The sequence below is a fragment of the Streptomyces sp. NPDC093510 genome, from assembly GCF_040683555.1.
Classification (GTDB): domain Bacteria; phylum Actinomycetota; class Actinomycetes; order Streptomycetales; family Streptomycetaceae; genus Streptomyces.
In genome coordinates this window covers 1-56,918 of the sequence record NZ_JBFBEE010000024.1, presented here as the reverse complement: position 1 = coordinate 56,918, position 56,918 = coordinate 1, and the positions used below count along the sequence as shown (strand labels likewise).

General features: G+C 71.5%; 48 protein-coding genes (1 of these 48 running past the window's edge). 27 read left to right on the top strand and 21 right to left on the bottom strand.

Annotated elements, in window-relative coordinates; all coding sequences use genetic code 11:
• The 3 genes from AB0N81_RS31945 to AB0N81_RS31935 all read left to right on the top strand — a co-directional run.
• Positions 1-1,717: the 3' portion of an ABC transporter ATP-binding protein gene (locus tag AB0N81_RS31945; protein WP_365364470.1), read on the top strand. Its footprint begins 2,048 nt before the window's first position; only the last 1,717 of its 3,765 coding nucleotides appear in the window; its start codon lies beyond the left edge, outside the window; it ends in the stop codon at positions 1,715-1,717.
• 172 nt (positions 1,718-1,889) lie between these two features.
• The gene (locus AB0N81_RS31940) at positions 1,890-2,258 is read left to right on the top strand and encodes a hypothetical protein (RefSeq protein WP_365364580.1); all 369 of its coding nucleotides are present in this window, start codon (positions 1,890-1,892) and stop codon (positions 2,256-2,258) included.
• A 116-nt stretch (positions 2,259-2,374) separates the two neighbouring features.
• Positions 2,375-3,847 carry an aminopeptidase gene (locus AB0N81_RS31935; protein ID WP_365364468.1) on the top strand — a complete coding sequence of 491 codons (1,473 nt, stop codon included), beginning with the start codon at positions 2,375-2,377 and terminating at the stop codon, positions 3,845-3,847.
• A gap of 59 nt (positions 3,848-3,906) precedes the next feature.
• Here AB0N81_RS31935 and AB0N81_RS31930 read toward each other — a convergent pair whose 3' ends face one another.
• The 5 genes from AB0N81_RS31930 to AB0N81_RS31910 all read right to left on the bottom strand — a co-directional run bounded on the left by AB0N81_RS31930 (position 3,907) and on the right by AB0N81_RS31910 (position 9,785).
• A complete protein-coding gene (locus AB0N81_RS31930) occupies positions 3,907-4,575 on the bottom strand; it encodes a hypothetical protein (protein WP_365364578.1) in 669 nt (222 codons plus the stop codon).
• A 114-nt stretch (positions 4,576-4,689) separates the two neighbouring features.
• Positions 4,690-6,546 (bottom strand): glycoside hydrolase family 3 protein, encoded by a 1,857-nt coding sequence (locus AB0N81_RS31925; protein ID WP_365364466.1) that lies wholly within the window; start codon positions 6,544-6,546, stop codon positions 4,690-4,692.
• 713 nt (positions 6,547-7,259) lie between these two features.
• Positions 7,260-8,060 carry a sugar phosphate isomerase/epimerase family protein gene (locus tag AB0N81_RS31920; protein WP_365364464.1) on the bottom strand — a complete coding sequence of 267 codons (801 nt, stop codon included), beginning with the start codon at positions 8,058-8,060 and terminating at the stop codon, positions 7,260-7,262.
• 54 nt (positions 8,061-8,114) lie between these two features.
• Positions 8,115-9,089, bottom strand: a complete 975-nt coding sequence (locus tag AB0N81_RS31915; protein WP_365364462.1) for a bifunctional helix-turn-helix transcriptional regulator/GNAT family N-acetyltransferase — start codon at positions 9,087-9,089, stop codon at positions 8,115-8,117.
• A 96-nt stretch (positions 9,090-9,185) separates the two neighbouring features.
• Positions 9,186-9,785, bottom strand: a complete 600-nt coding sequence (locus AB0N81_RS31910; RefSeq protein ID WP_365364460.1) for a LysE family translocator — start codon at positions 9,783-9,785, stop codon at positions 9,186-9,188.
• A gap of 28 nt (positions 9,786-9,813) precedes the next feature.
• On the opposite strand from AB0N81_RS31910, the gene AB0N81_RS31905 reads away from it, so the two are divergent.
• Positions 9,814-11,562, top strand: coding sequence for a PLP-dependent aminotransferase family protein (locus AB0N81_RS31905; protein WP_365364458.1), 1,749 nt, complete (start codon positions 9,814-9,816; stop codon positions 11,560-11,562).
• On the opposite strand, the gene AB0N81_RS31900 is transcribed toward AB0N81_RS31905, so the two are convergent.
• Positions 11,543-12,586, bottom strand: coding sequence for a LacI family DNA-binding transcriptional regulator (locus AB0N81_RS31900; RefSeq protein ID WP_365364456.1), 1,044 nt, complete (start codon positions 12,584-12,586; stop codon positions 11,543-11,545). The two genes, AB0N81_RS31905 and AB0N81_RS31900, sit on opposite strands and share 20 nt — an antisense overlap.
• Before the next feature lie 297 nt (positions 12,587-12,883).
• On the opposite strand from AB0N81_RS31900, the gene AB0N81_RS31895 reads away from it, so the two are divergent.
• Genes AB0N81_RS31895 through AB0N81_RS31885 form a run of 3 tightly spaced genes read left to right on the top strand, consistent with a single transcriptional unit; the run spans position 12,884 to position 16,049 of the window.
• Positions 12,884-14,041, top strand: coding sequence for a Gfo/Idh/MocA family oxidoreductase (locus AB0N81_RS31895; RefSeq protein ID WP_365364454.1), 1,158 nt, complete (start codon positions 12,884-12,886; stop codon positions 14,039-14,041).
• On the top strand, positions 14,038-15,207 hold the full coding sequence (locus AB0N81_RS31890) for a dihydrodipicolinate synthase family protein (RefSeq protein ID WP_365364452.1): 1,170 nt from the start codon (positions 14,038-14,040) through the stop codon (positions 15,205-15,207). Before AB0N81_RS31895 ends, AB0N81_RS31890 begins: the two co-directional genes overlap by 4 nt.
• A complete protein-coding gene (locus AB0N81_RS31885; RefSeq protein ID WP_365364450.1) occupies positions 15,204-16,049 on the top strand; it encodes a sugar phosphate isomerase/epimerase family protein in 846 nt (281 codons plus the stop codon). The genes AB0N81_RS31890 and AB0N81_RS31885 overlap by 4 nt, the downstream gene beginning before the upstream one ends.
• A gap of 26 nt (positions 16,050-16,075) precedes the next feature.
• Here AB0N81_RS31885 and AB0N81_RS31880 read toward each other — a convergent pair whose 3' ends face one another.
• The gene (locus AB0N81_RS31880) at positions 16,076-16,600 is read right to left on the bottom strand and encodes a DUF937 domain-containing protein (protein ID WP_365364448.1); all 525 of its coding nucleotides are present in this window, start codon (positions 16,598-16,600) and stop codon (positions 16,076-16,078) included.
• Between the two features lie 274 nt (positions 16,601-16,874).
• On the opposite strand from AB0N81_RS31880, the gene AB0N81_RS31875 reads away from it, so the two are divergent.
• Both AB0N81_RS31875 and AB0N81_RS31870 read left to right on the top strand, forming a co-directional pair.
• A complete protein-coding gene (locus tag AB0N81_RS31875) occupies positions 16,875-19,127 on the top strand; it encodes an ATP-dependent RecD-like DNA helicase (RefSeq protein ID WP_365364446.1) in 2,253 nt (750 codons plus the stop codon).
• Positions 19,128-19,324: 197 nt separating this feature from the next.
• Entirely contained in the window at positions 19,325-20,623 is a 1,299-nt protein-coding gene (locus tag AB0N81_RS31870) for a citrate synthase (protein WP_190415400.1), read from the top strand.
• A 420-nt stretch (positions 20,624-21,043) separates the two neighbouring features.
• Here the strand turns inward: AB0N81_RS31870 and AB0N81_RS31865 are convergent, their stop codons facing one another.
• The 4 genes from AB0N81_RS31865 to AB0N81_RS31850 form a co-directional block, all read right to left on the bottom strand.
• Entirely contained in the window at positions 21,044-23,308 is a 2,265-nt protein-coding gene (locus AB0N81_RS31865; RefSeq protein ID WP_365364443.1) for a heavy metal translocating P-type ATPase, read from the bottom strand.
• A 115-nt stretch (positions 23,309-23,423) separates the two neighbouring features.
• A complete protein-coding gene (locus AB0N81_RS31860; RefSeq protein WP_365364441.1) occupies positions 23,424-23,744 on the bottom strand; it encodes a heavy-metal-associated domain-containing protein in 321 nt (106 codons plus the stop codon).
• A 157-nt stretch (positions 23,745-23,901) separates the two neighbouring features.
• Positions 23,902-24,099, bottom strand: coding sequence for a MerR family transcriptional regulator (locus AB0N81_RS31855; RefSeq protein ID WP_150168108.1), 198 nt, complete (start codon positions 24,097-24,099; stop codon positions 23,902-23,904).
• A 217-nt stretch (positions 24,100-24,316) separates the two neighbouring features.
• A complete protein-coding gene (locus tag AB0N81_RS31850; protein ID WP_365364439.1) occupies positions 24,317-25,216 on the bottom strand; it encodes a sugar phosphate isomerase/epimerase in 900 nt (299 codons plus the stop codon).
• Between the two features lie 178 nt (positions 25,217-25,394).
• On the opposite strand from AB0N81_RS31850, the gene iolC reads away from it, so the two are divergent.
• The 7 genes from iolC (at position 25,395) to AB0N81_RS31815 (ending at position 33,829) form a co-directional block, all read left to right on the top strand.
• Positions 25,395-26,387 carry a 5-dehydro-2-deoxygluconokinase gene (gene iolC / locus AB0N81_RS31845; protein ID WP_365364576.1) on the top strand — a complete coding sequence of 331 codons (993 nt, stop codon included), beginning with the start codon at positions 25,395-25,397 and terminating at the stop codon, positions 26,385-26,387.
• Positions 26,380-27,282 (top strand): deoxyribose-phosphate aldolase, encoded by a 903-nt coding sequence (locus AB0N81_RS31840; RefSeq protein WP_365364437.1) that lies wholly within the window; start codon positions 26,380-26,382, stop codon positions 27,280-27,282. The genes iolC and AB0N81_RS31840 overlap by 8 nt, the downstream gene beginning before the upstream one ends.
• Before the next feature lie 24 nt (positions 27,283-27,306).
• Positions 27,307-28,119 (top strand): 5-deoxy-glucuronate isomerase, encoded by an 813-nt coding sequence (gene iolB / locus AB0N81_RS31835; RefSeq protein ID WP_365364435.1) that lies wholly within the window; start codon positions 27,307-27,309, stop codon positions 28,117-28,119.
• Positions 28,116-29,984 carry a 3D-(3,5/4)-trihydroxycyclohexane-1,2-dione acylhydrolase (decyclizing) gene (gene iolD, locus AB0N81_RS31830; protein WP_365364433.1) on the top strand — a complete coding sequence of 623 codons (1,869 nt, stop codon included), beginning with the start codon at positions 28,116-28,118 and terminating at the stop codon, positions 29,982-29,984. Before iolB ends, iolD begins: the two co-directional genes overlap by 4 nt.
• A 17-nt stretch (positions 29,985-30,001) precedes the next feature.
• Entirely contained in the window at positions 30,002-31,513 is a 1,512-nt protein-coding gene (gene mmsA, locus AB0N81_RS31825; protein ID WP_365364431.1) for a CoA-acylating methylmalonate-semialdehyde dehydrogenase, read from the top strand.
• Positions 31,514-31,664: 151 nt separating this feature from the next.
• On the top strand, positions 31,665-32,009 hold the full coding sequence (locus AB0N81_RS31820; protein WP_365364429.1) for a 5-carboxymethyl-2-hydroxymuconate delta isomerase: 345 nt from the start codon (positions 31,665-31,667) through the stop codon (positions 32,007-32,009).
• Positions 32,010-32,395: 386 nt separating this feature from the next.
• Positions 32,396-33,829, top strand: coding sequence for an APC family permease (locus AB0N81_RS31815; protein ID WP_365364427.1), 1,434 nt, complete (start codon positions 32,396-32,398; stop codon positions 33,827-33,829).
• A 27-nt stretch (positions 33,830-33,856) separates the two neighbouring features.
• Here AB0N81_RS31815 and AB0N81_RS31810 read toward each other — a convergent pair whose 3' ends face one another.
• From AB0N81_RS31810 to AB0N81_RS31800, 3 genes are read right to left on the bottom strand one after another with little or no spacing between them, the layout of a single operon-like run.
• Positions 33,857-35,092 carry a pyridoxal-phosphate dependent enzyme gene (locus AB0N81_RS31810; protein ID WP_365364425.1) on the bottom strand — a complete coding sequence of 412 codons (1,236 nt, stop codon included), beginning with the start codon at positions 35,090-35,092 and terminating at the stop codon, positions 33,857-33,859.
• 36 nt (positions 35,093-35,128) lie between these two features.
• A complete protein-coding gene (locus AB0N81_RS31805) occupies positions 35,129-35,791 on the bottom strand; it encodes a response regulator transcription factor (RefSeq protein WP_365364423.1) in 663 nt (220 codons plus the stop codon).
• The gene (locus AB0N81_RS31800; protein ID WP_365364421.1) at positions 35,776-37,068 is read right to left on the bottom strand and encodes a histidine kinase; all 1,293 of its coding nucleotides are present in this window, start codon (positions 37,066-37,068) and stop codon (positions 35,776-35,778) included. Before AB0N81_RS31800 ends, AB0N81_RS31805 begins: the two co-directional genes overlap by 16 nt.
• A gap of 162 nt (positions 37,069-37,230) precedes the next feature.
• On the opposite strand from AB0N81_RS31800, the gene AB0N81_RS31795 reads away from it, so the two are divergent.
• From AB0N81_RS31795 to AB0N81_RS31785, 3 genes are all read left to right on the top strand, one after another.
• The gene (locus tag AB0N81_RS31795) at positions 37,231-37,620 is read left to right on the top strand and encodes a hypothetical protein (RefSeq protein ID WP_365364419.1); all 390 of its coding nucleotides are present in this window, start codon (positions 37,231-37,233) and stop codon (positions 37,618-37,620) included.
• Between the two features lie 140 nt (positions 37,621-37,760).
• On the top strand, positions 37,761-40,418 hold the full coding sequence (locus AB0N81_RS31790; RefSeq protein ID WP_365364417.1) for an alpha/beta fold hydrolase: 2,658 nt from the start codon (positions 37,761-37,763) through the stop codon (positions 40,416-40,418).
• Entirely contained in the window at positions 40,415-41,290 is an 876-nt protein-coding gene (locus tag AB0N81_RS31785; protein ID WP_365364415.1) for an ABC transporter permease, read from the top strand. Before AB0N81_RS31790 ends, AB0N81_RS31785 begins: the two co-directional genes overlap by 4 nt.
• 61 nt (positions 41,291-41,351) lie before the next feature.
• Here AB0N81_RS31785 and AB0N81_RS31780 read toward each other — a convergent pair whose 3' ends face one another.
• The 3 genes from AB0N81_RS31780 to AB0N81_RS31770 all read right to left on the bottom strand — a co-directional run bounded on the left by AB0N81_RS31780 (position 41,352) and on the right by AB0N81_RS31770 (position 42,715).
• Positions 41,352-41,558, bottom strand: a complete 207-nt coding sequence (locus AB0N81_RS31780) for a DUF397 domain-containing protein (protein ID WP_365364413.1) — start codon at positions 41,556-41,558, stop codon at positions 41,352-41,354.
• An 87-nt stretch (positions 41,559-41,645) separates the two neighbouring features.
• Positions 41,646-41,852, bottom strand: a complete 207-nt coding sequence (locus tag AB0N81_RS31775; protein WP_365364411.1) for a DUF397 domain-containing protein — start codon at positions 41,850-41,852, stop codon at positions 41,646-41,648.
• An 11-nt stretch (positions 41,853-41,863) separates the two neighbouring features.
• On the bottom strand, positions 41,864-42,715 hold the full coding sequence (locus tag AB0N81_RS31770; protein ID WP_365364409.1) for a helix-turn-helix transcriptional regulator: 852 nt from the start codon (positions 42,713-42,715) through the stop codon (positions 41,864-41,866).
• 218 nt (positions 42,716-42,933) lie between these two features.
• On the opposite strand from AB0N81_RS31770, the gene AB0N81_RS31765 reads away from it, so the two are divergent.
• Both AB0N81_RS31765 and AB0N81_RS31760 read left to right on the top strand, forming a co-directional pair.
• Complete coding sequence (locus AB0N81_RS31765) at positions 42,934-43,368, top strand: ATP-binding protein (RefSeq protein WP_365364407.1); 435 nt, start codon at positions 42,934-42,936, stop codon at positions 43,366-43,368.
• 133 nt (positions 43,369-43,501) lie between these two features.
• Positions 43,502-45,229, top strand: coding sequence for a von Willebrand factor type A domain-containing protein (locus tag AB0N81_RS31760; protein ID WP_365364405.1), 1,728 nt, complete (start codon positions 43,502-43,504; stop codon positions 45,227-45,229).
• On the opposite strand, the gene AB0N81_RS31755 is transcribed toward AB0N81_RS31760, so the two are convergent.
• Together AB0N81_RS31755 and AB0N81_RS31750 are read right to left on the bottom strand one after the other, a co-directional pair.
• A complete protein-coding gene (locus tag AB0N81_RS31755; RefSeq protein WP_365364403.1) occupies positions 45,223-47,145 on the bottom strand; it encodes a hypothetical protein in 1,923 nt (640 codons plus the stop codon). The two genes, AB0N81_RS31760 and AB0N81_RS31755, sit on opposite strands and share 7 nt — an antisense overlap.
• A 107-nt stretch (positions 47,146-47,252) precedes the next feature.
• On the bottom strand, positions 47,253-47,768 hold the full coding sequence (locus AB0N81_RS31750; protein ID WP_365364401.1) for an SCP2 sterol-binding domain-containing protein: 516 nt from the start codon (positions 47,766-47,768) through the stop codon (positions 47,253-47,255).
• Between the two features lie 204 nt (positions 47,769-47,972).
• Between AB0N81_RS31750 and AB0N81_RS31745 the strand changes: the two genes are divergently transcribed.
• Both AB0N81_RS31745 and AB0N81_RS31740 read left to right on the top strand, forming a co-directional pair.
• Complete coding sequence (locus tag AB0N81_RS31745) at positions 47,973-48,302, top strand: helix-turn-helix domain-containing protein (RefSeq protein WP_365364399.1); 330 nt, start codon at positions 47,973-47,975, stop codon at positions 48,300-48,302.
• A gap of 192 nt (positions 48,303-48,494) precedes the next feature.
• Positions 48,495-50,417, top strand: coding sequence for an AMP-dependent synthetase/ligase (locus tag AB0N81_RS31740; RefSeq protein ID WP_365364397.1), 1,923 nt, complete (start codon positions 48,495-48,497; stop codon positions 50,415-50,417).
• A 180-nt stretch (positions 50,418-50,597) separates the two neighbouring features.
• Here AB0N81_RS31740 and AB0N81_RS31735 read toward each other — a convergent pair whose 3' ends face one another.
• Positions 50,598-51,047, bottom strand: a complete 450-nt coding sequence (locus AB0N81_RS31735; RefSeq protein ID WP_365364395.1) for a DUF5994 family protein — start codon at positions 51,045-51,047, stop codon at positions 50,598-50,600.
• A 221-nt stretch (positions 51,048-51,268) separates the two neighbouring features.
• The gene (locus AB0N81_RS31730; protein WP_365364574.1) at positions 51,269-51,841 is read right to left on the bottom strand and encodes a DUF5994 family protein; all 573 of its coding nucleotides are present in this window, start codon (positions 51,839-51,841) and stop codon (positions 51,269-51,271) included.
• A gap of 524 nt (positions 51,842-52,365) precedes the next feature.
• Here AB0N81_RS31730 and AB0N81_RS31725 point away from each other — a divergent pair.
• The 4 genes from AB0N81_RS31725 to AB0N81_RS31710 all read left to right on the top strand — a co-directional run bounded on the left by AB0N81_RS31725 (position 52,366) and on the right by AB0N81_RS31710 (position 56,627).
• Complete coding sequence (locus AB0N81_RS31725) at positions 52,366-53,481, top strand: ferredoxin reductase (RefSeq protein WP_365364393.1); 1,116 nt, start codon at positions 52,366-52,368, stop codon at positions 53,479-53,481.
• A 125-nt stretch (positions 53,482-53,606) separates the two neighbouring features.
• Positions 53,607-54,689, top strand: coding sequence for an acyl-CoA desaturase (locus AB0N81_RS31720; protein ID WP_365364391.1), 1,083 nt, complete (start codon positions 53,607-53,609; stop codon positions 54,687-54,689).
• Positions 54,690-54,955: 266 nt separating this feature from the next.
• Positions 54,956-55,393, top strand: coding sequence for a hypothetical protein (locus tag AB0N81_RS31715; RefSeq protein WP_365364389.1), 438 nt, complete (start codon positions 54,956-54,958; stop codon positions 55,391-55,393).
• 898 nt (positions 55,394-56,291) lie between these two features.
• Positions 56,292-56,627 carry a MerR family transcriptional regulator gene (locus tag AB0N81_RS31710; RefSeq protein WP_365364387.1) on the top strand — a complete coding sequence of 112 codons (336 nt, stop codon included), beginning with the start codon at positions 56,292-56,294 and terminating at the stop codon, positions 56,625-56,627.
• The last annotated feature ends 291 nt before the right edge of the window (positions 56,628-56,918 follow it).

The following is a 56,918-nucleotide window of genomic DNA, read 5'->3' as shown; positions in this document are numbered from 1 at the left end:
CGGATTCCGGGTGCCGCTGCTGTTCAGCCTGCTGCTCGTCGCCGTCGACGCGGGCATGGGACTGCTGCTGCCCATCCTGATCCGGCACGGCATCGACGAGGGCGTCAGCGACCTCGCGTACGGCGCCGTCTGGGCCGCGTCAGGGCTCGCGCTCGCCGCCGTCGCCGTGCAGTGGGCGGCGCAGACCGGCGAGATGCGGATGACGGGACGGACCGGCGAGCGGGTGCTCTACTCGCTCCGGCTGAAGATCTTCTCGCAGCTCCAGCGGCTCGGACTCGACTATTACGAACGGGAGCTGACCGGGCGCATCATGACCCGGATGACGACCGACGTGGACGCCCTGTCGACCTTCTTGCAGACCGGACTCGTCACCGCGTTCGTCTCCGTCGTCACCTTCTTCGGCATCATGGCAGCCCTCCTCGTCATCGACGTGGAGCTCGCCCTCGTCGTCTTCGCGACGCTGCCGCCGCTGATCATCGGCACGTACTTCTTCCGCAAGGCCAGCGTGAAGGCGTACGAACTGGCCCGTGAGCGCGTGTCCGTCGTCAACGGCGACCTCCAGGAGTCCGTCGCCGGGCTGCGCATCGTGCAGGCCTTCCGGCGCGAGCGCGCGGGCTCCGAGCGGTTCGCGGAGAACAGCGACAGCTACCGGCAGGCCCGCATCCGCGGCCAGTGGCTGATCTCCGTGTACTTCCCGTTCGTGCAGTTCCTGTCGTCCGTCGCCGTCGTCGCCGTACTGATCGTCGGCGCGGGCCGGGTCGAGGCGGGCACCCTGACGACCGGCGCGCTCGTCGCGTACCTCCTCTACATCGACCTGTTCTTCGCCCCCGTGCAGCAGCTGTCGCAGGTCTTCGACGGCTACCAGCAGGCGTCCGTCTCGCTGGGCCGCATCCAGGAACTCCTCCAGGAGCCGACGTCGACACAGGCCGCGAAGGAGCCGATGGAGGTGCTCTCGCTGCGCGGCGAGATCGCCTTTGAAGACGTCGACTTCGCGTACGCGGCGACCGGCGAGGGCGCCCCCGAGGAGGCGCTCAGCGGCGTACGCCTGCGGATACCCGCCGGACAGACCGTCGCCTTCGTCGGCGAGACCGGCGCGGGCAAGTCGACGCTCGTGAAGCTCGTCGCCCGCTTCTACGACCCCACGGGCGGCCGGGTGACGGTGGACGGCACGGACCTGCGCTCCCTCGATCTCACCTCGTACCGCCACCGCCTCGGTGTCGTGCCGCAGGAGGCGTACCTCTTCGCGGGCACGGTCCGCGACGCCATCGCCTACGGCCGCCCCGACGCCACCGACGCCCAGGTCGAGGCCGCCGCCCGCGCGGTCGGCGCGCACGAGATGATCGCCACCCTGGAGGGCGGCTACCTCCACGAGGTGAGCGAGCGCGGCCGCAACCTCTCCGCGGGGCAGCGCCAGCTGATCGCGCTGGCCCGCGCCGAACTGGTCGACCCCGACATCCTGCTCCTCGACGAGGCGACCGCCGCACTCGACCTCGCCACGGAAGCGCAGGTCAACCAGGCCACCGACCGCATCGCGGGCAAGCGCACGACGCTGGTCGTCGCCCACCGCCTCACCACGGCCGCCCGCGCCGACCGCGTCGTCGTGATGGACCACGGACGGGTCGCGGAGGACGGCACGCACGAGGAGCTCCTCGCGCTGGACGGGCGGTACGCGCGGCTGTGGCGGACGTTCGTGGGGGAGCCGGTCGAAGCGGTCTGAGACGGCCGGCGGGGAGCGCGGGGGAGCTCGGGGGAGCGCGGGAAAAGGCGGGCGGTCCCCGCAACCGTGGGGGGTGTGAGCTGCGTCCGTACATCAGTACGCTGAGACAGCAGTGGCGGGAGGGGCAACCGTGAGCAGTGAGCGGAGCAGCGGTCGGATACGACGGCGGCGGCTGACGCTCGGCACCGCCGTGCTCGCCGCCGCCGTCCTGCTAGCCCTCGCGGGCCCCGGCACCGCGTCCGCGGAGGCCGTCAACGGCCTCTGCGCAGGACGCAAGGTGCGCACGCTGCCCTTCAGCACCGGCCGTGTCGACGTCTTCAAGACCCGCGGCTACGTCTGCGCCGTGACCTTCGCCAAGAAGACCGGCGCCCGCAAGACGATGTCCGTCAGCGTCCAGGCCCGCGGCAGCCGGCCCGCGCGCGACAAGGGCCGGTACACCCACCACGCGGGCCCGGTGACGGTCCACGCGGGCCACCGCTGCGTGTGGGTGAAGGGGAGGATCGGCGGTCACGGGGTCAGTTCGGGCTGGATCCTCTGCTGAGCGAACTCCGCCGACCGAACTTCGCCGATCGAACTCTGCCGATCGAACCTCCCCTGGTGTGGACCCAGTTGCTCCGTTAGGTTCCGGGGCATTGCTGTGTCGACAGGGGAGGATGCATGCGCAAGACGCTCAGATGGGTGCTGTCACTCGTGGTGCTGATAGGCACGGCGGGTGCGGCCGGAGCGACGACGACCGGGGCGGCCACAGCCGCGGAACCGGCCACAGCTGCCGAAACGGCCACAGCCGCCGAAACGGCCACAGCCGCCGAAACGGCTACGAAAGACATCAAGGACAGGCTGCTCGCCGTACCCGGCATGAGCCTGATCGAGGAGAAGCCGTACCCGGGCTACCGCTTCTTCGTCCTCAACTACACCCAGCCTGTGGACCACCGGCACCCATCCAAGGGCACCTTCAAGCAGCGCCTGACCGTGCTGCACAAGGACACCAGCCGCCCCACGGTCTACTACACCAGCGGCTACAGCGTCTCCACGAACCCGAGCCGCCGCGAGCCGACACAGATCGTCGACGGCAACCAGATCTCCATGGAGTATCGCTTCTTCACGCCCTCGCGCCCCGAGCCGGCCGACTGGACCAAGCTCGACATCTGGCAGGCCGCCACGGACCAGCACCGCATCTACCAGGCGCTCAAGCCGATCTACGGCAAGAAGTGGCTGGCCACGGGCATCTCGAAGGGCGGCATGACCGCCACGTACTACGAGCGCTTCTATCCGCGCGACATGGCGGGAATCGTCTCCTACGTAGCGCCCAATGATGTCGTCGACAAGGAGGACTCGGCCTACGACGAGTTCCTCGCGGGCGTCGGCACCAAGGAGTGCCGCGACAGGATTCAGGCCGTGCAGCGCGAGGCGCTGGTGCGCAGGGAGCCGCTGTCGGCGAAGCTCGCCGCGTACGCCGGGGCGGAGGGCTACACCTTCAAGACCGTCGGCACGCTGGACAAGGCCTTCGAAGCCGTCGTCATGGACCTCGTGTGGGGCTTCTGGCAGTACCAGCCCGCCGCCACCGCCTGCGGGAAGATCCCGGACGCGGCCACCATGACCGACCAGGCCCTCTTCGACTACGTCGACTCCGTGGGCGGCTGGTCCTCCTACTCCGACCAGGGCCTCACCCCCTACACGCCGTACTACTACCAGGCGGGCACCGAACTCGGCGCGCCCACCATCGAGCAGCCCTGGCTCGGCGACCTGAGCCGCTACGGCTACCAGCCGCCGCGGAACTTCGTGCCGCGCGAGATCCCGATGAAGTTCAAGCCGAACGCGATGCGGGACGTCGACCGCTGGGTGCGGCACAACGCACACCGGATGATGTACGTGTACGGAGAGTACGACCCGTACGGCGCCGAGAAGTTCCGCCCCGCGCGCGGCGCCAAGCACGACAGCTACGTCTTCACGGCGCCCGGCGCGAACCACGGGGCCACCGTCTCGCAGCTCGTCGCCGACCAGAAGGCGAAGGCGACGGAGCGCATCCAGACGTGGGCCGGGGTGCCCTCCGACTCCGGCAAGCCGCTGGCCGCGTACGACAAGAAGCTCGACCGGCGTGACGTGCGGAAGGAGCAGACGCTGCGGCCGTAGTACGGCTGTTCGTCCTGCGGGGGCCGACGCGCCGCGTCGGCCCTTTCGCGCGTCCGGCCCTACAGCCGTATCGCGCAGCCCACGGGACGTGTCCCGTCCAGGGTCACGTACAGCCGCGTGGCGGCGGGGCACGCGGCTCGGTCCGTCACCGCCGACGTCACCCGGTACTCGGGGCGCCGCTCGCCCGAGCCGTCGCAGGCGGTCTCGCGCACCTCGCCGGGCCCCGCGCCGTACACGCAGTCCCCGACGACGGTCCGCGGGCCGCCACCGCCACCGGGGTCGCCCGGATGCGGTGGCTCCAGATTCCGCATGCAGGCGTAGCCCCGCGGGATCTCGCCGTCGCCGTCCTCGTCGACGGCCGGCCTGCTCTCGCTGATGTGCAGCACGAAGTCCGTGCGCGGCGGGCACGCGGGGCCCTGCCGCACCGTCCCGTCGTAGCGCGCGACGACCCGCGCGACCGCCCGTTCACTCGTGCACGAGACCTCCGTGGACGTCTCGCGGCCCCTTGAACTGCACTCGTCCACGGCGAGGAACACGGGGGCGGTGGCGGAGGCGGTGGGGGTGGGGGCGGAGCCGGTGGTGCGGGAGGTGGCCAGATCTGAGCCGCCGGACTTCTGACAACCGGTCAGTGCGGTCAGGACGGCCAGCGCGATCAGTGCGGTCAGGATGGCCAGCGCGGTCAGTGCCGTCGCCGCGGCGAACAGCGGTGTGCGGACGCAGGCAACCATGGTCATCCCCCCGATACGCGCACCCCAGCGTGGCCCGCCGAAGCGGGCGCACGCCAGGCACGCGGGGGGCTTTCGGCCGTTTGGGGGTGGCGGGCGGGCGGTGCGGCGTACGGCTCAGTACGTCAGGCCGTAACCGATCGGGTACAGCACCTGCGCCGGGTCGTCCGCCCTCCGCACCGGCACGGGCAGCCGGCCCTGGGGCGCGGCCCGGCCCGCGATCACCCGGGCGGCGGCGCGCAGTTCGACGTCCGTCCAGGAGTACGAGGCGAGGGCGGCGTCGACGGGGGGCAGGTGGGCGATGTCGTACGGGTTGCGGATCGCGAGGGTGATGACGGGGAGACCGGTGGCCTTGAGCGCCGCGACGAGGGTGGCCTGGCTGGTGTCGTCGGGGTGGTCTGTCGCCCGGTGTGCGCGGGCGTGGGTCTCGTTCAGGGTCGTGTTCGCCGCCTGGGTGTTGTCTCTCGTGGTGGCGTGCGTGGTGACGTTGTACGTCGCCACGAGGACGGCGTCCTGGCCTCCCTGTGCCGCCGCCACGGCCTTCTCGATCGCTGCCTCGTCGGGGGCGGTGCCGGTGGGGAGGGGCGTGGCCCGGAAGCCGAGGGCGTCGAGGGCGTCCGCGAGGACCGTGGTCGGCGGGCCCGTGGTGCCGGACGGCGAACGGGGGTCGGCGCCGACCACCAGGATGTTGGGGCGGGTGGCGGGCGACAGGGGGAGGAGCCCGTCGGTGTTGACCAGGAGGGTCGTGGTGGCTTCGGCGATGCGGTCGGCTGCGGCGAGGTGGGCGGGGGTGCCGACGGTGTGGGGAGCGGTGGTGGTGTGGGGAGCGGTGGTGGTGCGGGGTGTGGGGGTGGGGGATGTGGGGTCCTCATTCAGGAGGCCCACCCTCGCCTTCATGCGGAGTACCCGCAGGACAGACTCGTCGATGCGGTCCTCAGTCAGCTCGCCGGTCCTGACCGCATCGAGCACCGCGTGCCACGCGACGTCCGGGCGCGGGGGGTTCAGGAGCTGGTCGGCCCCCGCCTTGAGGGCGAGGACGGCCACCCGGTCGTCGCCGTACTTCGTGCGGACGCCGCGCATCGCGAGCGAGTCCGTGGCGATCACGCCGTCGAAGCCGAGCTCCTCGCGGAGGACGCCGGTCAGGATCGGGTGGGAGAGCGTCGCCGGGTCGCCCGACGGGTCGAGGGCGGGCACCACGATGTGCGCCGTCATGACGGAGTCGACGCCCGCGGCGATCGCCGCGCGGAAGGGCGGTGCGTCGTAGCGGTCCCACTCCTCGCGGGTGTGGTGGATGTGCGGCAGCTCGGTGTGGCTGTCGTCCGTCGTGTCACCGTGACCGGGGAAGTGCTTGGCGGCCGTCGCGATGCCCGCGCTCCGATAGCCCTCGATCTGCGCGGCCACGAAGCCGGCGACCGCGTCGGGGTCGGCGCCGAAGGAACGTACGCCGATGACCGGGTTGGCCGGGTCCACGTTCACGTCGGCGTCGGGGGCGTGGTCCTGGCGGATGCCGAGGGCGTGGAGCTCGGCGCCCGCGATGCGGGCGGCTTCGCGGGCGTGGTCGTGCGAGCCGGACGCGCCTAGGGCCATCGCGCCGGGGAGGAGGGTGGCGGGGGCGCCGATGCGGGCCACGGCGCCGTGTTCCTGGTCGACGGAGATGAGGACGGGGATGGTCGGCGCTGCCCTCTGGATGCCGTCGGAGAGCTCGGCGATCTGGTGGGGGTCGCGGGTGTTGTGGGCCCAGCCGAAGTAGATGATGCCGCCGAGGCGGTAGCGGGCGATCAGCTCGGCGGCGTCGCGTACGCCGAGTTCCCGGCGGTTCGTGTCGATGTCGGCCTGGTCGGGGGCGGTCGCGGAGTGGCCGTACACGTGCATCACGAAGAGCTGGCCGACCTTGTCCTCCAGGGGCATGGTGCGGATGAGGGCGCGGAGCCTGTCGTCGTGGGCGGGGTTGTCGGGGTTGCCGGGGTGGGGCACGTGGGCTCCTGCGGGCCGGAGGAAACTTTCAGGGGTTACGGATATCCCGAAGATTTCTGCCGGTCAAGGGAGGGGTGAAGGGAGGGGCGCGGGGGTGTGGGGCCGTCACCGGCGCTGTTTGGAGGGGGGCGCACCGGTGACGGCGGGCTGCCGGCCGCAGGCGGCGGAGAGGGTGGTCAGCGTTCGCAGCCAGCAGCGATGCCGACACCGCCTTGCGGGGACTCATCGGCAGCGTGCCGGTTGGACGGTTGGGGCGCGTCCGGGGTTCCCGACTGGGCCCCGAATCCCGGAAGTCGGGGTGGGCGGGGCGGGTGGGGCGCGCGTGACCGTTACTGTGCCTCGCCTGCTGTTGCGTTGTGGGGCGGGGCCGTGGGGGTATGTACGTACTCGCTATCCCTGCGTCGCGCCTCAAGTCCAAAGACGCCACAGTTCGCTCGGTGCTCCGTGCGCACATACCCCCACGTCCCCTCGGGAGCGCGTGCGCCTGCGGCCCGGTGGAGGGCCACCCCTCTACTGCTCCTACCCCTGCAGGGCGTCGCGGGGGACACCCCACCCACCCGCTCCTACTCCCGCGGGACGTCGCGGGGCGCACGGGTGGGTGGGTGGGATACATCCGCCGCGAAGCGGCGGGCTTGGCGCCCCTACCCAGGCGGGGTGTCGCGGGGAGCGCCCCACCACCCGCCCCTACTCCCCCGGGGCGGCAACAGGTGGGGTCAGGGGGAGGGGGTGGTCAGGTGGGAGAGCAGGGTGTGGGCCGGGCCCAGGAGCGTGGGGAGGGGGGTTGCGGCCTCGTACCAGCGCTTCTCGTATTCCCAGCACAGCCAGCCGTCCCAGCCCCCGGCACCGAGCAGCGCCACACACTCGGCGAGCGGCAGGGCGCCGGCGCCCAGGGGGAGCGGGGTCGTGTCGTCCCGTGAGGCGATGTCCTTCACCTGGATGTAGCCGAGGTAGGGGGAGAGCGCGGCGAACGTGTCGGTGACGGATTCGCCGCCGAGCCACGTGTGCATGAGGTCCCACAGCGCGCCGACCTGGCGGTGCCCGACGGTGCCGAGGATGCGGGTGGCGTCGGCGCCCGTGCGGTGGGAGTCGTGGGTCTCCAGGAGGATGCGTACGCCCGCGTCGGCGGCGTACCGCGCGGCCGTGCCGAGCCGCCTCGCGGCCGTCGCGTCGGCCTCGTCCGCGCTCTGTTCGGTGCCTCCGCCGGGGAAGACGCGGACGAAGGGGGCGCCCAGGTCGCGGGCGAGGGCGACGAGGGAACGTATCTCGGCGAGGACGGGCTCGTCGTCGCCGGGCGCCGCCACGCGCGCGTACCCGGCGATTCCGAGGATCTCCACGCCGGCCGCCTTGAACTCGGCTGCCACGTCGGCCCGTTCGACGAGCCCGAGCCCCGGGTGCACCGGCTCCTCGGGGTGCGCGCGGAGCTCGACGCCGTGGTAGCCGTGGTCCGTGGCGAGCCGCAGGACGTCGGGGACGGGCAGGCCGGGCACGCCGAGGGTGGAGAAGGCGAATTTCATGGTCCCGACAGTAGGCGGCGTGCGGGCGCGGTCAACCCCGCCGCGGCGGTCGGGTCACGCGGGCCGCCCGTGCAGCGGAAGCAGCCAGTCCTGGCCGACGAGGTCGACGCCGAAGGAGCGGTGCGGCTTCTCGGCGACGAGGGCGAAGCCGTGCCGCAGGTAGATCCCGCGGGCCGATTCCAGTACGTCGTTGGTCCAGAGGGCGAGGTCGCGGTAGCCGGCGCCCCGCGCGAACTGGACGCAGGCGTCGACCAGTTGGTCTCCGATGCCCAGGCCCCGCGCGTCGGGTTCGACGAGCAGGAGGCGCAGCCGCGCCGTCCCCGGTGCCTCGTCCCGTACGCACATCACGCACCCCACGGGCCGCCCGTCGAGCTCGGCGATCCACACGCGTTCCAGGTGCGGGTCGTGGTCCTGGGCGAAGTCGGCGACGATGCGGGCGACGAGGCCCTCGTAGTCGGTGTTCCAGCCGAACTCCGCCGCGTAGACGGCGGCGTTGCGCTGGACGATCCAGCCGAGGTCCCCCGGCCCCGGGTCCCGGAGAAGGGCGTCTTCGCGCTTGTGCCGGGAGCCGGGGCGTCCGCGGCCGGTCCCGAGGATCTCGCGCACCGTGCGCATGGCCGCCGCGAGCCGGGCCCGGTCCGGGGCGGGCACCTCGGAGAGCAGCGATCCGACGGTTTCCCGCGACCGCTCTTCGAGCAGCTCCGCGGCGTCGCGCCCGCGCGCGGTCAGCGTGATGCGCTGACGCCGCGGATCGGTCGCCGAGGGCGCACGCTCGACCAGGCCGTCCCGCTCGAACTTGGCGAGCAGGCGGCTCAGGTAACCGGCGTCGAGGGAGAGTTCGGCGCGCAGGTCGGCGGCGTCCGTGCGGGCCGCGTGCGCCAGTTCGTACAGGACGCGGGACTCGGTGAGGGTGTACGGGACGTACAGGTGGCGGCTGTAGTCGAGCGCGCCGATGAGGTTCGTGTAGAAGCGGTTGAAGGCGCGCATCTCGTGGACGGGCGCGCGGGAGGCCGTGGGCAGCTTCGTCATGGCAGATCACTCCGCGGGTACCTTTGACTGAGTCAACGGTACCCGCGGAGGAGCGGTGTGCGGAAGCCTCCGCGCCGGGGGACCCGGACACTCTTCTCAGAGGAACGCCAGACGCGCTCCCAGTGCCGCGAACGCGACAGCGAAGGTGCGGCGGAGCCAACTCACCACGTGGGGGCGTGAGATGACGTGGCTGCGCATGGCCGCGGCGAACCGGCCGTACACGGCGAAGACCACGAACGTGATCAGCATGAAGTAGGCGCTCAGCTCCGTCATGCGGAGGAAGGCGTACGGCTCGTCGGTGCTCACGAACTGCGGCAGGAACGCGAAGAAGAACAGCGTCAGCTTCGGGTTGAGGATGTTGATGAGCACACCCGTCAGGATCGTGCGGCCCGCCGAACGCGGCTCGCTCTCCTGTTCCGCGGTGAGGTCGCTCTTGTCGCGCAGCGTGCTCCACGCCATGTACAGCAGGTAGGCCACACCCAGGTACTTGAGCGTCTGGAAGGCGACGGCGCTGGTGTTCAGGAGCGCCGCGAGACCGGTGATCGCGGCCACCATGTGCGGGACGACGCCCAGCGTGCAGCCGACGGCCGCGATCACCGCGGCGCGGGTGCCGCGCGAGAGGCCGGCCGCGATGGTGAACAGGGCGCCGGTGCCGGGCGTCACGCAGACGACGAGGGAGGTGAGCAGAAATTCCATGCCTTGACCCTGGCGCCACAATGGCTCCATGAACAGGTCCATTGGATCTCGGCTCGACAGGTCCATAAGTGGGAGTGGGAGTGGGAGTGGGGGTGGGGGTGAGGGTGGAGGTGGGGGTGCTGCCGTGGACTTTCTTCAGTTGGATGTCTGTGACGCCCCCAGGGGCGGGCTCTCCGAATGGCTGGCGCGGCAGATCCGGAGCGCCATCGCCGACGGCCGCCTCGCCGTCGGGAGCAGGCTCCCCGCCACACGTACGCTCGCCGGTGACCTCCGCGTGTCGCGCGGCGTCGTCACGGAGGCCTACCGGCGGCTGACGGAGGACGGCCACGTCGCGGGCCGCGGCCGGGCCGGCACGGTCGTCGTGGCCGTCCCGCACGTCGCGAAGCCTGCCGCGCCACGCATCCCGGCAGCCGCGCTCCACGCTTCGGCCGCCGCCCCGCGAACTGCGTCAACGGTCGTGCGGGAGAAGGACCGTGGCGGCAGCAGTGCAGCCGCCCTTCCCGGCCTCTTCACCGCCCCTCCCGACCTCGGCGTCTTCGACGCCATCCGGTCCGCGCCCGCCCGCATCGACCTGTCACCCGGGCTGCCCGACCTCGCCGCCTTCCCGCGCGCGGCCTGGCTGCGCGCCGAGCGCTCCGTGCTCGCCGGGCTCTCGCCTTCGGACTTCGGGTACGGGGACCCCCGCGGCACCCCGGCCCTGCGCACCGCGGTCGCGCACTGGCTCTCCCGATACCGAGGAATCCCCGCCGACCCGGACGACGTGATGATCGTCAACGGCACCGCCCAGGCGCTGCGTCTGCTCGTCGACGTCCTGCGCGCCGACGGGATCTCCGAGGTGGCGGTGGAGGAGCCGGGGTCGCTCGGCGTACGCCAGCACCTGAGGCCGCTCGGCACTCCGCCCGTCCCGGTCGACGCCCACGGCATCCGCGTGGACGCGCTGCGCGCCACCGGGGCGCCGGCCGTACTGCTCACCCCCGCCCACCAGTTCCCCACCGGCGTCGTCCTCGGCGGCGAGCGGCGCCGTGAGCTGATGGACTGGGCCCGCGACGGCGGCCTCGTCATCGAGGACGACTACGACGCCGAACACCGTTACGACCGGCCCGCCGTCCCCGCCCTGCGCGCACTGCTCCCCGAACACGTCTGTTACGCGGGCAGCGTCTCCAAGCTGCTCGCGCCCGCACTGCGCCTGGGCTGGCTGCTCGCCCCGGCCGCGTACCGGGACGCGCTCGTGGACGCCAAACGCCTCATCGACCTCGGCAGCGCGGCGCTGCCCCAACTCGTCCTCGCCGACCTCATGGAGTCGGGCGGCCTGGAGCGCCACCTCCGTCTCATCCGCAAACACCACCGCAGACGCAGGGACGCGATGATCGCGGCGATCCGGGAGCACCTGCCGGGGGCGGTCGTGCACGGCGCCGCGGCGGGCCTGCACTTGATGATCACCTTTGGGGCGGAGGAGCGGGCGGCCGGCCAGGAGGGCGCCGAGGACGCCAAGGACGCCGTGTTGGCCGACGCGGCCCTCGCTCACGGAGTCAAGGTCCATCCCTTGTCGTGGCACACCCAACGGCCGCACCCGCCAGGGATCGTCCTCGGCTACGCGGCAAGCGGCACCGCGGAGATCGCGGAAGGGGTGGCAGTGCTGGGGCGGCTGGTGCAGGCCCTCAGCCCACACCGTGCCGCCGACACCGACACCGACACCGGCACTGGCACTGGCACTGGCACCGGCACTGGCACCGGCAACGCGCCCCGCCTTCAGCTCTCTAGCGAGGCCCTGCCGTAGACCCCCGCACCATCAGTTCGCCGTGGACCGTCGCCACGCCGCCCGGCGGGGGCTTCTCCTTGTTCATGGCGATGCGGCCGGCGCGGGCGCCCGCCTCGTGCAGGGGGAGGCGGACCGTCGTCAGGGCGGGGACGGCGTCGACGCTGAAGGGGAGGTCGTCGAAGCCCGCCACCGAGACGTCGTCCGGGATGCGCAGGCCCTTGTCGCGCAGGGCCGCGCAGGCGCCGAGCGCCACCGTGTCGTTGGCGGCCACGACGGCCGTCAGGTCGGGGGCGCGGCGCAGGAGTTCGTCCGTGGCGTCGTACCCGGAGCGCCGGTCGTAGGGGCCGTGGACCGTCAGTGCGGGGTTGTCCTCGATGCCCCGTGCGGCGAGGGCGGCACGGTGGCCCTCCAGGCGGTGCCGGGTGGTCGTGCGCTCCTCCGGGCCCGCGATGTACCCGACGCGGCGGTGTCCGAGGCTCAGCAGGTGTTCCGTCAGCTGCTGGCCGCCGCCGCGGTTGTCGAAGGTGAGCGCCACCGCGTCGGTGTCCGGCGAGGGCGGCCGCCCGCAGAGCACCACCCGCGTGCCCGCTTCCGCGAGGCGCCTCAGCTTCCCGGCGATCGCTGCGGCGTGCTCGGTGTCCTCGATCGCGCCACCGGTGAGGATCACGGCGGCGGCGCGTTGGCGCTGAAGGAGCGTGAGGTAGGTGAGTTCGCGCTCCGGGGAGCCGCCGGTGTTGCAGACGACGGCCATGTGCTCGCCGCCCGCCCGTCCGCCGGGCCCGCCGATCTCGGACTGCACGGCACCCGCCATGATCCCGAAGAAGGGGTCGGCGATGTCGTTGACGAGGATGCCGACCAGGTCGGAGGTGGCCGCGGCGAGCGCGCTCGCGGGGCCGTTCAGGACGTAGTCGAGGTCGTCCACGGCGCGCAGGACGCGTTCGCGCGTGGCGGCCGCCACGGGGTAATTGCCGTTCAGCACGCGGGAGACGGTCGCGGGGGAGACCTGCGCGCGGGCCGCCACATCCGCCAGGGTCACGGTCACGTCCTCATCCTCCGGTCACCCATCACGTAGTCCTCCGGTCACCCATCACGTACTCCTCCGAGCACCCATCATGCAGTCCTCCGGTCGAGCACCACGTAGTCCTGCGGTCGCACGTCACGCCGCCCTCCGAACGAGCACCACGTAGTCCTGCGGTCGCACGTCACGCCGCCCTCCGGGTCACCCGTTCGTCCTGGCCCCGTCACCGCTCTCCACCGGAGCCCTTGTCCGAACCTTGTCCGGCAGGCTAGCTTGCCCTTGGATAGAAAGCGCTTGCTACGCTCCTACGGAGGGACTTTCGTGACACGCAAGACGGTGCGCATCGCCATGAACGGCGTCACCGGACGCATGGGCCACCGCCAGCACCTGGTCCGCTCGATCCTCGCCCTCCGCGAGCAGGGCGGCCTCGATCTGGGCGACGGCACCGTGCTGTGGCCCGAGCCCGTCCTGGTCGGCCGCAGGGAGCACGCGCTGCGCGCACTCGCCGCTCAGCACGGCCTGGAGCACTTCTCGACCGACCTAGACGCGGTCCTCGCCGACCCGACCGTCGACATCTACTTCGACGCGCAGGTCACCTCCGCGCGCGAGGACGCCATCAAGCGGGCCATCGCCGCGGGCAAGCACGTCTACACCGAGAAGCCGAGCGCCACCGGGCTCGACGCGGCCCTCGGGCTCGCCCGCCTCGCGGAGGACGCCGGCATCAAGCACGGCGTCGTCCAGGACAAGCTCTTTCTGCCGGGGCTGCTGAAGCTGAAGCGGCTCATCGACGGGGGGTTCTTCGGCCGCGTCCTGTCCGTCCGCGGCGAGTTCGGCTACTGGGTCTTCGAGGGCGACTGGCAGCCCGCCCAGCGCCCCTCCTGGAACTACCGTGCCGAGGACGGCGGCGGCATCGTCGTCGACATGTTCCCGCACTGGGAGTACGTCCTGCACGAGCTGTTCGGCCGCGTCCGCACCGTCCAGGCGCTCACCGCCACGCACGTCCCGCAGCGCTGGGACGAGCGCGACAAGCCCTACGCCGCCACCGCCGACGACGCCGCGTACGGCATCTTCGAGCTGGACGGCGGCGCCGTCGCACAGATCAACTCCTCCTGGGCGGTGCGCGTCAACCGCGACGAGCTCGTGGAGTTCCAGGTCGACGGGACCGAGGGGTCCGCGGTCGCTGGCCTGCGCAACTGCCGCGTGCAGCACCGCAGTACGACACCGAAGCCCGTCTGGAACCCGGACCTGCCCGTCACCCACTCCTTCCGCGACCAGTGGCAGGAAGTGCCCGACAACCAGGACGACGGGTTCGACAACGGCTTCAAGGCACAGTGGGAGCTCTTCCTTCGGCACGTCTACGCGGACGCGCCCTACCACTGGGACCTCCTCGCGGGCGCGCGCGGCGTGCAGCTCGCCGAACTGGGCCTGAAGTCCTCCGCCGAGGGCCGCCGCATCGACGTCCCGGAGATCGCGCTGTGAGCGGGCCCCGACGGGTGCTGCTGCCGGACGCGGGAGGCGGCACGCGCGCGTACATCCCGCGCGACGAGCTGCCGCGTACGACCGCAGGCGGACCTCCGCTCACCTCCCGTACCGTCTTCTCGGCCGCGCACGTGGTCGCCGACCCCTACGCGGACGTGGCGCCGGACGGCCCCGCCGCCGTCGACTGGGACGCCACGCTCGCCTTCCGCCGCCACCTCTGGTCGCACGGCCTGGGCGTCGCGGAGGCCATGGACACCGCCCAGCGCGGCATGGGCCTGGACTGGGCGGGAGCGGCCGAGCTGATCCGCCGCTCGGCCGCCGAGGCGAAGGCCGTCGGCGGACGGATCGCGTGCGGGGTGGGGACCGATCAACTGGACCTGCCCGCCTCGCTTCCGGACGTCAGGGACGCGTACGAGGAGCAACTCGCCCTCGTCGAGTCGGTCGGCGCCCAGCCGATCCTGATGGCGTCACGGGCCCTCGCCGCCGCGGCCACGTCGCCGGGCGACTACCTGGAGACGTACGGCCACCTCCTGCGCCAGGCCACCGAGCCGGTGATCCTGCACTGGCTCGGCCCGATGTTCGACCCGGCCCTGGAGGGCTACTGGGGCTCGGCCGACCTGGACACGGCCACGGACACCTTCCTGGAAGTGATCGTTTCCCACCCGGACAAGGTCGACGGCATCAAGGTCTCGCTCCTGGACGCCGACCGCGAGATCGCCCTGCGCCGCCGCCTGCCCGACGGAGTGCGCTGTTACACCGGCGACGACTTCAACTACCCCGAGCTGATCGCCGGTGACGACCACGGCTTCAGCCACGCCCTGCTCGGCATCTTCGACCCGCTGGGGCCCCTCGCCGCGGAGGCCGTGCGGGTCCTGGACACCGGCGACGTGAAGCGCTTCCGTGCACTCCTCGACCCCACGGTGGAGCTGTCCAGGCACCTCTTCCAGGCGCCGACCCGCTACTACAAAACCGGTGTCGTCCTGCTGGCCTGGCTGGCCGGACACCAGACGCACTTCACCATGGTCGGCGGCCTGCAGTCGGCCCGCTCGCTGCCGCACCTGGCCCGCGCCTACGAACTCGCCGACGGACTCGGCCTGTTCCCCGTCCCGGATCTCGCCGCCGCCCGCATGCGATCCCTGCTCACCGTCCACGGAGTCCCGCAATGAGCCCCGAGCCCGCCCCCGTGCCGCTGTCCCGGCTGAGTGTCAACCAGGAGACCATCAAGCAGTGGTCGCTCCCCGAACTCGCCGAGGGCTGCGCCAAGGAGGGCATCCCGGCGGTCGGCCTGTGGCGTGCGCCCGTCCAGAAGTACGGGGTCGAGCGCACCGCCCGCCTGATGCGGGACACCGGGCTCACGGTGACGAGCCTGTGCCGTGGCGGGTTCTTCACGGACATCGAGGGGGCGCCGCGCGCGCGTGCCCTCGACGACAACCGCGAGGCCGTCGACGAGGCGGCGGCCCTCGGCACGGACACCCTGGTCCTGGTCTCGGGCGGTCTGCCGCCCGGCAGCAAGGACCTGTCCGGCGCGCGCGAGCGCATCGCGGACGCGCTCGCCGTCCTCGGGCCCTACGCCGAGGAGCGGGGCGTGCGCCTCGCCATCGAGCCGCTGCACCCGATGTTCGCCTCGGACCGCTGTGTGGTCTCCACCCTCGGCCAGGCCCTGGACATCGCGGAACGCTTCCCCGCGCAGCAGGTCGGCGTGGTCGTGGACACGTACCACGTCTGGTGGGACGACCAGGCGCCCGCGCAGATCGCACGCGCGGGGGCGGGCGGCCGTCTGGCCGCCTTCCAACTGGCCGACTGGATCACGCCGTTGCCCGCGGGCGTACTGCTGGGGCGCGGACAACTCGGGGACGGCAGCGTCGACTTCAGGGCGTTCCGCGACCTCGTCGACGCCGCCGGGTACCGCGGCCCGATCGAGGTGGAGATCTTCAACGAGGAGTTGTGGGCGCGCGACGGCGGCGAGGTGCTGAGAGAGACGGCGGAACGCTTCCGAGCGCACGCGTGAGCCGTGCCGGGTGATTCTCCGGGGGGCTACTTCCTGCCGCCCAGGATCTGGCCCAGCAGATCGCCGAGACCGCCGCCGGAGGAGGGTGCGGAGCCGTTCGGGGCGCCACCGCCGGGCGCCTTGGTCCGCGCCGCCCTCTTGGAGAGCACCGCGAGCACCACGGGGATGAGCATCTCGATCACGCGCGTGACGGTCGCGACGGGGATGCCGGTCTTCTTGGAGACCGCGTTCGCCACCGGCCTGCTCATCTTCGCGAGCATGCCGGACATCATCCCGCCCCCGGCGAGACCACCGAGGCCACCGAGGGTGGCCACCCCCTCCAAGGACGGATCGGCGGGCCCGGCCTCGTCGAGGGCCTGCCGCACCTCGTCCGCCTCGGCGGGGTCGGCGGCCTTGTCCTGGATGTCTCCGGAGAGTGCGGACACCGTGGTGCCCACGACGTCCTGGGCGCCGGACGCGTCCGTGCCGAGCAGTCCGGCGATCTCCTGGAGCCTGTCGTCGCCGAGCTCGTCCAGCACGTCCTGCTCGAAGGACCGGGAATCATCAGTCATGCGTCAAACGCTACGTCTGCCCTGCTTTGTCAGCACCTGGAGCCGGAAAAATTTATCGGCAACTCCGTGCAACCCTTCGGGCACGAGGTGTGTCGTATATGGCGTCAGGGCTTTTGAGGGGGGAACCAGGATCTGGGGGGATCCGGGGGATCCGGGGGGATCGCGAGTTCTGACAGGGGAGGGAAACCCGAAGGGGTCTGGCTGGGAGGCCAGGCCCCTTCGAAGTTGTCCACAGGCCCGCCGCGTTGTCGGTGCCGGGCGGTAGCGTCGGATCATGTCGAGTCCAGCTGTAGCGATGGCGGTGCTCGAGGGGGTCCTCGAGCGCATCACGTACGCCAATGAGGAGACCGGGTACACGGTCGCGCGTGTCGACACCGGCCGTGGCGCCGGTGACCTGCTCACCGTCGTCGGCGCGCTGCTCGGCGCACAGGTCGGCGAGTCCCTGCGGATGCAGGGCCGCTGGGGCTCCCATCCGCAGTACGGCAAGCAGTTCACGGTCGAGAACTACACGACGGTGCTGCCCGCCACCGTCCAGGGCATCCGCCGCTATCTCGGCTCCGGCCTCATCAAGGGCATCGGGCCCGTGATGGCCGACCGCATCACCACCCACTTCGGCGTCGACACCCTCGACATCATCGAGACCGAGCCGAAGCGGCTCGTGGAGGTGCCGGGCCTCGGCCCCAAGCGGACCAAGATGATCGCCGCCGCCTGGGAGGAGCAGAAGGCCATCAAGGAGGTCATGGTCTTCCTCCAAGGAGTGGGGGTCTCCACCTCCATCGCCGTGCGCATCTACAAGAAGTACGGGGACGCGTCGATCTCCGTGGTGAAGAACGAGCCCTATCGTCTCGCCGCCGACGTCTGGGGCATCGGCTTCCTCACCGCCGACCGCATCGCCCAGGCCGTCGGCATCCCGCACGACAGCCCGGAGCGCGTCAAGGCCGGTCTCCAGTACGCACTTTCGCAATCCACCGACCAGGGCAACTGCTATCTGCCCGAGGAGCGCCTCATCGCGGACTCGGTGAAGCTGCTCCAGGTCGACACCGGCCTCGTCATCGACTGCCTCGCCGAGCTGGCGGGGGAGGAGGAGGGCGTCGTCCGCGAGTCCCTGCCCGACCCGGACGGCGGCGACGACATCACGGCCGTCTACCTCGTCCCCTTCCACCGCGCCGAACTGTCCCTCGCGGGGCAGCTGTCGCGGCTCCTGAAGACCGATGAGGACCGCATGCCCGCCTTCCGGGACGTCGCGTGGGACAAGGCCCTCGCCTGGCTCGCGGGCCGCACCGGGGCCGAGCTCGCACCCGAGCAGGAGGAGGCGGTCCGGCTCGCGCTGACCCAGAAGGTCGCCGTCCTGACCGGCGGACCCGGCTGCGGCAAGTCCTTCACGGTCCGCTCCGTCGTCGAGCTGGCCCGCGCCAAGAAGGCCAAGGTCGTCCTCGCCGCCCCCACCGGCCGCGCCGCCAAGCGCCTCGCCGAGCTCACCGGCGCGGAGGCCTCCACCGTCCACCGCCTCCTGGAACTGCGGCCCGGCGGCGACGCGGCGTACGACAAGGAGCGGCCGCTCGACGCCGACCTCGTCGTCGTCGACGAAGCCTCGATGCTCGACCTGCTGCTCGCCAACAAACTGGTGAAGGCCGTGCCGCCCGGCGCCCACCTGCTCTTCGTGGGCGACGTCGACCAGTTGCCCAGCGTCGGCGCCGGGGAGGTGCTGCGCGACATGCTCAGCGACGGCAGCCCGATCCCCGCCGTCCGCCTCACCCGCATCTTCCGCCAGGCCCAGGAGTCGGGCGTCGTCACCAACGCCCACCGCATCAACTCCGGCGTCCCGCCCATCACCCAGGGCATGAAGGACTTCTTCCTCTTCGTCGAGGAGGAGACCGAGGACGCGGGCCGCGTGACGGTGGACGTCGCCGCGCACCGCATCCCGAAGAAGTTCGGCCTCGATCCGCGCCGCGACGTGCAGGTGCTCGCCCCGATGCACCGCGGCCCGGCCGGCGCGGGAAACCTCAACGGCCTCCTCCAGCAGGCCATCACCCCCGCCAGGCCCGACCTGCCGGAGAAGCGGTTCGGCGGCCGGGTGTTCCGCGTCGGCGACAAGGTCACCCAGATCCGCAACAACTACGAGAAGGGGCAGAACGGCGTCTTCAACGGCACGGTGGGCGTCGTCACCGCCCTCGACACCGACGAGCAGCGGCTCACCGTCCGCACGGACGAGGACGAGGAAATCCCGTACGACTTCGACGAACTGGACGAGCTCGCGCATGCCTACGCCGTGACGATCCACCGCTCCCAGGGCAGCGAGTATCCGGCCGTGGTGATCCCGGTCACCACCGGCGCGTGGATGATGCTCCAGCGGAACCTGCTCTACACCGCCGTGACACGCGCCAAGAGGCTGGTCGTCCTGGTCGGTTCGCGCAAGGCTCTGGGTCAGGCAGTGCGCACGGTCTCCGCGGGCAGGCGCTGTACGGCCCTGGATTTCCGGCTTTCCGGGCGTCCGGAGCGCCGCGGAAGAGGCCCTGGAACTTTTTGATCGATCAAACGAGTAGGAAACCTCACACAGCACTTCCGGAACCGGGGCGAAGGGGGCAGGATGAGCAGGTTGGCGGCACTGAGTGCCGCCAATAGGCCCAATGGTCGACCCCGAGTGCACTCTCCAGGGCCAAATGGGGGATGGTAGAGACAGTCAGGGCACCTCGAAGAAGAGGCACAACGTCGGTGAGGGATGACGTGAGCGAGAACGCTAACAACGGTGTAGTACTGCGGTACGGCGACGACGAGTACACCTACCCGGTGATCGAGTCGACCGTCGGCGACAAGGGCTTCGACATCGGGAAGCTCCGCGCCCAGACCGGTCTGGTGACCCTGGACAGCGGCTATGGCAACACCGCCGCCTATAAATCCGCCATCACCTATCTCGACGGTGAACAGGGCATCCTCCGGTACCGCGGCTACCCGATCGAGCAGCTGGCCGAGCGCTCCACCTTCACCGAGGTGGCGTACCTCCTGATCAACGGCGAACTGCCGAAGGTCGACGAGCTGGCCACGTTCAAGAACGAGATCACGCAGCACACCCTGCTGCACGAGGACGTCAAGCGGTTCTACGACGGCTTCCCGCGTGACGCCCACCCGATGGCGATGCTGTCGTCCGTGGTCAGCGCGCTGTCGACGTTCTACCAGGACAGCCACAACCCGTTCGACGAGAAGCAGCGTCACCTCTCGACGATCCGCCTGCTCGCCAAGCTTCCGACGATCGCGGCCTACGCGTACAAGAAGTCGCAGGGCCACCCGGTCGTCTACCCGCGCAACGACCTCGGCTACGTCGAGAACTTCCTGCGCATGACCTTCTCGGTGCCCGCCGCCGAGTACGAGCTGGACCCGGTCGTGGTCAACGCGCTCGACAAGCTCCTGATCCTGCACGCGGACCACGAGCAGAACTGTTCGACCTCCACCGTGCGCCTGGTCGGCTCCTCGCAGGCGAACATGTTCGCCTCGATCTCCGCCGGCATCTCGGCCCTGTGGGGCCCGCTGCACGGTGGCGCCAACCAGTCGGTCCTGGAGATGCTGGAAGGCATCCAGGCCTCCGGCGGCGACGTCGACACCTTCATCCGCAAGGTGAAGAACAAGGAAGACGGCGTGAAGCTCATGGGCTTCGGGCACCGCGTCTACAAGAACTTCGACCCCCGGGCGAAGATCATCAAGGCGGCGGCGCACGACGTCCTCTCGGCCCTCGGCAAGTCCGACGAGCTGCTCGACATCGCGCTGAAGCTGGAAGAGCACGCGCTGGCCGACGACTACTTCGTCGAGCGCAAGCTGTACCCGAACGTGGACTTCTACACGGGCCTCATCTACCGCGCGATGGGCTTCCCGACCGAGATGTTCACCGTGCTGTTCGCGCTCGGCCGTCTCCCCGGCTGGATCGCCCAGTGGCACGAGATGATCAAGGAGCCGGGTTCCCGCATCGGCCGCCCGCGCCAGATCTACACCGGCGAGGTTCTCCGGGACTTCGTCCCGGTCGAGGGTCGCTGACCCTTCTCCCTCCGGGCACAAAGCGGAAAGCGCCCCGCCGTCGATCCCCCCACGGGTCGACGGTCGGGGCGCTTCCCTTTTTCCCGGTGCGGATTCCCCCCACGGGATCCGGCCGGGCGTCTGTGGCTGCCCTGCGGTCTGCCGGGACGCGTACGTACGGGAGGGCCGCTCAAAGCTCCCCGGTGCACGTGCCCCGGCAACGCAATTCCAGGAAACATCCCCCAAGATGTCCCCTGATGTCGGAAGACGTCCCCCAAGACATCTTCCTGCATCGCACCATTAGACTCGCGACCCCCCTCAATGGTTACGTTCCAATCACTGTGATCTGCGTCTCTTGCATATGTCCAGTACATGCGCAAGAACCCCGGTATGGGGATAGTGTGACCGGCGTGAGGATGCTGAAACAGCCCTGTGAAGGGGTTATGTAAAAGTTCTCAGACGCAGGCTGTTCGTCACCACGAAGACCGACGAGAACGCCATCGCGGCACCCGCGATCATCGGATTGAGCAGTCCGGCCGCGGCGAGGGGCAGCGCGGCGACGTTGTAGCCGAAGGCCCAGAAGAGGTTGCCCTTGATGGTGGCGAGGGTCTTCCGGGAGAGCCTGATGGCGTCGGCCGCGACCCGCAAGTCCCCGCGCACCAATGTCAGGTCGCTCGCCTCGATGGCCGCGTCCGTGCCGGTGCCCATCGCGAGGCCCAGATCGGCGGTGGCGAGCGCGGCCGCGTCGTTCACGCCGTCCCCGACCATCGCCACGACCTTGCCCTCGCCCTGCAGCCGTCGTACGACATCGACCTTGTCCTGCGGCAGGACCTCCGCGTACACGGAGTCCGGGCCGATCCCCACCGCGCGGGCGACCGTGTCGGCGACGGCCCTGTTGTCCCCGGTGAGCAGCACCGGCGTCAGGCCGAGCGCGCGCAGCTCGCGCACCGCCTCGGGGCTGGTCTCCTTCAGCGCGTCCGCGACCGCGAGGACGCCGCGTGCGGCACCGTCCCAGGCGACCAGGACGGCCGTGCGCCCGGCGGCCTCCGCGTCGTCCCGCAGCTTGGCCACCGCCTCCAGGCCCGTCACCCCCGCCTCCGCGAGGAGCCGCTCCCGGCCGACGAGCACCTCGTGCCCGTCCACCGTGCCGCGCACCCCGGACCCGGCGACGTTCTCGAACCGCTCAGGCGCCGGCAGTTCCCCGGCCGCGATGCCGAGACGATCGGCGGCGCCGGACGCGACGGCGCGGGCTACCGGATGCTCGGAGGCGTGTTCCAGGGCGCCCGCGAGGCGGAGCAGCAGCTGCTCCTGGGTGTCCCCGGCGAGCTGCACGTCCGTCAGCTCCATGCGGCCCGTCGTCACCGTCCCCGTCTTGTCGAGGACGACGGTGTCGACGCGGCGCGTGGACTCCAGGACCTCGGGGCCCTTGATGAGGATGCCGAGCTGGGCGCCGCGGCCGGTGCCGACCATCAGGGCCGTCGGCGTCGCGAGGCCGAGCGCGCAGGGGCAGGCGATGATCAGGACGGCGACGGCGGCGGTGAACGCGGCGGTCACGTCGCCGGTGGCGCCCAGCCAGCCGCCGAGCGTGCCGACCGCGATGAGCAGCACCGCGGGCACGAAGATCCCGGCGATCCGGTCGGCGAGGCGCTGCACCTGTGCCTTGCCGGTCTGCGCGTCCTCGACGAGCCGCGCCATCCGCGCGAGCGAGGTGTCCGAGCCGACGCGCGTCGCCCGCACGACGACCCGCCCGGAGACGTTCACGGTGCCGCCGGTCACGACGGCGCCGGCGCCGACGTCCACCGGCACGGACTCCCCGGTCAGCATCGAGGCGTCGACGGCGGACGCGCCCTCGACGACGGTGCCGTCGGTCGCGACGGTCTCCCCGGGGCGTACGACGAAGTGGTCCCCGACGGCCAGTCGCCCGACCGGCACCCGCCGTTCGGCGCCGTCCCGCAGCACCGCCACGTCCTTGGCGCCCAGTTCCAGCAGGGCGCGCAGCGCCGAGCCCGCCCTGCGCTTGGAGCGGGCCTCCAGCCAGCGTCCGAGCAGGATGAACGTGACGACGCCCGCGGCGACCTCCAGGTAGATCGTCGAGGCGCCCTCGCCCGGCGAGGCCGTGAACGAGAAGCCGTGCCGCATCCCCGGCATCCCCGCGTCCCCGACGAACAGCGCCCACAGCGACCAGCCGAAGGCGGCGAGGGTGCCGACGGAGACGAGGGTGTCCATGGTCGCGGCCGCGTGCCGCAGATTGGTGAACGCGGCACGGTGGAAGGGCAGTCCGCCCCACACGACGACGGGCGCGGCCAGCGTCAGCGAGAGCCACTGCCAGTAGTCGAACTGGAGGGCGGGGACCATCGCGAGCAGGACGACGGGCAGGGCCAGGACGGCGGAGACGATCAGGCGCTGCCGCAGGGTGTCGGGCTCGGTGATGTCGGCGGTGGTGGGGGCCGGGGCGCCGTCGGCCGGGGGCCCGAGGGGCTCCGGCGGGGCCGGCACGATCTCCTCGGCCGTGTAGCCCAGCTTCTCGACCAGCCCGATCAGCTGGGCGACCCCGACCCCTTCGCCCTCGTCGTACGAGACCTTCGCCTTCTCCGTGGCGAGGTTGACCGTGGCGGTCACGCCCTCCATCCGGTTCAGCTTCTTCTCGATGCGCGAGGAGCAGGAGGCGCAGGTCATCCCGCCGACGGCGAGTTCGACTTCGGTCATGACTCTTTCGTACTACTTCCGGGTGGAGGGACGGCGGCGGGCCCTGCGGCGCCGGTGCGGCACCACAGGGCCCGGGGTACCCGGCGGACCGCCGGTCAGGCTCCGCGGCCGGGGGTCAGGCGGTGGCGCCGACGAGTTCGTAGCCCGCCTCGTCGACGGCGGCGCGCACGGCGGCCTCGTCGAGCGGCGCCTCGGAGACCACGGTCACGCGGCCCGTGGCGGCGACCGCCTTGACGGAGCTGACGCCCGCGATCCCCGAGATCTCCTCGGTCACCGCGCCCTCGCAGTGCCCACAGGTCATCCCCGTCACCTCGTACACGGTGGTGACGGCGCCCTGCGGCGTCTCGGCGGCGTCGGAGTGGCAGGAACCGCTGGGGGAGCAGCAGGAACCGGTCGTCTCGGACGCGGCCTGCGGGAGCTCGGTCTGGGCGCTCATGTCGTTCTCCTCGGGAGGGATGTGTACGTATGCGGCGTAGCGTGCGGGAGGGGGCCCGGGGGTCCCGTCGACCCCCTCACACACTGGAGACTATACCCCTAGGGGGTATTTATCAACGAGGCGGGGCCGCGGGGGAGACCGGGGCGGGGCCGCCGGGTCAGCCTCTGCGTCCCCGGTTGCCCGGGCGGGCCGCCACCCAGGCACGGACGGTGTCCGCGTACCAGTAGGGCTTCCCGCCCTCCACGTGGTCGGGGTCGGGCAGCAGCCCGTGCTTGCGGTAGGAGCGCACGGTGTCGGGCTGCACACGGATGTGCGCGGCGATCTCCTTGTACGACCAGAGCCTGCGGTCGGTCATCGGTGGCACCTCCCTGCGTGCGCCCAGGGCGGCCGGAGAGGCCGACGGGGGAACTGGGCGCGACGCGTGGCGATCACTCAGCCTGTGCCCGGTGCAACGACGCAGGGTGACCACAGGGGGGCGACTGTCGACCGCCTGTGACGCAAGGACCGCGTACGCGAGACATGTGTGACAGGACGGGAGTGTTTGTGACAGAAGAGACGCAATGCGGCTGCTGCTACGCGCCGCACGACCTGAGGAACGCGCGGGTGCGGCGGGCGACCGGCAGCGGCCTGTCCGGCTCGCACGGATACATGTCCTGCTCCACGATGGCGAAGAGCTCGACGCCGAGCTTCTGTGCCGCGGCGAGCACGGGTTCCAGGGCGGGCACCCCGGCGGGCGGCTCGCACATCACTCCGCGCGCCACCGCGGGCCCGAACGGCACCCCGTCCGCGCGCACGGAGGCGAGGATCTCCGGGTCGACCTGCTTGAGGTGCAGATAGCCGATGCGTTCGCCGTACGTCTCTATGAGCTTGACGCTGTCGCCGCCGCAGTAGGCGTAGTGGCCTGTGTCCAGGCAGAGCGAGACGAGGTCCGGGTCGGTGGCGTCGAGGAAACGGGTCACGTTCTCCTCGCTGTCGATGTGCGTGTCGGCGTGCGGGTGCACCACGACGCGCAGGCCGTACCGCTCACGGACCTCATGGGCCAGGCGCTCGGTCTGGGTGGTCAGTTCGCGCCATTGCGCGGGCGTGAGGACGCTGTCCTCCAGGACCTCGCCGGTCTTGTCGTCACGCCAGAAGGAGGGGATGACCACCAGGTGCTCGGCGCCCATGGCCTGCGCGAGCGCGGCGTTGTCCGCGACGTGCGCCCAGGTCTTCTCCCAGACGGCGGGCCCGTGGTGCAGCCCCGTGAAGACCGTGCCCGCGGACACCTTGAGGCCGCGGCGGGCCGTCTCCGCGGTCAGTTCGGCCGGGTCGGTGGGCAGATAGCCGTACGGTCCGAGCTCGATCCACTCGTACCCGGACTCCGCGACCTCGTCGAGGAAGCGCCGCCAGGGGACCTGCCGAGGGTCCTCGGGAAACCAGACGCCCCACGAGTCGGGCGCCGAACCGATCCGGATGCGGGACAGCGTCGTCATGCCAGCAAGGGTCACGGCCGTCTCGGAAGAGTGTCAAGGAGTGGTCCGAATGTAAGGACAAAATGTTGACAGGGTTCCTGGGGCGGGATTAGACCTGGGGGCACACAAGCGCACGCGTACGACCGACCGGCCCGACGAAGGGACGTGCAGGGTGACCGATCCGTACGACGTCATCACGATGGGCCGGATCGGGGTGGACCTGTATCCCCTGCAGGCCGGGGTGCCCCTCGCCGAGGTGACCGCGTTCGGGAAGTTCCTCGGCGGCTCCGCGAGCAACGTCGCGGTCGCCGCGGCCCGCCTAGGCCGCCGCGTCGCCGTCGTCACCCGCACCGGCCGGGACCCCTTCGGGGACTATCTGCACCACACGCTGCGCGAGTTCGGCGTCGACGACCGCTGGGTGAGCCCGGTCGCGGACCTGCCGACACCGGTGACCTTCTGCGAGATCTTCCCGCCGGACGACTTCCCGCTGTACTTCTACCGGCAGCCCAAGGCGCCCGACCTGGAGATCCACGAGGCCGAACTCGACCTCGACGCGATCGCGGCGGCCCGGATCTTCTGGATGACGGGGACGGGGCTCTGCGCGGAGCCGAGCCGCACGGCCACGCTGGCGGCGCTCGCGCACCGGGGGCGGTCCGGGATCACGGTGTTCGACCTCGACTGGCGGCCCATGTTCTGGAGCGACCCGTCTGAAGCGCGGCCGCACTACGCCGCCGCCCTCGCCCACGCCACCGTCGCCGTCGGCAACCTCGACGAGGTGGAGATCGCCACGGGGGAGCGTGAACCCCTCACCGCCGCGCGGGCGTTGCTCGCCGCCGGCGTCGAACTGGCCGTCGTCAAGCAGGGCCCCGCCGGGGTGCTCGCGATGCACCGCGCCGGGGATTCGGTACAGGTGCCGCCGCTCCCGGTCGAGGTCCTCAACGGACTCGGCGCGGGCGACGCGTTCGGCGGGGCGCTCTGCCACGGGCTGCTCGCGGGCTGGGACCTCGAACGGATCATGCGGTACGCGAACGCGGCGGGCGCGATCGTCGCCTCCCGCCTGGAGTGCTCGTCCGCCATGCCGTTCCCCGGCGAGGTCGAGGAGGCGCTGGGGGATTCAGCCCGTCCGGCGTTTGAGGACGAACTCGGCGGAGCCGGTGATCTGTGGGAACAGGGGCAGGGCGGGCATGAGTAGCGGCGTGGACGTCTCCGCACTGGTCAGGACCAGGGCCCGGTACCCCCAGGCCATCGCCGAGGCCGCCGCACGCCGCCCGCGGCGCCCGCTGCTCGGGCACACCGGGCGGCTGATGATCGTCGCCGCCGACCACCCCGCCCGCGGCTCCCTCGGCGCGGGCGGCGCGCCCTTCGCCATGGCCAACCGTGCCGACCTGCTCGAACGGCTCTGCCTCGCGCTGTCGCGGCCCGGCGTCGACGGGGTGCTCGCCAGCGCCGACGTGCTGGACGACCTGCTGCTCCTCGGCGCCCTCGACGGCAAGGTCGTCATGGGGTCGATGAACCGCGGCGGCCTCGCGGGTGCCGCCTTCGAGTTGGACGACCGGTTCACCGGGTACCGGCCCGAGGACATCGAGCGGCTCGGCTTCGACGCGGGCAAGCTGCTGCTGCGCGTCGACTACGACGACCCGGGATCGCTGTCCACCCTGCACTCCGCCGCACGCGTCGTCGACGCGATGGCGGAGCGCGGACTCCCCGTGTTCGTCGAGCCGTTCCTCACCCGCAGGGGCCCCGGCGGCACGGGCCCGCCCCGCAACGACCTGAGCGCCGAGGCCGTCACCCGCTCCATCGCCATCGCCTCCGGACTCGCCGGCACCTCCGCGTACACCTGGCTGAAGGTCCCCGTCACCGAGAACCCCGACGACATGGCCCGGGTCATGGAGACCTCGACGCTGCCCGCGGTCCTGCTGGGCGGGGATGTCGGGGGAGACGCCAAGGACGCGGACGCCGCGTACGAGAAGTGGCGGGGCGCCCTGCAACTGCCCACCGTGCAGGGTCTCGTCGTGGGCAGGGCGCTGCTGTACCCGCCCGACGGTGACGTGGCGGGGGCGGTCGACACCGCCGTAGGACTGCTGTAGGCGGATCAGGCCAGGGAGGCCCCCATGACGTACGTACCGAAAGGGAGTGCGGCCGACGGGCCGTACGCCCTCGACATCGACCCGAAAAGGGCAGGTTGGACCTACTCGCACCTGCGCGTCGTCGAGATCGAACCGGGCGGGCGGCACGCGTTCGCCACCGGGGAGAGTGAATGGATCGTGCTACCGCTGACCGGCGGCTGTACGGTGCAGACAGCAGACGGGATCATCGAACTGCTGGGCCGCGAGAGCGTGTTCAGCGGAGTCTCCGACTTCGCTTACGTGCCCCGTGACGCCCGGATCCAGATCGCCTCCGGCGCGGGAGGCCGCTTCGCCCTGGCAGGAGCGAAGTGCGAGCGTCGACTCCCCGCCCGCTACGGCTCCGCGCCGGAGGTACCCGTCGAGAGCCGCGGCAGCGGCGGCTGCGCCAGGGAAGTGCGCAACTTCGCGTCCGCGGACGCCTTCGACTGCGACCGGCTCATCGCCGTCGAGGTGATCACGCCCGGCGGCAACTGGTCCTCCTACCCGCCGCACAAGCACGACGAGCACCGCCCCGGCATCGAGGCGGAGCTCGAGGAGATCTACTACTTCGAGATCGAGGCGCCGGACGGCCGCGACGGCTTCGGGTACCAGCGCGTCTTCCCGTCCAGGGAGGGCGGCACCGACGTCCTCGCCGAGGTCCGCACCGGGGACGCCGTGCTGGTGCCGGACGGCTGGCACGGCCCGTCCATCGCCCAGCCGGGGCACGCGATGTACTACCTGAACGTGATGGCGGGGCCCGGCCAGGAGAGGGAGTGGCGGATCTGCTTCCACCCCGACCACACGGAGGGATACCGATGACCCGGCTGACCACCGCCCAGGCCCTGGTCCGTTTCCTGGCGGCGCAGTTCACCGAGCGGGACGGCACACGACAGCGGCTGATCGGCGCCACCTGGGGCATCTTCGGCCACGGCAACGTGGCCGGCGTCGGGCAGGCACTCGTCGAGTACGCCGACGACATGCCCTTCCACCAGGGCCGCAACGAACAGGCCATGGTGCACGCCGCCGTCGGGTACGCCAGACAGTGCGGCCGCCTCTCCACCCACGCCGTCACCACCTCCATCGGCCCCGGCGCCACCAACCTCGTCACCGGCGCCGCGCTCGCCACCGTCAACCGGCTGCCCGTCCTCCTGCTGCCCGGCGACACCTTCGCGGCCCGGCCCGCCGACCCCGTCCTCCAGCAGCTCGAAGTCCCCTACGCAGGTGACGTGTCGGTCAACGACTGTCTGCGGCCGGTGTCGAGGTACTTCGACCGCGTGACCCGCCCCGAGGCGCTGATCCCCGCCGCGCTCGCCGCGATGCGGGTCCTCACCGACCCCGCGGAGACCGGCGCCGTCACGCTCGCCCTGCCGCAGGACGTGCAGGCGGAGGCGTACGACTGGCCGGACGAGTTCTTCGCGGAACGGACCTGGACCGTACGCAGGCCCGCTCCCGACCCGCGCGAACTGGCCGCCGCCGCGGACGTGGTGCGCGCCGCCCGGCGCCCCGTGATCGTCGCGGGCGGCGGCGTCCACCACAGCGCCGCCGAGGACGCCCTGCGGGACTTCGCCGACACCACCGGGATTCCCGTCGCCTCCACCCAGGCAGGCAAGGGCTCCCTGCGCCACGACCACCCGGCCGACGTCGGCGGCATCGGGCACACCGGCACCGCCACCGCCGACGAGCTGGCCCGCACCGCCGACCTGGTGATCGGCGTCGGCACCCGCTACAGCGACTTCACCACCGCCTCCGGCACGCTCTTCGAGGCGTCCGCGGTGCGCTTCCTCAACCTCAACATCGCGCCCTTCGACGGCCACAAGATGGCGGGCGACACCCTGATCGCCGACGCCCGCGCCGGGCTCGAAGCGCTCACGCAGGCGCTGCGCGGCCACCGCGTCGAGCCCGCGTACGCCGTCGAGTACACCGACGACAAGGAGCGCTGGGAGCGGCGCGTCGACGCCGCGCTGCGGGCCGACGAACCGGACGTACGCCCGACACAGGCCCAGGTCGTGGGGCTGCTCGACGAGCTGGTGACGGACGAGGACGTGATCATCAACGCGGCCGGATCGCTCCCCGGCGACCTGCACAAGCTGTGGCGGGCGCGGTCGCCGCGCCAGTACCACGTCGAGTACGGATACTCCTGCATGGGATACGAGATTCCCGCGGCCATCGGCGTCGCCCTCGCCGCGCCGGAGCGGCCCGTGTGGGCACTGGTCGGCGACGGCACGTACCTGATGAACCCGACGGAGATCGTCACGGCCGTCCAGGAGAACCTGCCGATCAAGGTCGTCATCCTGCAGAACCACGGCTACGCCTCCATCGGCGGCCTCTCGGAGTCCGTGGGCGGCGAGCGGTTCGGCACCGCGTACCGCTTCCGGGCGCAGGACGGGTCGTACACCGGGGGCCCGCTGCCCGTGGATCTCGCCGCCAACGCGGCCTCGCTCGGCATGCGGGTCCTGCGTGCCAGGACCGTCCGTGACCTGCGGGAGGCGCTGCGCGAGGCGCGCGGGGCAGACCGTCCCACATGTGTCTATGTGGAGACGGAAACGGCAGACACAGTGTCGGGCCCGCCCCCGGCACAGGCGTGGTGGGATGTGCCCGTGGCCGAGACGGCGACCCGCGTGTCCGCGGTCAAGGCCAGGGAAGAGTACGACCGGCACGTCGCTGCCCGACGCCGCCACCTGTGAGAGTAGGGATGCTTGTCATGACGAAGACCGTCAGTCACTGGATCGGTGGAAAGCCCGTTGAAAGGGCTGAGGGGGCGTCGGGTGCGTACGGTCCGGTGACCGATCCGGCGACCGGCGCCGTCACGACGCAGGTCGCGTTCGCTTCGGTCGACGAGGTGGATGCCGCGGTCGACGCCGCCCGGGAGGCCTTCGCGACCTGGGGCACGTCCTCGCTCGCCAAGCGCACCGCCATCCTCTTCAAGTTCCGCGCGCTGCTCGACGCCAACCGCGACGCGATCGCCGAGCTGATCGTCGCCGAGCACGGCAAGGTGCACTCCGACGCGCTCGGCGAGGTCGCCCGCGGCCTGGAGATCGTCGACCTGGCCTGCGGCATCACGGTCCAGCTGAAGGGCGAGCTGTCGACGGAGGTCGCGTCCCGCGTGGACGTCTCCTCGATCCGCCAGCCGCTGGGCGTCGTCGCGGGCATCACGCCGTTCAACTTCCCCGCCATGGTGCCGATGTGGATGTTCCCGCTGGCCATCGCGTGCGGCAACACCTTCGTCCTGAAGCCGTCGGAGAAGGACCCGTCGGCGTCGATGAAGATCGCGGAGCTGCTGAGCGAGGCGGGGCTGCCCGACGGTGTCTTCAACGTCGTGCACGGCGACAAGGTGGCCGTGGACCGGCTGTTGGAGCACCCGGACGTGGCCGCCGTCTCCTTCGTGGGGTCCACGCCCATCGCCCGGTACATCCACACCACCGCCTCCGCCAACGGCAAGCGCGTCCAGGCGCTGGGCGGCGCCAAGAACCACATGCTGGTGCTGCCGGACGCCGACCTGGACGCGGCCGCCGACGCCGCCGTCTCCGCGGCCTACGGCTCGGCGGGCGAGCGCTGCATGGCCATCTCGGCGGTCGTCGCGGTCGGCTCGATCGCGGACGAGCTGGTCGCCAAGATCAAGGAGCGCGCCGAGAAGATCAAGATCGGTCCGGGCAGCGACCCGGCGTCCGAGATGGGTCCGCTGATCACGGCCGCCCACCGCGACAAGGTCGCCTCGTACGTGACGGGCGCCGCCGCCGAGGGCTGCGAGGTCGTCCTCGACGGCACCGGTTACACGGTCGAGGGCCACGAGAACGGCCACTGGATCGGCCTCTCGCTCCTGGACCGGGTGCCGACCACGGCCAAGGCCTACCGGGACGAGATCTTCGGCCCGGTCCTGTGCGTGCTGCGCGTCGACACGTACGACGAGGGCGTGGCCCTCATGAACGCCTCGCCGTTCGGCAACGGCACCGCGATCTTCACCCGGGACGGCGGCGCGGCCCGCCGCTTCCAGCTGGAGATCGAGGCGGGCATGGTCGGCGTGAACGTGCCGATCCCGGTGCCGGTGGGCTACCACTCCTTCGGTGGCTGGAAGGACTCGCTCTTCGGCGACCACCACATCTACGGCAACGACGGCACGCACTTCTACACGCGCGGCAAGGTCGTCACCACGCGCTGGCCGGACCCGGCGGACGCGCCGACCGGGGTGGACCTCGGGTTCCCGCGCAACCACTGACCGGCAGCGCTGAGCTGCATCACTGAGCCGCATCACCGAGCCGCGACCCCCGTCGGCTCCCGAAGCCCCCGGCCTTTCCCCCCCGGCCGGGGGCTTCGCCATTGGTTCACCGTTCTACGATGTGTGTGCACTACATGAAAGGCCGTGAGCCATGCCGCACATCGACATCGACTACGCCGACACCCTGTCCGGCGCCCTGGATCTGCCCGCCCTGGTGGCGGAGCTGCACCCCCTGGTCGTGGAGCGGGTGGACTCGGTCGGCGTCGGCAAGACGTTCTGCCGGCCCGCGGCGGCCTTCGTGGACGGCAGGCCCGGCGCGGCCTTCGTGCACGTCACCGTGGGCCTGCTGCCGGGGCGCGGGCGGGCCGTGAAGGCGGCGCTCTCCGACGATGTGCTGGCGCTGCTCGGCAAGCATCTGTCGGGGGTGGAGGGCGCGACGTACTCGGCGGAGGTCCGCGACCTCGATCCGTCCTACCGGCTCCATCCGACGCACTGACCGGAGTCGGCCGGTGACAGTTTGTGCGGCAGGGTCGTCCGGATTCCGGACGGCCCTGATTCTTTTTTAACGCTCCTCTTGCGGTTCCCGTGCACAGGGTGCAATCCGGGCAGCTAAAGCCCTCGTGTTCATGCGCCTGCAATATGAAGGTCATCTTCGGTGGCGGCATGTTCATTGAGGCCCGTCCCGGCAAACTCTTGGGAATGCGAGGCGACTTGGAATATGGCGGCGCTGCGGATTCCGTAGGTAAGTGACCGTTGACGTTCCGGTTGCCGCCGGGGTTCGATGACGCGCCGGGAGCCACAGAAAGAGCAGCTCAACAGCCTTCGGAGGCGATAGGGCTCCCGCCGCACTCCTGCCGTACGAGTCGATCGGAACCGCGCTCCATGACCGATACGCTTCGCCCCACCCAGTCCGCCACCGCCGAAGCCCCCGCGGCACCGGTGGCCGTGCCGGGCGACCCCCAGAAGCTCAAGCGTTCCATCGGCGTCGTCGGCGGCACCCTCCTCACGCTGTCGTGCGTGACGCCCGCCTCCACGCTCTTCGTCGTCGTCCCCGACCTCTTCTCCTCGCTCGGCACCGCCACCGCGCTCACCATCGCGATCGGCTCGCTGCTCTGCGTGGGCGTCGCGTTCTGCTACTCCGAGCTCGGCACCCTCATCCCCAGCGCGGGCGGCGAGTACGCGATGGTCTCCACGATGGCGGGCCGCCTCGCCGGCTGGCTGGTCTTCGTCCTGTCCCTGCTGGTCGTGATGATCGTCCCGCCCGTCATCGCCATGGGCACGGCCGACTACCTCGCCCCGGTGGTCCACCTCGACCCGTCCTACGCGGGCGCCGGCGTCATGATCTGCGCGACCCTCGCGGGCCTGCTCGACCTGCGCGCCAACGCGTGGATCACCGGCATCTTCCTGGTCCTGGAAGTCGTGGCGGCGGGCGTCGTGGCCGTCCTCGGCTTCGCGCACGCCGAGCGCGGGCCGGGCAGCCTGGTGGACCTGACGGTGGCGTCCGGCTCCGGCTCGGGCGGTTCCGGCGGCGTCGACACCGTCACGGCCATGCTCATCGTCTCCGGCCTCGCCATCGCCCTCTTCGTCACGCAGGGCTTCTCCACGGCCGTCTACCTCTCCGAGGAGATGGAGAACCCGCGCCGCAACGTCGCGCGCACCGTCCTCGCCACCCTCGCCATCTCCGCCGTGATCATCCTGGTGCCGGTCGTCGCGATCACCATGGGAGCGGAGAGCCTGACCGCGCTCACCGAGGGCGACATCAGCGCCATGGTCGCGGCCTGGTCCAACTCGGCGGTCGGTACGTTCGTCAGCCTCTGCGTGGCCCTCGCGATCATCAACGCGGGCATCGTCATGGTCATCCAGAACTCCCGCGTCCTGTTCGCCTCGGCCCGGGACAAGGCGTGGCCCTCGCCGGTCAACAAGGCCCTGTCCAAGCTCGGCGCGTCCGGCGCCCCCTGGATCGCCACGCTCCTCGTGGGCGTCCCCGGCGCGCTCCTCTGCTTCGTCAACCTCGACACGCTGTACGGCGTGACCGGCGTCTCCGTGACCGGCATGTACCTGCTGGTCGCCGTCGCCGCGCTGCTGGCCCGCCGCGGCTCGCACGGCCACACGGCGGCCTGGCGGATGCCGCTGTGGCCCGCGGTGCCTGTGGTGCTGATCGCGGTGCTCGCGTACGTGCTGAGCCGGCAGGAGGCGGCCTACCTCGCGTGGACCGGGGGGATCGTGGTGGCCGCGACCCTGTACTGGGCCCTGTACTTGCGGCCGCGGCGGGACACGCGGTGGCTGGTGAGCGTGCCGGAGGACGGGCAGGGCTGACGCGGAGGGCCGGGAGACGCGGCGAACTCACCCACCCACCCGCCGCTCCACCTCCGCCCAGTCCTCCGGGTCCAGCTCGACGGAGCCCGCGCCGTCCAGCAGGTCACGGTCCTTGAACCCGCTGGACGTGGACACGCACACCACCGGCCCTTCCACCGCGGCGGAACCCAGCTGCCGGTACCCCGCGAGCCCCGCCGCCGCGGAGAGCTCCGGCCACAGCCCGCCCCGCGCCAACTCGTCCCGAGCGGCGGCCATCTCCGCGTCCGTGACGAGCAGCGCCGCGCTCCCGCTCTCCCGCACGGCGACCACTCCCCGGTAGCCGCCCACCGATGAACTGATCGCGTACGCCGCCGTGTCGCCGACCGGCAGCTGCGTCGCGGGCACCCCGTCCCGCAGCGCCGCCGCCAGCGGGCCACCGGCCGACGGCTCGCAGGAGTAGAGGCGCGGCACCCGGTCGGTCACACCGAGCCGGACCAGCTCCGCGAAGCCCTTCCAGACGCCGAAGAGGAGCTCGCCGTACCCGGTGGGCACGAACACCGCGGCGGGCACGCCGAGTTCGGCGTGGATCTCGTACGCGAGGGTCTTGTAGCCCTCGGGCCCGAACGCGTGCCCGGTGTGCGTGGGCGTCACGTTGCTGACCGGGTGGTAGCCGAGCCGCTCCACGATCCGGCGCAGCAGCGGCCACCGCGCGTCCACGGGCACGGGCAGCACCACGGCGCCGTACGCCCGCAGGAACGCGTCGACCGCGGGCGGCGTGTCCGCCGAGGTGAGCACGGCACAGCGCAGTCCGGCCCGCGCCGCGTACGCCGCCGCGGAGGCCCCGTGGTTGCCGGACGAGGCGACGACGATGCCCTTCGCGCCCGCGCCGACGGCCGCGCTCACCGTGACGCGGTTGATGCGGTCCTTGTGGCTCCAGGTCGGGTTGCGGGACTCGTCCTTGATCCAGAGCCCGTCCCCGAAGGGGACGAGGGGCGTGCCGCCCTCGCCGAGGCCGGGCGCGTGCAGCGGCGGCAGGAGCGGCGCCCACCGGTCGTGGCCGTGCGAGTGGCCGGTCCTGCGGTCGGGCGTGGTGCCGGGCGTGCTGGTGAACAGGTCGGCGGGAACCTTGTCGTAGGCGTAGTCGACCTCCACCGGATACGAGACGGTCCCGGTGCTGGTGACCGGGCAGCCCGCGGTGAGGGGCGGCCACAGGGGGAAGCGGACGGACGGATCGCCCAGCGAACGCTGGCCGGTGGCGAGAGAGTCGGAGTCCCGGGGTGTCATGGGGGGACTCTAATCAGACCGCTGATCAGGCCGCCGTCAGGACTCGTTCGAGGAGGACTCGTTCAAATAGGTCAGGACGGCCAGGACGCGGCGGTTGCTGTCGTCGTCGTCACTGATGCCGAGCTTGCCGAACATGGAGGTCGTGTACTTGCCGATCGCGCTCTCGCTGAGGAACAGGCGGCGCCCGATGGCCTGGTTGGAGAGGCCCTCGGCCATGAGGGCCAGCACGGAGTGCTCGCGTTCGGTGAGCCGGTCCAGGCCCCGGCTCCTGGAACCGGCGGACAGCAGTTTCGCGATGACGGCCGGGTCCATGGCGGTCCCGCCGCCCGCCACGCGCTCCAGGGCGCCGATGAACTGGTCGGCGTCGAACACGCTCTCCTTGAGGAGATAGCCGACGGCACCCGAGCCGTCGGCGAGCAACTCCCGCGCGTACAACTGCTCGACGTGCTGGGAGAGGACGAGAACCGGCAGGCCGGGCATCTCGCGGCGGGCGGCGAGGGCGGCCCGCAAACCCTCGTCCGACTGGGTCGGCGGCATGCGGACGTCGATGACGGCCACGTCGGGGCGGCAGGTCCGCAGCGCGTCGAGCGTCTCGGGCCCGGTGGCCGCCGTCGCGACCACCTCGTGCCCGCACGCCTCGATCAGGCGGACCATCCCGTCGCGCAGGAGGTAGAGGTCTTCGGCTACAACGATTCGCATGGCACCGCCATCCTCACACGGGTCGGGCCGCCCGCCGGGCTGCTGATCTCCAGAGTGCCGTCGAACACCGCGAGGCGTCGGCGCAGGCCCGCGAGTCCGCCGCCGTCCCGCGCACCGGCCCCGCCCCGGCCGTCGTCCTCGACCTGGACCGCGAGGCCGCCGCCGTCGCGGATCAGGGAGACGCGCGCACGGGACGCCCCCGCGTGCCGGACCGCGTTGGTGAGCAGCTCGGCGACGCCGAAGTAGACGGCGGACTCGACCGGCGGCTCCAGGCACAGCCCGCTGTCGGCGGTGACGGCCACGTCGAGCGGCACGTCCAGGGCGAGCGCGCGGACGGCGTCCACGAGCCCCCGCTCGGTGAGCACCGGCGGGCTGATCCCCCGCACCAGTTCGCGGAGTTCGGCCAGCGAGGCGGTGGCGCCGGCCCGCGCCTCCCGCATCAGCTCCCTGGCCCGCTCGGGGTCGGCCGCCATCAGCTTCTCCGCGGTCGCGAGGGAGAGGCCGAGTCCCACCAGGCGGGCCTGTGCCCCGTCGTGCAGGTCCCGTTCGATCCGGCGGATCTCGGCGGCCTGCGCGACGGTCGTGTCCGCGCGCTGGGCGGTCAGCTCGTCCACCCGGCCGGCCAGCGCCATCGCGGCCGAGGGGCGCAGGAAGCGCACGGCCACCGGTTCGAGGAGGCGCCAGGCGTACGGGGACGCGGCGACGGCCACCATGAGCCCGGCCGCTCCCACGAGGCGTGCGGCGAGCCCCGGCCGGCCGGGCCCGAACCCGCCGAGCCCGACGACCGCAGCGGCCACCCCGGCCGGCGGTACGCAGGCGACGAGGCCCGCCGTGAACGGCACGACCGCCGTGAACCGCAGGTCGCGCCAGTTGGCGGGGTCGGCCCACCGCACCCGCAACCGCTGGTCCATGAGCGCGTCGCGGCTGGTCCGCTCGTAGCCGAACCCGTTCCACCAGTACCCGGTGGACATCCGCGTCACCGGCCCGGCCCGCCGGTAGCCGTCGGGGATCTCCGTGCCCGTCCACCCACCGACGAGGTGCCGCACAGCCCGGCAGACCGGCCGGGACAGCAGGAGCGTGCCCACGGACACCAGCACGAGCGGCGCCGCCCACGACCACGGGTTCCCGGCACCCCATAGGACGCCCAGCGCCACGGCGGCGGCCCACACGGCGGGCACCAGCATGCTGACGGCCGCGACGGCGCACGCCCGCACGAACCCCGTGCCGACGCGCCCCGCCCACGCGGCCGCCCACGCCCATGTACCCAGCTGTCGCATGACTTTCCCTCCGCTTTCCCTCCGCTTTCCGTCCAGGTGCTCCTACTCTGCACCGGACTCGGGCCGCGGCCGCCCCGATCGTTCAGGGAGTGGGTCTGGCCCCACCCACCCGTGCGTCCAGACGGATACTCCGCAGATCACGCGCTCCCTAGCGTCGTCGGCATGGAACCCGTCAAGCCCCTCGCCCACCCCTTCCGGACGATCCGGCTCCTCGTCATCCTCTACGGCGCGCTGAGCGCCGTGCTCCTCGGCACGGTCGCCGTGCTCGCGGCGACCGGACACCCCGCGAACACCTTCATGTGGGTGCGGGCAGTCCTGCTGCCCGTGGTCGCCGTGGTGATCCACCGGATGACCGTCGCCGCGTCCCGTGGGTCCCGCCGGGCCGCCGAGCGCGTGCGGACCCTCGCCGTCGTCATGCCGATCGCCGTCATCGGAGTCGACCTGATCCCGGGCGTCTGCCCGCTCTGGTACACGGTGACGCAGACCGTCTGCATGCTGCCCGTCATCGGGATCGCGTTCGTCACCCGGAGCACCGCGCCGCGTCCCGGCTAGGCGCTGTGCCGAAGGACGGGCCACCCGGCCGCCTACCGCCCCCGCGGTACGCGGGGCGCGGAGTCTACTCCCCGGGGAGGCGGGCGGGTTCAGACCGGCGGCTGCCTCGGTTGTCGGTCCGCGCCCGTACGGTGGACGGCATGGATCTACGACTGCCCAGGCCCAGGTTCCCCGTGCCGCGCGGTCGGCGCCGGCTGCTCGCCGCAGCGGCCGCCGTCGCGGTCCTCGCCGGTGTGGGCACATGGTCGGCGGCCGCTTCGGACGACGGCCCCGCCGTGCGCAGGACGGACCGCATGGTCGACACCGGCGGCGCCCGGATCGACACCTCGTACTTCACGGCGGGCGACCCGGACGAGAAGCGCCCCGCCGTCCTCATCGGCCACGGCTTCGGCGGCAGCAAGAACGACGTGCGCGATCAGGCGGAGAAGCTCGCCGAGAACGGGTACGCGGTCCTCACGTGGTCCGCGCGCGGCTTCGGCAGGTCCACCGGCAAGATCGGGCTCAACGACCCCAAGGGCGAGGTCGCCGACGTCTCGAAGCTCATCGACTGGCTCGCGACCCGCCCCGAGGTGCGGCTCGACAAGGACGGCGACCCGCGCGTGGGCGTCACCGGCTCCTCGTACGGAGGGGCGGTGTCTCTGCTCGCCGCCGGGCACGACAAGCGGGTGGACGCGATCGCCCCGCAGATCACGTACTGGAACCTCGCGGACGCGCTGTTCCCGAACGGCGTCTTCAAGAAGCTCTGGGCCGGCATGTTCATCAACACCGGTGGCGGCTGCGAGCAGTTCGAGAAGCAGCTCTGCGAGATGTACCAGCGGGTCGCGGTGGCCGGGAAGCCGGACGCGAAGGCGCGCGAGCTGCTCGCCGGGCGCAGCCCCGTCGCCGTCGGCGACCGCATCGACGTGCCGACGTTCCTCGCCCAGGGACAGACCGACTCCCTCTTCCCGCTCAGCCAGGGCGACGCCATCGCCAAGGCGGTCCGCGCGAACCACGCGCCCGTCTCCGTCGACTGGATCGCGGGCGGCCACGACGGCGGGGACCGCGAGCGAGGACGCGTCGAGCAGCGCATCAGTACGTGGTTCGACCGCTATCTGAAGGACGACAAGGACGTCGACACAGGCCCCGCGTTCCGCGTCACCCGCACCGGAGGGATCGACTCCACCGACGGCGCCGCGCGGCAGCGGGGCGCGAGCGGCGACCGCTACCCCGGCCTGGAGAGCGGGCGGCGCGAGGTGCCGCTCGCCGGACGCGAGCAGACTTTCGACAATCCCGCGGGCGCGAGCCCGCCCGCGATCTCCGGGCTCCCCGGAGTCGGCGGCGGCTCGTTCTCCCAGCTGTCGTCGCTCGGGGTCGGCGTCTCCCTGGACTTCCCCGGACAGTTCGCCAAGTTCGACTCGAAGCCGCTCGGCGACGACCTCCGCATCACCGGGACCCCGACGGTGCGCGCCCACGTGAAGTCCTCCAGCGGCGAAGCGGTGCTGTTCGGGAAGGTGTACGACGTAGGGCCCGACGGCAAGCAGCAGGTCCTGCCCTCCCAACTCGTCGCGCCCCTACGCGTGACGGACGCGAAGGGCGGCAAGGACGTCGAGCTGACCCTGCCTGCCGTCGACCACGAGGTGCAGAAGGGCCACCACCTCCGCCTGACCCTCTCCTCGACCGACCTCGGCTACGCGTCACCCGCCGAACCCGCCAAGTACACCGTCTCCCTGAAGGGCGACCTGAAGGTGCCGACCGCGCCAGGCGTGGAGACCGCCGCCGCGCCGCTGCCCTCCTGGGTGTGGTGGCTGCCCGCGGCCGGGGCCGTCATCGCCCTCGGCCTGCTCGCCACCGCGCGCAGGCGCACCACGGCGCCCGCGCCCGACCCGGACCTCGCCGAAGTGCCGCTCCGCATCACCGACTTGAGCAAGCGGTACGCCAGGTCCAGCGACCGGTACGCGGTCCGCGACGTCTCCTTCACCGTGGAGAAGGGCCAGGTGCTCGGCCTCCTCGGGCCGAACGGCGCGGGCAAGACCACCACCCTGCGCATGCTCATGGGTCTCATCCGGCCCGACGCGGGCGAGATCCGCGTCTTCGGCCACGCGATCCGGCCGGGTGCGCCCGTCCTCTCCCGGGTCGGCGCGTTCGTCGAGGGCGCCGGCTTCCTGCCCCACCTGTCGGGCCGGGAGAACCTGGAGCTGTACTGGAAGGCCACCGGCCGCCCCGCCGAGGACGCGCACCTCGCCGAGGCGCTGGAGATCGCCGGTCTCGGCGACGCCCTGTCCCGCGCCGTACGGACGTACTCGCAGGGCATGCGGCAGCGCCTCGCCATCGCCCAGGCCATGCTCGGCCTCCCGGACCTGCTGATCCTCGACGAACCGACGAACGGCCTCGACCCGCCGCAGATCCGCGAGATGCGCGAGGTCATGATCCGGTACGCGCGCGGCGGCCGCACGGTCATCGTCTCCAGCCACCTCCTCGCCGAGGTCGAGCAGTCCTGCACGCACCTCGTCGTCATGGACCGCGGCCGCCTCGTCCAGGCGGGCCCGGTCGCCGAGATCGTCGGCTCCGGAGACACGCTCCTTGTCGGCCTCGCGACGGACATCCCCGACCCGCTCGTCGAGAAGGTCGCCGCGCTGCCCGGCGTCGCGTCGGCGGTGCGCGCCGACGACGGCATTCTGCTGCGCCTCGACGGCACGGAGCACGCCAGTGCCGTGCGGCTCCTGCCCGAACTGGTCCGCCTGGACGTGCCCGTGGAATCCATGGGTCCGCACCGCCGCCTCGAAGACGCGTTCCTCACCCTGATCGGAGGCACCGCATGACCGCCCCCAGTGCCCCCACCCTGGAGCGCCCGACCGCGCCCGGCTACCGCGCGGGCCGCACCCTGCCCCTGCGGGTCGAGGCGGTCCGCCAGCTGAAGCGGCGCCGCACGCTCGTGATGGGCGCCATCATGGCGCTCCTCCCCGTCGTCCTGGTCATCGCGTTCGCCGTCGCGGGCGGCTCGCCGGGCTCCCGCAGCGGCGAGGTGACGCTGATGGACACGGCGACGGCGTCCGCGACGAACTTCGCCGCGACGTGCCTGTTCGTGTCGGCGGGTTTCCTGCTCGTCATCCCCGTCGCACTGTTCTGCGGGGACACCGTCGCCTCCGAGGCGAGCTGGTCCTCCCTGCGCTATCTGCTGGCGGCGCCCGTGCCGCGGGCCCGCCTGCTCTGGTCCAAGATGGCCGTCGCACTCGGCATGAGCGCCGCCGCGATGGTGCTCCTCCCGCTGGTCGCGCTGGCGGTCGGCGCGCTGGCGTACGGCTGGGGACCACTGGAGATCCCGACGGGCGGCACACTGCCCGCGGGCACGGCGACCCGCCGCCTCCTGATCGTCGTGGCCTACGTCTTCGTCTCCCAACTCGTCACCGCGGCCCTCGCCTTCTGGCTGTCGACAAAGACCGACGCACCGCTCGGCGCGGTCGGCGGCGCGGTCGGCCTGACGATCGTCGGCAACGTCCTGGACGCGGTGACGGCACTCGGCGACTGGCGCGACTTCCTCCCCGCCCACTGGCAGTTCGCCTGGGCCGACGCGATCCAGCCGCGCCCGGAGTGGGGCGGAATGATCCAGGGCTCGGCGATCTCGGTGTCGTACGCGCTGGTGCTGTTCGCGCTGGCGTTCAGGGGGTTCGCGCGGAAGGACGTGGTCAGCTGACTCCCCCATCTCCAGGGGCACGGCCCCCGACCGCCGACCGCGCCCGAACTCGCCCCGGCGCTCAGCGGGCTTCGGTGCGGTGCCCGGTGGGTGACTTGACGCTGCGTATGAGTGCGGCGAGTTGTGCGGGGGAGGTGGAGAGTTCTGTGTGGGGGGCTTCGCTTTCGCGGAGGTGGATGGTGCCGGTGGTTGCGGTGAGCTCCACGCAGTTGGGGGCGTCTTCGTCGCCGGAGAACGAGGACTTCTGCCATGTGGGGACCTGTGCCACGTCGTACCTTTCACCTGGTCAGCACGAATGGGTGGATGAACGCTGATCGTGTGAGCCGGAGCGGTAAAGGGTGGAAGCAGGACGCGTTCAGCGGGCTTCGGTGCGGTGCCCGGTGGGCGACTTGACGCTGCGTATGAGTGCGGCGAGTTGCGCGGGGGAGGTGGAGAGTTCTGTGTGGGGGGCTTCGCTTTCGCGGAGGTGGATGGTGCCGGCGGTTGCGGCGACTTCCACGCAGTTGGGGGCGTCTTCGTTGCCGGAGAACGAAGACTTCTGCCACACGGATGTAGCTTCCATGTCAGGGCCCTTCAGATGGACTTAGCCAGTCGGACAATGAAGTCCCTCGACTCTACGACTCCCATCGCTGCCGACTCCACGTTGTCGAGCACTCTGCGGTACCGACTGAGCTGCGCCTCCGCGTCCACGAAGGCCCCGCCATGTGCGGTGTCCACCAGGACTGTGTCCAGCTTCGGTACCTGGCCACCGGCGATCAGCAGTGCATTGCCGATGTCAGTGAAGCCGTCCACATCGAAGGGGACGACGCGCACCACGACTTGAGGTCGTTCCGACTGCTCGGCGATGTGGAGCAGCTGCCGTCGAGCAACGGCGCGATCTGCGACTCGAACACGCAGTGCCGCCTCGTGGATCACCACGGCGAAGCGGAAAGGTTCGCCGCTGCCGAGGACCTTCTGCCGCCGCAGGCGAAACTCGACGCGTGCATCCATCTGCTCCGGAGAGAGGCGGGTGGTCGACGATGTGTAGATAGCCCGTACTTGGCTCTCAGTCTGCAGAAGCCCGGGCACCTGTACGTTCTCGAACGACCTCACATATGCGGCATGGTGCTCCAGTTCCGCCAAGTCGAGAAAGGTCGGAGGGAGCGTGTGACGGTATGCCTCCCACCACCCGCGCACTCGCTCGTCCGCCATGGCGGCCAGCGCGTCGACCAGGGCGGTGTCATCGCACGCGTACTGACCGGCCAGGTACCGTACGCGCTCCCCGCTGACCCCCACGCGCGCACTCTCCACGGCGGAAATTCTGGTCTCGGCGAATCCCATGTCCCGGGCTGCCTCTCGCCCAGTCAAGCCGGCCCGCTCCCGGAGCTTGCGCAGCTCGGTCCCGAGCCGTTCCTGGCGTGCCGTGATGATGCTTCGTGCCGACATGTACCTCTGCTTTCGCGCGAGTTGAGGAGTCCGAGTATCCCAGGCCCGCTTGACGAGGTTCAACTGAACCTAATACCGTCTGTGACGCAACGCACACGCTGCGAAATCGCCGGGACTCCGGAAGCGCACCACACCGTCATGCCGTGACGGCCGTGACACTGCCACCGCCGCCCGCCTGCTCACCGCGGCGCCCCCCTCGCCCCCACCGGAGTTCCGCCATGCCGAAAACGCCGGAAGATCATGCTCTTGAACCCTGGGAGTACACCCTCTACGTCCCGCACGACCTCCGCGCCGTCACCATCTGTCGCCGCACCCTCCGCCTCGTCCTCGCCGCGCACGGCCTGCCTCACCTCTCGGAAGTCGCCGAACTCCTCGCGACCGAGCTGGTCAGCAACGCCCTGTGCCACACCAAAGGCCCCGCGGCACTGCGCCTGCGCTGGACGGGTGGTCGGCTGCTCCGGATCGGCGTGTGGGATGCCGACCCCAGACCACCGGCCCCGGCCTCCGCCCCCGCCTCGCACATCGCCCTCGATGCCGAACAGGGGCGCGGCCTCGCCCTGGTGCGGAGCTGTGCTGACGAGTGGGGCTGGTATCCGCTCACGACCACAGGCGACACCGGCAAGTACGTCTGGTGTGAACTGTCCTCGGCGTAACCGCGTAACCGCGTATCCGCGTATCCGCATCGCAACCCTTCCGCAACGTCCCGGGACGATCGTTCGGCGCCCCCTCCGCGTCACAGTCAGGAAAGCCGACGACGACTCAAGGCCGACGACTCAAGGGGGAGAGATGCGGGCCCGGAAGACGCGACACGGGATGCTCGCCGCGGCCATGGCGGGCGGCCTGCTGCTCACCGGCTGTACCGGTGGCGGCAGCGGCAGCGACAACCGCGCCACCGCGGATGACAAGGCCAGGAGGAGAAGCGGCTCCGAACCGCTCCCCGCACCCGCGCCCGCCACGCCCGGCAGGGAGGACGAGGGCAGCCACCGGGACGCCGCACCCCCGCCCGACTACCTCTCCACGTTCGCCCTGGACGTCGACACCGCCTCGTACGGCTTCGCGCGCCGCACCCTCGCCGAAGGTAGGCTGCCCGACCCGGCGACGGTCCGCCCCGAGGAGTTCGTCAACAGTTTCCGCCAGGACTATCCGCGGCCCGACGGCGACGGGTTCAGCGTGAGCGTCGACGGTGCCAGGACGGGAGACGACGGCTGGTCGCTGCTGCGCGTGGGCCTCGCCACCCGGGAAGCCGCCGAGGAGAAGCGTCCGCCCGCCGCGCTCACTTTCGTCATCGACGTGTCGGGGTCCATGGCCGAGCCCGGCCGTCTCGACCTCGCGAAGAAGTCCCTCGGCATCATGACCGACCGGCTGCGCCCCGACGACTCGATCGCGCTCGTCACCTTCAGCGACACCGCGGAGACCGTCCTGCCGATGACCCGCCTCGGTGGAACCGGAACCAGAATCGGCAGCGGAACCGAAACCGGCACCGGAACCGGCACCAGCACCGGCACCGGCACCGGCACCGGAGACGGTCGCCACCGCGTGCACGACGCCATCGACGGCCTGGAGCCCACCCAGTCCACAAACCTCGAAGCGGGCGTCACCACCGGCTACGACACCGCGGTGCGCGGCAAGCGGGAGGGCGCCACCAACCGTGTCGTGCTGCTCTCCGACGCCCTCGCCAACACCGGCGACACCAGCGCCGACGGCATCCTCGAACGGATCTCCGACGCCCGCCGCGAGCACGGCATCACCCTTTTCGGCGTCGGAGTCGGCAGTGACTACGGAGACGCCCTCATGGAGCGGCTCGCCGACAAGGGCGACGGCCACACCGCGTACGTGTCGAACGACGAGGAAGCCCGCGAGGTCTTCTGCGAGGAGCTTCCCGCCAACATCGAGCTGCGGGCCCGCGAGGCGAAGGCGCAGGTCGCCTTCGACCCGGAGACCGTCGAACAGTTCCGCCTCATCGGCTACGAGAACCGCGAGGTCGCCGACGACGACTTCCGCGACGACTCCGTGGACGGCGGCGAGGTCGGGCCGGGCCACACGGTGACGGCGCTGTACGCGGTGCGCGCCAAGCCGGGCGCGGGCGGCCATCTGGCCACGGCGAGCGTGCGCTGGCTCGACCCGTCCAGCCGCGCGCCGCACGAGGAGTCGGGCCGGATCGAGACGGCCGACCTCGACGGTTCACTGCGGGAGGCGGACGAGGGCCTCCAAGTGGCTGCTCTGGCCGCCTACTTCGCGGACGCCCTGCGCACGGCCGCCCCGTCCGGATACCCACGGCAGGACCGCACCTCGCCCCTCCCCGGAACCTCGTCCCTCCCCGGAACCCAGTCCCTCCCCGGCACCCCGTCCCTGCCCGAACTGTCCCGGCAGGCCCACGCGTTGCCGTCGTACGACAAGCAGACCCGTGACCTCACCGAGGCCGTCGACCGGGCGGCCCGCATCGCCGACGACACCCACGCCCCAGGCACCCACGCCCCAGGCACGGCCTCGCCCCGCGGCGAGATCCGCTACTGACCCGAGCCGCACAGTTCCCGCTCCGCCCGCACCGGGTCGTTGGGGAAGCGGAAGGCGGTGCGTTCCACGGCCCCCGTCAGGTTCCGCAGGAAGCGTCCGGCTGTCAGCGGCGCGCGCGTGGCGTCCCGCAACTCGGCGAGCGGCCCGCAGCGCAGGGCCCGACGGGCCGCCTCCACCCGGTCGGGGGCGAGCCCCGCCGGCAGCAGCTCGGCGGGGAGCCCGGGAGCACCGCGCTCGGCGACGATCCACTCGTCGGGCAGCCGCTTGTCGTGGCCCACGCGGCCGTTGACGAGGCCCTCCGTGTGGGCCGCGAGCGGGTAGGCGAGCCCGATGGGGTCGAGGGCGGCACCGGAGAGCGGCACGACGGAGCCGCTGAAGCCGAGCGTGTTGTAGACCCCCGTCACGCCCGGCGCGCCGCCCTCCACCGGCGTCCTGGCGAGGAGCAGCGTGGGCGCGCCGGCCCGCGCCCGGTCCCGTACGAGAGCGGCGTACGCCTTGTTTCCCAGCAGGCCCGCGAAATCGTGGTGCAGGGGGTGCGGGGCGGCGTTCTGCCGTACGTACACGCCGCGCTCGTCCGCGATCCCGCCCGCCCCGATCCACCCCTCGTACGGAACCCGCAGCACGCCAGCACACGCCACGGCCCACACCCCGACCACCGCTGCGACGACGCCCCACGCGCGCGTGAGGGGCACGAGGAAGACGGGCAGCAGCATCAGCAGCAGCCCCGGCAGGAACATCCGCCCGTGCATGAAGTCACCGCCCACCTTGATGACGTACACCCAGCACAGGGCCCCGGCGAGAACAGGCGCGACCACGGGTACGAGGACGGGTGTGAGGACGGGCGCGAGGGTGGTGGAAGAGACGGCAGGGGCGGCAGGGGCGGCAGGGACGAAGGGGACGCCGCCCGCGGGGATACGCCCACGCCCCCGCCCCGAGACCACCCGCCCCGAGACCACCCGTCCCCAGACCGCCCTCCCCGAGACCACGACACCCACCCCGACCGCCACCAGCGGCAACCACAGTGCGTACGGCCCCGCGAAGTCCCAGAAGTAGTCGAACCCCCGCGTCCACAGGCTCCGCGAGGCCTCCTTCGTGACGCCGGGCAGCGGCATCAGATGGCCGTAATAGCCCATGCGGAAGATCTCGTACGCAACGGGCAGCGCCCCCGCGACACCGGCCCCGGCGAGCACCCCGCGCCACGAGGGGCGCACCATGACCCACTGCGCGGCCAGGAAGACGAACGACACCAGTGCGAGGTCCGGCCGCACGAGCGGGCCGAGACCCAGGACAGCGCACGTCACCAGCGACCGGGGCCGCACGACGAGCGCGAGCCAGGCCCCCGCGATCCAGCAGGTGGCGAGCCCCGTCTCCAGGCCGGACGTGGCGAAGTCCCAGACCGGCGGCAGCGCGAGCAGCACCAGCGCCCCACAGGGCACGAAGAACCCGCCCTCATTCCCCCACGGCCCCCGAAGCCCCCGGAGCCCCCGAAGCCCCTGTGGCCCCCGAAGCTCCCGTGGCCTCCGGAGCCCCCGCAGCCGCAGCGCCCCCAGCCCGGCGAGCGCGAACCCGGCGACGGTGAGCAGCAGCCCCCCGTACATCGCCACCGTCGCGACGTCCGCCCCCGTCGCCCCGCCTGCCACGAGCAGCCACTGCCAGAGGGTGCCGGTGGACGACTCGGCGCGTTCCCCGGCGTTGAAGACAGGCCCGTTGCCCGCCAGCACCTGCCGGACCGTACGCACGTAGATGTGCCCGTCGTCGGACATCCACCGCCGCTGGAACCCGACGACGCCGATGACGAGGGCCGGCAGCAGGCAGACGGCGAGACGGGCCTGGGCCCACCGGCGCGCGGGCGCCCCGGGGGAGGGCCCGGCGACGGTTTCGGAGCCACGGACGGAGGAGTACGCAGACATCGTCATGACCGATACATCGGCGCAGGTCAAGGTCGGCTTGAGACACGCCGCGCCCGACCGCCCTCCCCCCCGGGCCCCGGGTCCTGTGGTCTCCCGAGCGTCCGGGTGCTCGCTCAGGCCTTCGGGATGTCGAAGTACCGGGTGAGTCCGGCCGCGAGAGCCACATCGCCGGCGAGTTTGACCTTGCGCATCATGAACAGCGTGACGGGACTGGCGTTTCCGGAGACGAGCTTGAGGAACTCGGCATCGGCCATGATGAGCGTGACCCGCGGCTCCACGTCCGAGCGCCCCTCGCGCACCACACACGTACCGTCGGCGATCTCCGTCTCGTACACCACTTCGCCGTTACCGCCGCTGCCGCTGCCGCTGCCGCTGCCGCTGCCGCTGCCGCTGCCGCCGCTGCCGGTGACCTTCCAGCGGATGACGGCCCGCAGCGAACCCGCCGCCTCGGGCTTGAACTGCCGCTCCATGCGCCCGAAGACCTCCTTCAGGACACGGCCGCGCAGTTCGCCGTCCTCGGAGATCTCGGAGATCTGCTTGTTGGAGAGCCCCTTCACGATCCGCGCGAACTCGTCGGGCGTGACGCTGGCGAAGTCGAGCTCGGCGATTCTGCTGATGTCGTCCGCCACGTCAATCTCCTTACTGCGCAGTAAACTTACTAAAGAGTAAGGTAAGGCGAAATCAGGGAGACCGGCAAGGTTGAGCGGCATGGCCGAAGGCGCGTCCGGCACCTCGGTGGAGCCTACGGGGGAGCGTACGGGGGAGTGCGCCGGCGCGACGCGCCGGGTCCGCGCAGGCGCCGGGTCCCGCGTCGCGAACGTGAGCGACAGATCGTGGACGTGGCGGTCCGGGTCTTCGCCAAGCGCGGCTATCACGGGGCCTCGGTGGACGAGATCGCCGAACTCGCCGGAATCTCCAAGCCGATGGTGTACCTGTACCTCGACTCCAAGGAGGGGCTCTTCCTCGCCTGTCTGCGCCGCGAGGCGGACCGCCTGGTCGGCGGGTTCCAGAGGGCGGCGGACTCGCTGACGGACTGGATGGCGCGGCACCGCGGCCGGACACCGGAGGGCGTGACTCTCCGCCTCATGAGCATGGTGTGGGTGGGCATGGGCCGGGTCCTGGAGGGCGAGGTCCGGAGGCCTGGCCCGGCCGGGGCGAGGTGAGGTGAACCGGAACTCGTCCGCCCCATTGAATTTCCCTTACGTATGACTAAGTTGACTCATGAGTAAGTACTGAGCGACTGCGCGCCGATCGCCCGCACACCTGCTGCACCCGCACACCTGCCACACCCGCACACACCCGCACATCTGCCACACCCGCACATCAGCTGGGGTACCGGAAGCCGGGGAGCCGTCATGGGCGTACGCAAGGATCTGAAGAGGGCACAGCGCCGCAGCGGCCTGGCGGACCGTGCCGAGGTCGAACTCATCAGGGACGAGCACGGCACGGTACGGGAGGCCCGCACCGCCGCACTCGTGGCACCGGCCACCGCGGGCAGCACCGCCGACATCCCCTTCACCAACGCCGTCGAGGCCCCCGACGCCGTGGTGCTGCGCCGCAAACAGGCCGGTCAGTGGCGCCCCGTCACCGCCACCGCCTTCGCGCGCGAAGTGACGGACGCGGCCAAGGGGCTGATCGCCGACGGCCTCGAACCCGGCGGCCGGGTCGCGCTGATGTCCCGTACCCGCTACGAGTGGGCGGTCCTGGACTTCGCGATCTGGGCGGCGGGCGGCCAGACCGTGCCCATCTACGCGACGTCCTCGGCGGAACAGATCGAGTGGATCATCCGCGACTCCGGCGCCCGCTTCCTCGTCGCGGAGACCGCGGAGAACGCGGCGACGGCCGAGCGGGCCCTGGCCGCCCACGCCGCCCCGCCGCGCATCCGGCACCTCGACGGCGGCGCGATGGCGGAACTGACGGCGCTGGGCCGTGAGCTGTCGGACGAGGAAGTGACCAAACGCCGGTCCGCACTCACGCCCGAATCCATCGCGACCCTCGTCTACACCTCCGGCACCACGGGCCGCCCCAAGGGCTGCGTCCTCACGCACGGCAACCTGCACGCGGAGGCCGCGAACACCGTCGACCTCCTCCACCCCGTCTTCAAGGAGATCACCGGACAGGTCGCCTCCACGCTCCTCTTCCTGCCGCTCGCGCACATCCTGGGCCGCAGCATCCAGATCGCCTGCATGCTCGCCCGCATCGAGCTCGGCCACTGTCCCAGCATCAAGCCTGAGGAACTCCGCCCGGAGATGCGGGCGTTCAGGCCGACGTTCGTCGTCGGCGTGCCGTACCTCTTCGAGAAGATCCACGACACGGGCCGGGCGACCGCAGAGAAGATGGGCCGCGCCTCCTCCTTCGACCGCGCGGAGCGGATAGCGGTGCGCTTCGGAGAGGCGTACCTGAACAAGTTCTTGGACACGAAGGGCCCGGGTCCGTCCGTCGGCCTCTACGCCGGCTGGGCGCTGTACGAACTCCTCGTCTACCGCCGCATCCGCAAGGAGGTCGGCGGCAGGCTGCGCTACGCGATCAGCGGCGGCTCGCCCCTGGACCGCAATCTCAACCTCTTCTTCTACGCCGCCGGAATCATCATCTACGAGGGGTACGGCCTGACGGAGACCACGGCCGCCGCCACCATCACCCCACCGCTCAGGCCCCGCCCCGGCACGGTCGGACTGCCCGTCCCCGGCACGTCGGTACGCATCGCGGACGACGGAGAGGTGCTGATCAAGGGCGGCATCGTCTTCGGCTCGTACTGGAACAACCCGGCCGCGACGGACGCCGTGCTGACGAACGAGTGGCTCGCCACGGGCGACCTGGGCGCGCTGGACGACCACGGCTATCTCACGATCACCGGCCGCAAGAAGGACCTCATCGTCACCTCCGGAGGCAAGAACGTCTCACCCGCCGTCCTGGAGGACCGGCTGCGCAGCCGCGCGCCCGTCGGCCAGTGCGTCGTCGTGGGCGACAACCGTTCGTACGTCGGCGCGCTCGTCACCCTGGACCCCGAGGCGGTGGAGCACTGGCTCACCGTCCGCAAGCGCCCCAAGGACACGCCCCTCGCGGAGCTCGCACACGACCCGCAGATGATCGCGGAGATCCAGAAGGCCGTGGACCACGCCAACGCGGCGGTCTCCAGGCCCGAATCGATCCGCAGGTTCGCGATCGTGGAAGGTGAGTTCACGGAGGACAACGGCCTGCTCACCCCGTCCCTGAAGATCAAACGGCATGCGGTGACGTCGGCGTACGCGGCCGAGATCGAGGCGCTGTACGGGGGCTGAGGGCGCGGCGGCCGAGGTGCGGAGGTCGAGGGCGCGGAGGCCGAGGGCGCGGAGGTCGGGTGCTGCCGACGGTCGGTGAGGCCGACGGTTGACGGTTGGTGAGGCCGGCGGCGCCGCCGGCCTCACTGGGGCAACGCCCGGGCGACCGGACGGAGTTCCCACCGTGCCGGTGACACGCCGTTACGGCGTGGCGGCCCCAGCCATCAGCCGCATGGCTTCGGCTTCGTCCGTGTGGGGCGGTATGACCAAGAGGTCCCACCTGCCCCGGCCCGGCGCGAGCAGGCACACCGTGGAAGGCGTGTTCCGACCGGTGCCGCGGTGCAGCTGGAGCACGTGGTTCGCGATGAGCATCCGGCCGGGGAAGTCGGACCACATGGCGCTGTTGACGGTGACGTGCACGATCTGGGGCCAGCTGTGGGGCAGGGCCCGGAGCATGCGTGGCAGTTCGGCCATCAGGTCCACCGACCTGGGCCACCAGGCGCCGTCGACGAGGCGCGGCCCGTCGCCCGGCATCAGGCGCACACGTGCGAGGGTCGCGACGCGCGACGCGGCGGGGCGGGGGGTGCGTAGCGGGGTGCTGAGGGTGGCGCGGAGAGGGGTACTGAGGGGCGTGCTGAGGGGCGTGCTCATGCTGGGGCTCCTGCTCGGGGTGGTGGGTCACGGATGTGCCGGGCGCGGTCGGCATGACCGTGACGACGGTGGTGAGGGCGGGGCTGGGACCGGACGTGAGGGCGGGGCCGGGACCGGGACCGGGAGTGAAGGTGAGGCCGGGACCGGGAGTGAGGGCGAGGCCGGGGGCGGGAGTGAGGCCGGGGGCGAGATCTACGGCAGAGGGTGGTGCCCACGACCCGTCACTGCCCGTACGTCATCGCCGTGCGCCCTGACGTGGAGCCGCCCTCCCACTCCCACGTGTCCTCCGTGCCGGTCCGCGGGCCCGCCACAGTGGGGGCGGCCGCGAGCTGTCCCGCCGCCTCGGCCGCCATGAGGGCACTGCCCGTGCGGCGGTCCTGTGGATCGCAGGCCGCGGCCATGAGCCGGCCGGCGGCTTCCGCGTCGGTCTCGGGAGGGACGATCAGCAGGTCCCAGCGCCCTACGCGGTAGGATCGCAGCATGAGTTGATGCGCGTCCTGCTCATCGCGGAACCACCCGACGTTGACCGTATGGCCGTGGACCGGCACCTTGTGCGGGATCACCGGCCAGTGCGTCGGATTGACCGTGACGCGCGTGATCCGGCCCCACGGCAGGTCCAACCGGTCGCAGAGCTTGGGCAGTTCACGGTTCAGATCCCGGGAACGAGGCCACCAGGCGCCGTCGATCAGTCCGGACTGCGGTCCCGGCTGCTTCAGGGAGAGGCGGGCGGGCGCGTCGTCGGCGGGAAGGGTCGCCAGGGGGTCGGGCGGGGGGCGTCGTTCGGTGATCACCATCATGGTGTCGACCTGTCCCCGGGCCCGATGCACACGACCCGGTGCTGTTGACCGAGGGGGATACCGGCAAGGAAGCCGGTCAAGAGGTGCCCTCGGTACTGCCAGCGTACTCCTGCGGAAGCTCGGACCACGGGTGTCGGCGGCGTCCCGGCCCTCCGCCCCGTCCCAGGGCGCTTTCCGCCCCCCTTCGAGGGAGCTGTCCCCCTTCCGTCTCCGCAGGTCACAGGGACCGCCGTCGGTTGTCGCGGCGTCGGGACCGACGGAAGGGGCGGAAGTGGCGCGAGGGGTGGCGGAAAGCCCCCGGTGCCTCCTGTGCCCGGCCGCGCGGTGTGCTTCGCTGGCGGTCGCGGGAAGGTTGCGGCTACCGCGGGCCGCGGCCCGCGGGCTGCGCAGAGGTCTGGCCCGCGGACTGTGCAGAAGTCTGGCCCGCGGACTGTGCAGAAGTCTGGCCCGCGGACCGTGCAGAAGTCTGGCCCGCGGACCGTGCAGAGGCCCGGCCCGGCGACGAGGAGGAGGGCACCAGCATGCCCCTGCCGCCCCTATCGCCCCTGCTGCCCCTGTTACCCCACTCGCTCCTCTCGCCCCTACAGGCGGCGGCTTCCTGGCTGACCAGCCCGCTGTCCCCGGACGACTACCTCGGCCTGCTCGACCCCTTGTTGTCGGCACGGCATCCCGCGGGCCGGGTCAGGGCCGTGCGGAAGGAGGGGCCCGAGGCGGTCACCCTGGTGATCCGTCCGGGACGGGGGTGGGCGGGACACATGCCCGGGCAGTACCTGCCGGTGGGCGTGGAGATCGACGGCGTACGGCACTGGCGTACGTACTCGCTCACTTCCCGGCCGGACGCGCCGGACGGCACCATCGCCGTCACGGTCAAGGAGGACCCGCGCGGCCGGGTGTCCCCGCACCTGGTGCACCGCACGCCGCCCGGTACGATTCTGCGACTGGGCCCCGCCCAGGGGGAGTTCGTGCTGCCGGACCTGCCGCCCGAACGGGTGCTCTTCGTGACGGCGGGCAGCGGCATCACGCCGGTGATGAGCATCTTGCGCACTCTGGCCCGCCGCCGGGCGCCGACCCCCGACGCCGTACTCCTGCACAGCGCTCCGACACCGGAACAGTGCCTTTTCCGTGCCGAACTGACCGCTCTGGCGGCCCGGTCGCCCTGGCTCGGGCTGCACCTGACCTATACGCGGGCGCACGGCCGGCTGACCCCGGACCGTATCGCCGGGGCCTGCGCGGACTGGCGGGATCGGGACGCCTGGGTGTGCGGTCCGCCGGGGCTCCTGGCCGCGGCGGAACGGCACTGGGCCGCGCAGGGACTCCGTGAACGGCTCCGCCTGGAGCGCTTCCGTCCGGCCCCGTTGCTCCCGCCCGGCCCCGGAGCCACTGGTGGCCGGGTGCGGTTCGGCCGCAGCGGTATCGAGGCGGACGCCCCCGCGGGAGTGCCGCTGCTGGCGATCGGTGAGGCCGGGGGCGTGGCGATGCCGTACGGGTGCCGTGCGGGGGTCTGCCACGGCTGTCTCGTCCCGCTCGTGGACGGGAGGGTCCGCGATCTGCGGACCGGTGAAGTGCACGGTGAACCGGGCGGATTGATCCAGACCTGTGTCAACGGAGCCACGGGCCCACTCGTCCTGGACGTCTAGGACCTCCCGACGTCCAGGACCTCCCGATGTCCACGCCATCCCGACGGCCAGGGCCTCTCGACGTCCTGGGCCTCCCGACGGCCACGACCTCCCGACGTCCACGACATCCCGAGGAGACAACTCCCATGGGCACGACCACCACCACAACAGCAACGACCGTAACTCTCGGCACGGAAGAGGCGGTGCGCGCCGAAGAGCTGGGGGCGGAACTCGACCGTATCCGCGCCGAGATCATCGCGGCGCGCGGCAAGGACGACGCCCGCTACATCCGCACGATGATCGCCGTCCAGCGCGGCCTGGAGACAGGCGGCCGACTCGCCCTGGCCGTCTCCCTCTTCCCGCCTGCCTGGCTCGCGGGAACCGCCATGCTCACCGTCGCCAAGACACTGGAGAACATGGAGCTGGGCCACAACATCCTGCACGGCCAGTGGGACTGGATGGGCGACCCGGCCATCCACTCCACTACGTGGGAATGGGACTTCCTCACCCCCGCCGACGCCTGGAAGCACACCCACAACCACCTGCACCACACGTACACGAACGTCGTGGGCCGTGACCGTGACCTCGGCTACACCGTCCTGCGTATGAGCCCCGACCAGCCCTGGCGCCCGGATCACCTCCTCCAGCCGCTGTACGCGGCGCTGCTGGCGCCCGTCTTCGAATGGGGCATCGCCCTGTACGACCTGGAGGCCGACGCGGTGCGGGACGGCCGCAAGAGCCCGCGCGCGTTCCTCGGCGACCTGACGGAGCTGATCGGCAAGGCGGCACGCCAGTCGGCCAAGGACTATGTCCTCTTCCCGCTGCTGGCCGGCCCGTCCGCACTGCCCTGCCTGCTCGGCAACCTCACCGCCAACAGCGCGCGGAACATCTGGGCGCACACCGTCATCTTCTGCGGCCACTTCCCCGGCGAGGTGCGGACCTTCACCGAGGAACAACTGGAGGGCGAGAGCCGCGCCCAGTGGTACCTGCGGCAGATCCAGGGCTCGGCGAACATCGAGGGCGGCGCCCTGTTCCACATCCTCGCAGGCAACCTGAGCCACCAGATCGAACACCACGTCTTCCCGGACCTCCCCAGCAACCGCTATGCCGAGGTCGCCCCACAGCTGCGGAAGCTGTGCGAGAAGTACGGGCTGCCCTACGTCACGGGCCCACTGCGGAAGCAGTACACCTCGATGTGGCGCCGCATCCTGCGCCACGCGCTGCCCTAGTCACCCCCTCGGCAAAGAGGCCCTCCACCGTGGAGGGCCTCCACCTTGGAGGGCCGGGCGCCCGACTGGACCTCACGACGTGATCACTGTCATGTCACGAACGTGTCCTGAGAACGATCAAGAGGCAACTGAGGCGATCACACGGACTGTCTGGGAGGACAGAAAGCCACACGGGCGACGAACAGCCGCCCAGCCCACAGTTCACGCGCCGCTCCGCTCTCCGGAGCGGCGCCCCCCCCACACGCACCCATAGGACAGGCACCAACATGCGACGCACTCGGAAGATCTCGGTACTGACCATGACCGCAGTGGCCCTCGGCCTGGCCCTGACGGGATGCAACAACGGCGGTTCCGACAACGCGTCCTCTTCCGCGAGCAGTTCATCGGCGTCGGCGAAGAGCACCCCGAAGCCCGACGCGGCGAAGGACAAGCCGTCGGGCACGCCCGCCAAGCCCAACACGAAGTGCACGGACCAGCTCGACTACGCGGGCGACTCGCGCCCCAACGCCGAGATCAACTCCATCGGCGAGGACACGGGCACGTGCCCGCCGGTCCAGAAGTCCGAGGGTGGATCGGGCACGCCCGCCAAGCCCGGCATGAAGTGCACGGACCAGCTCGACTACGCGGGCGACTCGCGCCCCAACGCCGAGATCAACTCGATCGGCGAGAACACGGGCACGTGCCCGCCGGTCAAGCAGCAGTGAACCGTACCGCCTATGGACGCTCTGGCTGCTGATTGAGAGTTGCGACCCACCGCTGAAGGACACGTGGATCGGACCCTCGGCCCGGACCGCGTGACACCGGCTGGCAGGGCGGCAAGCTCGACCTCTGCACCAACGCCTACTCCAACCGCAGCGCCAACGTCGCGGACTGGAAGATCCACAAGACCTGAGCCCGATCCCGCAGTACCTGGACTCCCGCAGCCTCCGGTTGTGGGAGTCCGGCTGTTTCGCCCCGGACGGATCCTCTTCGCTCGATAGCGATAACCCTCCTCGCGGACGCACAGAAATCTGTTCTAGCTGGGGTAGACATTCGGCGGTGGTGTGGTTATGGTTTCTCTCGTAGTCGAGATCGAGCAGGGTCCGGCAGACACGAACTGCCGGGCGGTAGTACGTAGTACAGGTAGTACCCGTTAGTACGCAGGACGGTGCGGCGGTGGAGTCTCGAAGCCAGGGTGTTGCAGGACGGCGACGGGGCTGACGGCCGGACCGGGTGGCCCGCAGTGATCAGGGGCCGCCGTGAGCAGGACCGCGCTTGGCGCGGTGGCAGTACCCGTAGGTGAAGTTCGCAGTACCCAGCAGTACGCAGTACCAGCAGTTCGCAGTACCCGTAAAAGGTAGTTGATCAAGAGGGAAGAACGGAGGAGCTGAGAGCCATCAGGATCGCCCGGGCGGGAAGTCGGTCCGGGTACCGCAGGACATCGTTAGTGAGGTGGTCTCCGGTCACGCAACCGCGATCCCCGCAGTGCCCATCTGCTCCCAGGTGGTCATGCGGACACAAGGCCGGCGCAGCACTAGGGCCGGCAGGTGGTGTAGCAGTTCCTTCGGGGCCCGGGTGCCGGTACGGCACCCGGGCCCCTCGACGTGTGCCCAGAGAGGCGTGATGACAGCAGACGATTCCTTCGGCCGTCTCGATGACGATGATTACCCCGCTTACACAATGGGCCGGGCCGCCGCCATGCTCGGCACCAGCCAGAGCTTCCTGCGCGCCATCGGGGAAGCCCGCCTGATCACCCCGCTCCGGTCCGAGGGCGGTCATCGCCGCTACTCCCGCTACCAGTTGCGCGTCGCCGCCCGCGCCCGGGAACTCGTCGACCGCGGCACTCCCATCGAGGCTGCCTGCCGCATCATCATCCTCGAGGACCAGCTCGAAGAAGCCCAGCGCATCAACGCCGAATACCGCCGCGCCGCCGAGGCGCCCCCGGCAGCCGCGGTCTGAGGCACCCTTGAGTCGCGCGGACCATGGTCTTGCCCGGGACTGTCCGGTGCCCGGGACGCGGTGAGGCCCGGCCGGTGTGTGCCGGTCGGGCCTCACTGTCTGGTGGGGCTTGCGTCTGTCGCGTCGGTCAGGCGGGTACGGGGGTGCCGAGCATGACGGAAGCTCGCTGGAGCGGGCTGATGCTGACTGCGGGCGCGGCTGTGGTGGCTGCGGGAAGGGTGCGGCAGGTGAAGCCGAGTTGGGTCATGGCTCGCAGGACTTCGCCGGCGCTGAAATCGCGGGGGTCCTGGC

Bases quoted from the DNA above. Each gene is read 5' to 3' on its own strand.
- AB0N81_RS31935 (WP_365364468.1), top strand. From the start codon at position 2,375: ATGCGCAAGACGCTCAGATGGGTGCTGTCACTCGTGGTGCTGATAGGC.
- AB0N81_RS31930 (WP_365364578.1), bottom strand. From the start codon at position 4,575: ATGGTTGCCTGCGTCCGCACACCGCTGTTCGCCGCGGCGACGGCACTG.
- AB0N81_RS31920 (WP_365364464.1), bottom strand. From the start codon at position 8,060: ATGAAATTCGCCTTCTCCACCCTCGGCGTGCCCGGCCTGCCCGTCCCC.
- AB0N81_RS31915 (WP_365364462.1), bottom strand. From the start codon at position 9,089: ATGACGAAGCTGCCCACGGCCTCCCGCGCGCCCGTCCACGAGATGCGC.
- AB0N81_RS31910 (WP_365364460.1), bottom strand. From the start codon at position 9,785: ATGGAATTTCTGCTCACCTCCCTCGTCGTCTGCGTGACGCCCGGCACC.
- AB0N81_RS31905 (WP_365364458.1), top strand. From the start codon at position 9,814: ATGAACAGGTCCATTGGATCTCGGCTCGACAGGTCCATAAGTGGGAGT.
- AB0N81_RS31885 (WP_365364450.1), top strand. From the start codon at position 15,204: ATGAGCCCCGAGCCCGCCCCCGTGCCGCTGTCCCGGCTGAGTGTCAAC.
- AB0N81_RS31880 (WP_365364448.1), bottom strand. From the start codon at position 16,600: ATGACTGATGATTCCCGGTCCTTCGAGCAGGACGTGCTGGACGAGCTC.
- AB0N81_RS31875 (WP_365364446.1), top strand. From the start codon at position 16,875: ATGTCGAGTCCAGCTGTAGCGATGGCGGTGCTCGAGGGGGTCCTCGAG.
- AB0N81_RS31865 (WP_365364443.1), bottom strand. From the start codon at position 23,308: ATGACCGAAGTCGAACTCGCCGTCGGCGGGATGACCTGCGCCTCCTGC.
- AB0N81_RS31860 (WP_365364441.1), bottom strand. From the start codon at position 23,744: ATGAGCGCCCAGACCGAGCTCCCGCAGGCCGCGTCCGAGACGACCGGT.
- AB0N81_RS31855 (WP_150168108.1), bottom strand. From the start codon at position 24,099: ATGACCGACCGCAGGCTCTGGTCGTACAAGGAGATCGCCGCGCACATC.
- AB0N81_RS31850 (WP_365364439.1), bottom strand. From the start codon at position 25,216: ATGACGACGCTGTCCCGCATCCGGATCGGTTCGGCGCCCGACTCGTGG.
- iolC (WP_365364576.1), top strand. From the start codon at position 25,395: ATGGGCCGGATCGGGGTGGACCTGTATCCCCTGCAGGCCGGGGTGCCC.
- AB0N81_RS31840 (WP_365364437.1), top strand. From the start codon at position 26,380: ATGAGTAGCGGCGTGGACGTCTCCGCACTGGTCAGGACCAGGGCCCGG.
- iolB (WP_365364435.1), top strand. From the start codon at position 27,307: ATGACGTACGTACCGAAAGGGAGTGCGGCCGACGGGCCGTACGCCCTC.
- iolD (WP_365364433.1), top strand. From the start codon at position 28,116: ATGACCCGGCTGACCACCGCCCAGGCCCTGGTCCGTTTCCTGGCGGCG.
- mmsA (WP_365364431.1), top strand. From the start codon at position 30,002: ATGACGAAGACCGTCAGTCACTGGATCGGTGGAAAGCCCGTTGAAAGG.
- AB0N81_RS31820 (WP_365364429.1), top strand. From the start codon at position 31,665: ATGCCGCACATCGACATCGACTACGCCGACACCCTGTCCGGCGCCCTG.
- AB0N81_RS31815 (WP_365364427.1), top strand. From the start codon at position 32,396: ATGACCGATACGCTTCGCCCCACCCAGTCCGCCACCGCCGAAGCCCCC.
- AB0N81_RS31810 (WP_365364425.1), bottom strand. From the start codon at position 35,092: ATGACACCCCGGGACTCCGACTCTCTCGCCACCGGCCAGCGTTCGCTG.
- AB0N81_RS31805 (WP_365364423.1), bottom strand. From the start codon at position 35,791: ATGCGAATCGTTGTAGCCGAAGACCTCTACCTCCTGCGCGACGGGATG.
- AB0N81_RS31800 (WP_365364421.1), bottom strand. From the start codon at position 37,068: ATGCGACAGCTGGGTACATGGGCGTGGGCGGCCGCGTGGGCGGGGCGC.
- AB0N81_RS31795 (WP_365364419.1), top strand. From the start codon at position 37,231: ATGGAACCCGTCAAGCCCCTCGCCCACCCCTTCCGGACGATCCGGCTC.
- AB0N81_RS31790 (WP_365364417.1), top strand. From the start codon at position 37,761: ATGGATCTACGACTGCCCAGGCCCAGGTTCCCCGTGCCGCGCGGTCGG.
- AB0N81_RS31785 (WP_365364415.1), top strand. From the start codon at position 40,415: ATGACCGCCCCCAGTGCCCCCACCCTGGAGCGCCCGACCGCGCCCGGC.
- AB0N81_RS31775 (WP_365364411.1), bottom strand. From the start codon at position 41,852: ATGGAAGCTACATCCGTGTGGCAGAAGTCTTCGTTCTCCGGCAACGAA.
- AB0N81_RS31770 (WP_365364409.1), bottom strand. From the start codon at position 42,715: ATGTCGGCACGAAGCATCATCACGGCACGCCAGGAACGGCTCGGGACC.
- AB0N81_RS31765 (WP_365364407.1), top strand. From the start codon at position 42,934: ATGCCGAAAACGCCGGAAGATCATGCTCTTGAACCCTGGGAGTACACC.
- AB0N81_RS31760 (WP_365364405.1), top strand. From the start codon at position 43,502: ATGCGGGCCCGGAAGACGCGACACGGGATGCTCGCCGCGGCCATGGCG.
- AB0N81_RS31755 (WP_365364403.1), bottom strand. From the start codon at position 47,145: ATGACGATGTCTGCGTACTCCTCCGTCCGTGGCTCCGAAACCGTCGCC.
- AB0N81_RS31740 (WP_365364397.1), top strand. From the start codon at position 48,495: ATGGGCGTACGCAAGGATCTGAAGAGGGCACAGCGCCGCAGCGGCCTG.
- AB0N81_RS31735 (WP_365364395.1), bottom strand. From the start codon at position 51,047: ATGAGCACGCCCCTCAGCACGCCCCTCAGTACCCCTCTCCGCGCCACC.
- AB0N81_RS31730 (WP_365364574.1), bottom strand. From the start codon at position 51,841: ATGGTGATCACCGAACGACGCCCCCCGCCCGACCCCCTGGCGACCCTT.
- AB0N81_RS31725 (WP_365364393.1), top strand. From the start codon at position 52,366: ATGCCCCTGCCGCCCCTATCGCCCCTGCTGCCCCTGTTACCCCACTCG.
- AB0N81_RS31720 (WP_365364391.1), top strand. From the start codon at position 53,607: ATGGGCACGACCACCACCACAACAGCAACGACCGTAACTCTCGGCACG.
- AB0N81_RS31715 (WP_365364389.1), top strand. From the start codon at position 54,956: ATGCGACGCACTCGGAAGATCTCGGTACTGACCATGACCGCAGTGGCC.
- AB0N81_RS31710 (WP_365364387.1), top strand. From the start codon at position 56,292: ATGACAGCAGACGATTCCTTCGGCCGTCTCGATGACGATGATTACCCC.